Annotated in this window: 49 protein-coding genes, 2 tRNA genes and 1 other RNA gene (1 of these 52 running past the window's edge); 24 read left to right on the plus strand and 28 right to left on the minus strand. The window is 37.4% G+C overall.

The window, feature by feature from the left end; all coding sequences use genetic code 11:
- Positions 1-223: 223 nt before the first annotated feature.
- Positions 224-910 carry a hypothetical protein gene (locus K5G00_RS22060; protein ID WP_238768573.1) on the plus strand — a complete coding sequence of 229 codons (687 nt, stop codon included), beginning with the start codon at positions 224-226 and terminating at the stop codon, positions 908-910.
- Positions 911-1,382: 472 nt separating this feature from the next.
- Here K5G00_RS22060 and ssrA read toward each other — a convergent pair.
- Positions 1,383-1,782, minus strand: a transfer-messenger RNA (tmRNA) gene (ssrA, locus tag K5G00_RS22065).
- Positions 1,783-1,909: 127 nt separating this feature from the next.
- Here ssrA and K5G00_RS22070 point away from each other — a divergent pair.
- On the plus strand, positions 1,910-3,874 hold the full coding sequence (locus K5G00_RS22070; protein WP_238768575.1) for an FG-GAP repeat domain-containing protein: 1,965 nt from the start codon (positions 1,910-1,912) through the stop codon (positions 3,872-3,874).
- A 47-nt stretch (positions 3,875-3,921) separates the two neighbouring features.
- Here K5G00_RS22070 and galU read toward each other — a convergent pair whose 3' ends face one another.
- The 4 genes from galU to K5G00_RS22090 all read right to left on the minus strand — a co-directional run bounded on the left by galU (position 3,922) and on the right by K5G00_RS22090 (position 8,879).
- A complete protein-coding gene (galU, locus tag K5G00_RS22075; RefSeq protein ID WP_238768577.1) occupies positions 3,922-4,791 on the minus strand; it encodes a UTP--glucose-1-phosphate uridylyltransferase GalU in 870 nt (289 codons plus the stop codon).
- 2 nt (positions 4,792-4,793) lie between these two features.
- On the minus strand, positions 4,794-5,798 hold the full coding sequence (locus K5G00_RS22080) for a mevalonate kinase family protein (RefSeq protein WP_238768579.1): 1,005 nt from the start codon (positions 5,796-5,798) through the stop codon (positions 4,794-4,796).
- Between the two features lie 23 nt (positions 5,799-5,821).
- Positions 5,822-7,726, minus strand: coding sequence for an AMP-dependent synthetase/ligase (locus K5G00_RS22085; RefSeq protein ID WP_238768581.1), 1,905 nt, complete (start codon positions 7,724-7,726; stop codon positions 5,822-5,824).
- 109 nt (positions 7,727-7,835) lie between these two features.
- Positions 7,836-8,879, minus strand: coding sequence for an aldose epimerase family protein (locus K5G00_RS22090; RefSeq protein WP_238768583.1), 1,044 nt, complete (start codon positions 8,877-8,879; stop codon positions 7,836-7,838).
- Positions 8,880-9,005: 126 nt separating this feature from the next.
- Here K5G00_RS22090 and K5G00_RS30090 point away from each other — a divergent pair, with 126 nt between their 5' ends.
- From K5G00_RS30090 to K5G00_RS22130, 8 genes are all read left to right on the plus strand, one after another.
- The gene (locus K5G00_RS30090; RefSeq protein WP_238768585.1) at positions 9,006-10,007 is read left to right on the plus strand and encodes a GntR family transcriptional regulator; all 1,002 of its coding nucleotides are present in this window, start codon (positions 9,006-9,008) and stop codon (positions 10,005-10,007) included.
- 147 nt (positions 10,008-10,154) lie between these two features.
- Entirely contained in the window at positions 10,155-11,195 is a 1,041-nt protein-coding gene (locus tag K5G00_RS22100; RefSeq protein WP_238768587.1) for a UDP-glucose--hexose-1-phosphate uridylyltransferase, read from the plus strand.
- 40 nt (positions 11,196-11,235) lie between these two features.
- Complete coding sequence (locus K5G00_RS22105) at positions 11,236-12,525, plus strand: galactokinase (protein WP_238768589.1); 1,290 nt, start codon at positions 11,236-11,238, stop codon at positions 12,523-12,525.
- A 284-nt stretch (positions 12,526-12,809) separates the two neighbouring features.
- Positions 12,810-13,490 (plus strand): NUDIX hydrolase, encoded by a 681-nt coding sequence (locus tag K5G00_RS22110; protein ID WP_238768591.1) that lies wholly within the window; start codon positions 12,810-12,812, stop codon positions 13,488-13,490.
- A gap of 43 nt (positions 13,491-13,533) precedes the next feature.
- Positions 13,534-15,195, plus strand: coding sequence for a sodium:solute symporter (locus K5G00_RS22115; protein WP_238768593.1), 1,662 nt, complete (start codon positions 13,534-13,536; stop codon positions 15,193-15,195).
- An 87-nt stretch (positions 15,196-15,282) separates the two neighbouring features.
- Positions 15,283-16,203: a metallophosphoesterase gene (locus K5G00_RS22120; protein ID WP_238768595.1), complete on the plus strand. Its 921-nt coding sequence runs from the start codon at positions 15,283-15,285 to the stop codon at positions 16,201-16,203.
- Positions 16,204-16,350: 147 nt separating this feature from the next.
- Positions 16,351-16,424: transfer RNA gene (locus K5G00_RS22125), tRNA-Asp, on the plus strand.
- A 30-nt stretch (positions 16,425-16,454) separates the two neighbouring features.
- Positions 16,455-16,528, plus strand: a tRNA-Asp gene (locus K5G00_RS22130).
- A 37-nt stretch (positions 16,529-16,565) separates the two neighbouring features.
- Here the strand turns inward: K5G00_RS22130 and K5G00_RS22135 are convergent.
- Positions 16,566-17,795, minus strand: coding sequence for a hypothetical protein (locus K5G00_RS22135; protein ID WP_238768597.1), 1,230 nt, complete (start codon positions 17,793-17,795; stop codon positions 16,566-16,568).
- Positions 17,796-18,048: 253 nt separating this feature from the next.
- On the opposite strand from K5G00_RS22135, the gene K5G00_RS22140 reads away from it, so the two are divergent.
- Positions 18,049-19,548, plus strand: coding sequence for a DoxX family protein (locus K5G00_RS22140; RefSeq protein WP_238768599.1), 1,500 nt, complete (start codon positions 18,049-18,051; stop codon positions 19,546-19,548).
- Here the strand turns inward: K5G00_RS22140 and K5G00_RS22145 are convergent.
- The 5 genes from K5G00_RS22145 to K5G00_RS22165 all read right to left on the minus strand — a co-directional run bounded on the left by K5G00_RS22145 (position 19,529) and on the right by K5G00_RS22165 (position 27,159).
- Complete coding sequence (locus tag K5G00_RS22145; RefSeq protein ID WP_238768601.1) at positions 19,529-19,762, minus strand: hypothetical protein; 234 nt, start codon at positions 19,760-19,762, stop codon at positions 19,529-19,531. The genes K5G00_RS22140 and K5G00_RS22145 overlap by 20 nt on opposite strands.
- A gap of 382 nt (positions 19,763-20,144) precedes the next feature.
- Positions 20,145-21,734, minus strand: a complete 1,590-nt coding sequence (locus K5G00_RS22150) for a RagB/SusD family nutrient uptake outer membrane protein (RefSeq protein WP_238768605.1) — start codon at positions 21,732-21,734, stop codon at positions 20,145-20,147.
- A 12-nt stretch (positions 21,735-21,746) separates the two neighbouring features.
- Positions 21,747-25,241 carry a TonB-dependent receptor gene (locus K5G00_RS22155; RefSeq protein WP_238768607.1) on the minus strand — a complete coding sequence of 1,165 codons (3,495 nt, stop codon included), beginning with the start codon at positions 25,239-25,241 and terminating at the stop codon, positions 21,747-21,749.
- Positions 25,242-25,392: 151 nt separating this feature from the next.
- A complete protein-coding gene (locus K5G00_RS22160) occupies positions 25,393-26,442 on the minus strand; it encodes a FecR family protein (protein WP_238768609.1) in 1,050 nt (349 codons plus the stop codon).
- 132 nt (positions 26,443-26,574) lie between these two features.
- Positions 26,575-27,159, minus strand: coding sequence for an RNA polymerase sigma factor (locus tag K5G00_RS22165; protein WP_238768611.1), 585 nt, complete (start codon positions 27,157-27,159; stop codon positions 26,575-26,577).
- Positions 27,160-27,541: 382 nt separating this feature from the next.
- On the opposite strand from K5G00_RS22165, the gene K5G00_RS22170 reads away from it, so the two are divergent.
- The 5 genes from K5G00_RS22170 (at position 27,542) to K5G00_RS22190 (ending at position 32,163) form a co-directional block, all read left to right on the plus strand.
- Entirely contained in the window at positions 27,542-27,877 is a 336-nt protein-coding gene (locus K5G00_RS22170; RefSeq protein ID WP_238768613.1) for a hypothetical protein, read from the plus strand.
- 144 nt (positions 27,878-28,021) lie between these two features.
- Entirely contained in the window at positions 28,022-28,282 is a 261-nt protein-coding gene (locus tag K5G00_RS22175) for an OadG family protein (protein WP_238768615.1), read from the plus strand.
- 20 nt (positions 28,283-28,302) lie between these two features.
- Positions 28,303-30,222 carry a biotin/lipoyl-containing protein gene (locus K5G00_RS22180; RefSeq protein WP_238768617.1) on the plus strand — a complete coding sequence of 640 codons (1,920 nt, stop codon included), beginning with the start codon at positions 28,303-28,305 and terminating at the stop codon, positions 30,220-30,222.
- Between the two features lie 3 nt (positions 30,223-30,225).
- Positions 30,226-31,431, plus strand: coding sequence for a sodium ion-translocating decarboxylase subunit beta (locus tag K5G00_RS22185; RefSeq protein WP_238768619.1), 1,206 nt, complete (start codon positions 30,226-30,228; stop codon positions 31,429-31,431).
- A 213-nt stretch (positions 31,432-31,644) separates the two neighbouring features.
- Entirely contained in the window at positions 31,645-32,163 is a 519-nt protein-coding gene (locus tag K5G00_RS22190; protein WP_238768621.1) for a hypothetical protein, read from the plus strand.
- Positions 32,164-32,283: 120 nt separating this feature from the next.
- Here K5G00_RS22190 and K5G00_RS22195 read toward each other — a convergent pair whose 3' ends face one another.
- The 3 genes from K5G00_RS22195 to arcC form a co-directional block, all read right to left on the minus strand.
- A complete protein-coding gene (locus K5G00_RS22195) occupies positions 32,284-33,435 on the minus strand; it encodes a hypothetical protein (protein ID WP_238768623.1) in 1,152 nt (383 codons plus the stop codon).
- Between the two features lie 83 nt (positions 33,436-33,518).
- Complete coding sequence (gene argF, locus K5G00_RS22200; RefSeq protein ID WP_238768625.1) at positions 33,519-34,517, minus strand: ornithine carbamoyltransferase; 999 nt, start codon at positions 34,515-34,517, stop codon at positions 33,519-33,521.
- A 26-nt stretch (positions 34,518-34,543) separates the two neighbouring features.
- On the minus strand, positions 34,544-35,500 hold the full coding sequence (gene arcC / locus K5G00_RS22205; protein ID WP_238768627.1) for a carbamate kinase: 957 nt from the start codon (positions 35,498-35,500) through the stop codon (positions 34,544-34,546).
- Between the two features lie 281 nt (positions 35,501-35,781).
- Here arcC and K5G00_RS22210 point away from each other — a divergent pair, with 281 nt between their 5' ends.
- Positions 35,782-38,181 carry a DNA translocase FtsK gene (locus tag K5G00_RS22210; RefSeq protein WP_238768629.1) on the plus strand — a complete coding sequence of 800 codons (2,400 nt, stop codon included), beginning with the start codon at positions 35,782-35,784 and terminating at the stop codon, positions 38,179-38,181.
- A 110-nt stretch (positions 38,182-38,291) separates the two neighbouring features.
- A complete protein-coding gene (locus K5G00_RS22215) occupies positions 38,292-38,942 on the plus strand; it encodes a LolA family protein (protein WP_238768630.1) in 651 nt (216 codons plus the stop codon).
- A 10-nt stretch (positions 38,943-38,952) separates the two neighbouring features.
- Here the strand turns inward: K5G00_RS22215 and pyk are convergent, their stop codons facing one another.
- Together pyk and aroQ are read right to left on the minus strand one after the other, a co-directional pair.
- The gene (gene pyk / locus K5G00_RS22220; protein WP_238768632.1) at positions 38,953-40,374 is read right to left on the minus strand and encodes a pyruvate kinase; all 1,422 of its coding nucleotides are present in this window, start codon (positions 40,372-40,374) and stop codon (positions 38,953-38,955) included.
- A gap of 96 nt (positions 40,375-40,470) precedes the next feature.
- Positions 40,471-40,896 carry a type II 3-dehydroquinate dehydratase gene (gene aroQ / locus K5G00_RS22225; protein WP_238768634.1) on the minus strand — a complete coding sequence of 142 codons (426 nt, stop codon included), beginning with the start codon at positions 40,894-40,896 and terminating at the stop codon, positions 40,471-40,473.
- A gap of 138 nt (positions 40,897-41,034) precedes the next feature.
- Between aroQ and xerD the strand changes: the two genes are divergently transcribed.
- Both xerD and pckA read left to right on the plus strand, forming a co-directional pair.
- Entirely contained in the window at positions 41,035-41,934 is a 900-nt protein-coding gene (gene xerD / locus K5G00_RS22230) for a site-specific tyrosine recombinase XerD (protein WP_238768636.1), read from the plus strand.
- 244 nt (positions 41,935-42,178) lie between these two features.
- On the plus strand, positions 42,179-43,786 hold the full coding sequence (gene pckA / locus K5G00_RS22235) for a phosphoenolpyruvate carboxykinase (ATP) (RefSeq protein ID WP_238768638.1): 1,608 nt from the start codon (positions 42,179-42,181) through the stop codon (positions 43,784-43,786).
- 57 nt (positions 43,787-43,843) lie between these two features.
- Here pckA and K5G00_RS22240 read toward each other — a convergent pair whose 3' ends face one another.
- From K5G00_RS22240 to K5G00_RS22280, 10 genes are all read right to left on the minus strand, one after another.
- Positions 43,844-44,395: a TlpA family protein disulfide reductase gene (locus tag K5G00_RS22240; protein ID WP_238768640.1), complete on the minus strand. Its 552-nt coding sequence runs from the start codon at positions 44,393-44,395 to the stop codon at positions 43,844-43,846.
- Positions 44,392-44,673 (minus strand): hypothetical protein, encoded by a 282-nt coding sequence (locus tag K5G00_RS22245; RefSeq protein ID WP_238768642.1) that lies wholly within the window; start codon positions 44,671-44,673, stop codon positions 44,392-44,394. Before K5G00_RS22245 ends, K5G00_RS22240 begins: the two co-directional genes overlap by 4 nt.
- A gap of 67 nt (positions 44,674-44,740) precedes the next feature.
- Complete coding sequence (locus K5G00_RS22250; RefSeq protein WP_238768644.1) at positions 44,741-45,115, minus strand: hypothetical protein; 375 nt, start codon at positions 45,113-45,115, stop codon at positions 44,741-44,743.
- Positions 45,116-45,817: an ABC transporter ATP-binding protein gene (locus tag K5G00_RS22255; RefSeq protein ID WP_238768645.1), complete on the minus strand. Its 702-nt coding sequence runs from the start codon at positions 45,815-45,817 to the stop codon at positions 45,116-45,118.
- Positions 45,783-46,094, minus strand: coding sequence for a hypothetical protein (locus K5G00_RS22260; protein WP_238768647.1), 312 nt, complete (start codon positions 46,092-46,094; stop codon positions 45,783-45,785). The genes K5G00_RS22255 and K5G00_RS22260 overlap by 35 nt, the downstream gene beginning before the upstream one ends.
- 220 nt (positions 46,095-46,314) lie before the next feature.
- Positions 46,315-46,803, minus strand: a complete 489-nt coding sequence (locus K5G00_RS22265) for a hypothetical protein (RefSeq protein WP_238768649.1) — start codon at positions 46,801-46,803, stop codon at positions 46,315-46,317.
- Between the two features lie 126 nt (positions 46,804-46,929).
- Positions 46,930-47,079 (minus strand): carboxypeptidase-like regulatory domain-containing protein, encoded by a 150-nt coding sequence (locus tag K5G00_RS30235; RefSeq protein WP_394800875.1) that lies wholly within the window; start codon positions 47,077-47,079, stop codon positions 46,930-46,932.
- Positions 47,036-47,353, minus strand: a complete 318-nt coding sequence (locus tag K5G00_RS22270; protein WP_238768651.1) for a hypothetical protein — start codon at positions 47,351-47,353, stop codon at positions 47,036-47,038. Before K5G00_RS22270 ends, K5G00_RS30235 begins: the two co-directional genes overlap by 44 nt.
- Positions 47,350-48,303, minus strand: coding sequence for a FecR family protein (locus K5G00_RS22275; RefSeq protein WP_238768653.1), 954 nt, complete (start codon positions 48,301-48,303; stop codon positions 47,350-47,352). The genes K5G00_RS22270 and K5G00_RS22275 overlap by 4 nt, the downstream gene beginning before the upstream one ends.
- A gap of 62 nt (positions 48,304-48,365) precedes the next feature.
- On the minus strand, positions 48,366-48,929 hold the full coding sequence (locus K5G00_RS22280) for an RNA polymerase sigma factor (RefSeq protein WP_238768655.1): 564 nt from the start codon (positions 48,927-48,929) through the stop codon (positions 48,366-48,368).
- Positions 48,930-49,190: 261 nt separating this feature from the next.
- On the opposite strand from K5G00_RS22280, the gene K5G00_RS22285 reads away from it, so the two are divergent.
- Positions 49,191-49,442, plus strand: a complete 252-nt coding sequence (locus K5G00_RS22285) for a hypothetical protein (RefSeq protein WP_238768657.1) — start codon at positions 49,191-49,193, stop codon at positions 49,440-49,442.
- Here the strand turns inward: K5G00_RS22285 and K5G00_RS22290 are convergent.
- Positions 49,439-50,326, minus strand: a complete 888-nt coding sequence (locus K5G00_RS22290) for a TIGR01777 family oxidoreductase (protein WP_238768658.1) — start codon at positions 50,324-50,326, stop codon at positions 49,439-49,441. The genes K5G00_RS22285 and K5G00_RS22290 overlap by 4 nt on opposite strands.
- A 131-nt stretch (positions 50,327-50,457) precedes the next feature.
- Between K5G00_RS22290 and K5G00_RS22295 the strand changes: the two genes are divergently transcribed.
- The 3 genes from K5G00_RS22295 to K5G00_RS22305 are packed head-to-tail and all read left to right on the plus strand — an operon-like array spanning position 50,458 to position 55,024.
- Positions 50,458-52,224 carry a chloride channel protein gene (locus K5G00_RS22295; protein ID WP_238768660.1) on the plus strand — a complete coding sequence of 589 codons (1,767 nt, stop codon included), beginning with the start codon at positions 50,458-50,460 and terminating at the stop codon, positions 52,222-52,224.
- Entirely contained in the window at positions 52,208-54,013 is a 1,806-nt protein-coding gene (locus tag K5G00_RS22300; protein WP_238768662.1) for a chloride channel protein, read from the plus strand. Before K5G00_RS22295 ends, K5G00_RS22300 begins: the two co-directional genes overlap by 17 nt.
- A gap of 15 nt (positions 54,014-54,028) precedes the next feature.
- Positions 54,029-55,024: a N(4)-(beta-N-acetylglucosaminyl)-L-asparaginase gene (locus K5G00_RS22305; RefSeq protein ID WP_238768663.1), complete on the plus strand. Its 996-nt coding sequence runs from the start codon at positions 54,029-54,031 to the stop codon at positions 55,022-55,024.
- A gap of 44 nt (positions 55,025-55,068) precedes the next feature.
- Here the strand turns inward: K5G00_RS22305 and K5G00_RS22310 are convergent, their stop codons facing one another.
- On the minus strand, positions 55,069-57,671 hold the 3' portion of the coding sequence (locus tag K5G00_RS22310) for an immunoglobulin domain-containing protein (RefSeq protein ID WP_238768664.1). 2,068 nt of this gene lie beyond the right edge of the window; 2,603 of the gene's 4,671 nt are visible here — the last part of the coding sequence; the start codon falls outside the window, past its right edge; the stop codon is at positions 55,069-55,071.

The raw sequence follows: 57,671 nt of genomic DNA on the forward strand, positions 1-57,671 counted from the left end.
CAAGTTCTTTTAAATCCTCTTTTATATTGAATTTGCTTTGTCTTCCCATGCTTCAAAGATAATACAGCGGCACTATATACTCAAATTGGTATAAGAACTAAATGACCTATGGCTTTTACATCTAATCACTTTGGGGTTAGTTCCCCGCTGCTTGCAGCGAATTGACGAACTCATTCCTTTGTGATACCCCGTCTGCTTGCAGCGGGGTAGTTCATTAAATCAATTGAATATTAATAAGATTTTTACTGTTGCTATAGGAATTGTTCAATTTGGGATTTATTGGCTATCATTAATTTACCTTTATAAATTTTTCAAGATGCTTTGGATTTATAAAAGTGAAATATTGATATTTCAATTGAGTAAATTTCTAATCTTAATTATACTTATTGTTGGAACTATTTATATTTCTGTAAATTACAAAAGAAGCATTGTAATTAAGAACCGTTTAGAAGAAATTAATAATAGTGGATGCTGTTATGAAATAAACGGATTTAAATTTAATTTGACAACAGATGAATTTGAAAGAAATTTTCCTAAGGAGCAATGGGATATGCATAGCAAAAAAGTTTTATTTGGTAAAGAGTATCTTTCTAAAGGATCATTCCCATTTTATGAGTACAACACAAAGAATATAAATTTAATATTTGAGCAAGGTGTATTAAATGAAATCAATTTTACTTTTGATGTTAATAATCAAGATGACTTTTATTATTTATCAAAAGAATATGGAGAAATAAATACGATTTCTTCCTTTAGTTCATCTAACCAATATTTTGTAAATGAAAATATAATATATAAAATAAATGATTGTACATCGATGGGTATTGAATTTGTTGAATATATTAAAGAAAGTAAAAAGTTTATAAGAATTAGATTCAAGGGAATCTTTCAGAACCACTATTTAAATTAAGAGAAAAAACTATTAGACGTTTGATCAAACTACCACTATTCCAACCCTTGTATATCTATTCCGAAACCAGATCTGCGAAACCGGCATATACACATCATTTTAAACCAATATGACTAAATTAAGAAAAGCGAATACTTCCTCTTGTAGCCTCCCATATAAGGCAAATTGGCACTTTCACTAATTGTGTGAATACTTGTATCAGAAAAACCAGTTTAAGCCTTTAATTCATATATTGGTAAGCTATTTATTGGTATATGAAAACTTGCTGGAATAAGTAAAAAAAGTGGGAGGTTGTTCAGGCCTCCCAAATATGTTCAAATGTTGTATTACGGCAACGTAATACTTTACAAAGTATAAGGAATTGTAAAAACACGTGGAAATAGTCAAAAATTAGAATTATTGACTATATGCTGACTAAAAATAGAAAAGAACTCAATTAATAAGTTCTTTTTCAATTAATTATGATTCATTGAGGTGGAGCTGGCGGGAGTCGAACCCGCGTCCAAACGAGGAAGCAACAAGCTTTCTACATGCTTAGCCCCGACTTGTTTTTCGTGTAAACACCGGATCAAGGCCACCCATGTTTACCTTAGCTCCTAAATTTTCGCAGAAATTCCGGAGCAAAATTTCCACTAGCTTCGATTTATTTGCACCGCCGGTTCGGACCGCTTCAAAGCATTAGCATCCGGGCGATGTCTTGTCCCGGAACCTTGTTCCGGGATTAAGCGGATAACCTACTGTGATTCGGTTACGCAGCAAGAGCGTAATTTTCTTCGCCAATTAATGTTTTGATTATTATTTTAAAGGGTCAACAACCAAAACCCTGCATGCTTACCTGCCTCTTCTACCCGCTGTCAAAACCAGTCAGCCCCAAAGAGGATACAAAAATATTCTTTTTTCATGAAATACCATAAAAATTTATTCTTCGTTCATCCCTTTCTGCATTTTGCTCGTTTTATTATTGCAAGTGTTACAAGTTCTTTAATAACTACAAAAATTATGAGAAAATTACTTTTGTTTTTTGTTTGTTTAATTTCCGTTTCTCCGGGTATACTACAGGCACAGGAAGAGGAGATGGGAGAACCCTTAGAATCTCAGAATTATAATAATATTGGTGTTTTTGATTTTCCTGGAGTGAGTTGCAAACCTTTGGGAGTTGCTTATTTATCAGGGAAAGAATACCCTGATCTATTTTTAGCATCAGATAAATGGAATCCCGGATTTTTCTATTATGAATTTGCAGGCTTTTCCCAGAAAGGAGTTCCTGTGTTTTTAGAAGCAAAGGAATTTAAAACTCCGGCTACATATAAGAATTTAGGTTGTGTAAAAGAAATCGGAGGGAAAATCTATGGATTTTGGTATATCGACAAAAAAATTGTTTCCTGCGTTTTTGATTCCAAGTCTTTTGAGTTTAAAAGAGAAAAAGAATTAGCTGTTTCATTTCCCCGAAATCCAGGGCCGTTTTCAGTGGAAATCAATCAAAAAGGAAATTATGTTTTTGTCTTTTCGATTGGTGATGGTGTAAATACAAGAGCTCCCGGCGATGGAAGAGATGCTGATTATATTCCTTACAGACCGGATGGCGTGTATAATGGAGGAATCTCTTACTCTGATTTATATAAAGTTGAGGTTGCAAATGATTTTAACTCAGTTGTAACGGAAGCAACAAAAATTTCAAAAGGAGATGTAAAGGTAAGATCAAGTCATCAGGGAATTACAAAAATAGAGGTGAACGATAATCGGGAAGGATTGGTGACGGGATCCTGGTTTGGTAATTTGTATTTTTTTGAGTTGTCAAAAGATTTTGATGTTCAGGAAGAAGGAATAGTTAGTGGAGCCGATTTGATAACACTTCGACATCCAACAATTTGGCCAACACCGCTTGTCTATCCCGGAACGGATCGGAAATGGAATAACTTAATTGCATCCGGAGAAGGAGGAATTTATTTTTATAAATACCTTGGCTTTTCTGAAAAACGTAACGCCCCGATTTACGATACTCCGCAGCATTTATTAAAACAAAATTCAAATTTAAAAGGAGGTTCGCTGGTTGTTCCAACAATGGTTGACTGGGATGGAGACGGAAAAACGGATATTGTTGCAGGGAATTCACTCGGACAGATTTTGTTCTTCAGAAATTTAGGAGATAACCAAACACCGCAATTTTCTGCCGGAGTTCCACTGGAAGCTGGTGGCAAAGAAATTCATATACAGCCCGGTTATGGAGAAGATATTCAGGGGCCGTTTGAATCGCGATGGGGATATACTTGCCCAAATGTTATTGATTGGAATGACGATGGTGTGTATGATATTGTGATGGGCGATAGCAGAGGAAAACACACTGTTTATATAAATAAAGGAACACCTCAAAAGCCGGAATTGGCAGAGGAACATCCGATTTATTTGGAAGGATTGGAACTTCATGGAACGTGGCGTTGTAAACCGGGAGTAGCAAAAATTGGAGATAAAATGGCTTATGTTACGCTCGACGATGACGATGTATTTCATTTATATTGGCAAATTGATGCCTATAACCTGAAGGAGGGATTCAAACTTTGTTTGGAAGATGGAACGCCAATAGAAGGTAATTTCCTGGAAGCTGGAGGTACCGGTCGTTTAAAATTTAATATTGTTGATTGGGATCTTGACGGAACTTTGGATTTAATTGTCGGCACGCCGCGACACGGTTGTGTCCCTAATCCGAAAGAGGGATTACCCTGGAGGTATCTGGATGAAGGACGCCCTGGTTCAGCCGTTCTTTTTCTGAAAAATGTAGGTACAGATGAATCACCGAAATATCACTTCCCAAAACTCTTAAGATATAAAGGAAAGCCAATTTATTTGGGACAGCATTCCTGTGCACCGACACCTTGGTACAGAAATAGTAAAACCATTCCCGATATACTTGTTGGAAGAGAAAATGGAATGTTTTATTATTTCGACAGAAAAGATATTAGTTGGTAGAAAGAAAAAATGTCAGCTGTTATTTGTAAATAGCTGATATTTTTTTGCTATAGTTTTCCTACAAAGTCTTTTAGCCATACTTTAATTGATTCTCCAATTTCCGGATCTTCCAAGGCAAATTCAATATTGGTTTTCAGAAAGCCCATTTTATTTCCGATATCGTACCTTTTTCCATTGAATTTTAACCCGTACATGGCTTGCTTTTTTACCATCTCGCGCATGGCATCAGTAAGTTGAATTTCGTTATTTTTTCCTGGAGGTGTTTTCTCCAATAAATCAAAAATTTCAGGAGTAAAAATATAACGACTGGCAACTGCAAGGTTGGAAGGTGCTTCTTCCGGTGACGGTTTCTCAATCCAGTCTTTGGCTTTAAATACGTTTTCTGTAACTGCTTCCCCGTCAATAATTCCATAGCGATGAACCAGTTCGAGTTTTACCTCTTCGAGCGCAATGACCGAACTTTGGTACTTTTCATAAACATCGATAAGTTGTTTGGTTACCGGACCGTCTTCGCTTTTAACCAGCGTGTCGCCCAGCAAAATCACAAAAGGCTCATTGTTTACATGGTAGCGCGCATGGAGAATGGCGTCACCCAAACCGTTCATTTCTTTCTGCCAAACAAAATGGATGTTTGCAAGGTTAGAAATCGAGCGAATTTTATCGAGTGTTTTTAAGTCTTGTTTTTTTAACAGTGATTCTTCCAGTATAGGGCTTCTGTCAAAATGTTCTTCAATAGCTCGTTTGCCTTTCCCGATAATCATCAGAATATCAGTAATTCCGCTTTCAACGGCTTCTTCAACTACGTGTTGTATTACTGGAGTATCTATAATAGGAATCATTTCCTTAGGCTGAGATTTTGTGGCCGGGAGAAACCGGGTTCCATATCCTGCCGCAGGAATAACTGCTTTTTTGATCATATTTAATTGTTGTTTATAATATTGGGTTTTATAACTTCAATTTCGTTATTGTTCATTATGTCGTGCAATTTATTGTACATTATTTCGTCAGCGTACGTTCCTATTATTGCACCTCCTGAACCAGTAAATTTTGCACTTGCTCCAACAGAACGGGCCAACTCTACCATTTCAATATTTCCTTGTGATACAGGAATTAGATTTCTTCGCAAATCGAAATTTTCATTGATCAGTTCATGCATTTTTTGTTTATCCCTCTTTTCAAGAGCGGCTTTAAATTCTTCGGTTATTTGCGCCCATCTCTTCATCGCCTGCAGTACTTTTCCTTCCTTTATTTCAAATCGTGCTTTCAGGTTATTGTGTACCGTTTCTGTCCCTTCCGACAGGTTTTTTCGGTAGGCGATATAAAAATTTGGAAAATGAACATTGTGCAAAGTTTCATATTTGCCATACCCTTGTTTTTCCATAATTTTTTTATCGAAATTCATAAAGACAGGTTTCTCGTATGCCTGGGCAACTCTGTCCTGGAGACCTGCCGATATGCCCAGTTCATTGGTTTCAACTGAAAGTACCAGATTCGCAAAAATGGCAGGTTCAATGTAAACTTCATAAAATAAACAAAGGGCTTTTAAGCAGGCTGTAAGAATAGCACTTGAGCCAGCCAGTCCTAACCTTAAAGGAATATTGGAATTGTAGGTAATCGTAAAATTCTTCGAAGCTAGTTTTATATTGTTCCTTTTACAATATTCGTAAAACACTTTTACGATCCCTTTTATCAAACGCATACCTCCGTAATATCCTGCAAAATTGATATTGTCTACCAACTCATCCAGATTATTGTAGGTTGTTTTGTCAGCACGCTGAGGTTTTATTTCAAGCTGAGGTGTTTGGTAAAGCTGAACTTTTACGATAAAGTTTGAAAAAACAAATGCGATGGTTTTTCCAAAATAGCCATCGGAAGGGTTGCCGATAACTGCAGCCCGGGGATATGAATATGTCTCAATAATCATAATCGAATTTTAAAGCCGCAAATTTACGAATTCCATTTTTTAATGGCTTCCAGATTCAATTCATTTTCAATATTTTTTGCTTCAGAAGTATAAAGAAAATCTAAATGAGTTTTGAAATATTCAGTTATTTTTCCACGTACAACTTTCATTGAGGCATTAACAAGTGCATTTTCCTGAGTGAACGCTTCCGGCAAAACAACTATGTTCGCGGGCAACCATCTTTCAGGGAATTCGCCTTCATATATCCCGCCTTTTTTATATTGTTGCACATCGTTAAGGATGATTTTTAAAGACTCTCTGTTTCCTTCTTCCGAACCCGGTGTAATGTTTCTTTTTTTAAGCTCCCTGTTTATTGCTTCAACATCAGGAATAAGCATTCCAACGGTAAACGGATTTTGATTATTGTAAAGCATTGCCTGCTGAATAAAAGGCGATTTGTCAACCAGTGCCTCTTCAATTCCTTCGGGGCTGTATTTTTCACCGTCATTCCCAATGAGCAAACTTTTAAAGCGTCCAAGCACAACCAGGAAATCATCTTCATCCATATAGCCCATGTCACCGGTATGTAACCATCCTTCTTTTAAGGTATTGGCTGTTGCCTGTGGATTATTCCAGTATCCCAGCATCACATTATCTCCTTTTACAACAATTTCCCCTTTTTGTCCTTTGGGTAATTCATTTCCATTTTCATCGAGAATTTTTAGCTCCAAATCTTTTATTAGTTTTCCGGAGGTGCCAAATTTTACAACTTGTGGTGTATTTGAGGAAATTACAGGTGCTGCTTCGGTTAATCCATATCCCTGGCAAATTGGAATCCCTACAGCGTAAAAGAAGCGTTGCAACTCGGTGTCGAGAAGTGCGCCTCCTCCTATGAAAAACTGAAGATTTCCCCCAAATCCATCACGTATTTTTTTGAAAAGAATAGAGTCAAAAAGAGATAAGAGAGGTTTTAGAAATATGCGAAATCCTTTGCCTCGGTTATGTCCTTCGCCATTGTATTTGTACGCAATATTTAATGCAAATTGAAATAATTTATATGTGCTTTCACCTTTTTTTCGTATTCCGGCTTCAATATTTTTTCGAAAGGTTTTCGAAAATGCGGGAACACTCATCATAAGTGTTGGCTTAATTTCCTGAATATTTTTTGGAATATTTTTTAGTGTTTCAAGCGGTGTATTTCCAATTTCAACCGATGCAATACTTGCTCCTTTGTACATAAAAACGTACAAACAGGTTGTGTGGGCAAAGGCATGATCCCAGGGAAGAATGGCCAGTGTTTTCCAATCCGGTTGTAAATCGAGTAATGAATTTGATTGGACTACGTTTGCGGCATAGTTGAGTTGTGTCAGCATAATTCCTTTTGGATCGGCTGTTGTTCCTGATGTGTAAGAAATATTGGCCACATCGCCAGGCTGAATATTTTTCCAAATGGAATCAAATTTCTCAGCATTGTTTTTTAAGTATTCCTCACCAAGTTTAAAAAGCTCTTTGTAGTCGAGGTCTTTTTCTCCGGGATTCTCTTTCCCGTCCAGATATATTACTTTTTTTAATTCAGGAAGTTCATCTCTGATTGCCTCAACTTTATTTGCATGTTGTTTGGAGACAAAAATATATTTACTCCCACTATGGTATAGGCGAAAAGAAAGTTCATTTTTTTCAAGTCTGATGGATAAAGGGACGTTGATGCCACCGGCATATAACATAGCCAGTTCACTTATTATCCAATCATTTCTTCCATCGGAAATCAACCCGGCTCTGTCACCCTTTTCAAATCCAATGGATACGAGTCCTGCTGCGAGTTTTATAACTTTTTTACGGGTTTCTGTATACGTTGTTCCCTGGTATTTTCCGTCTTTTTTTTCCCATAAATATACGTTTTCGGGAAATTTATTTACCGCTGTTTCAAAGAGCTCAATAATCGTTTTCATAATAAACAATTTGTTCGATTTATTACGTTTAGCGATTCAAATGTAAGAAAAAAAGACAAAAAGGGAACTGTATTGTGAAAACGCCCGGTTAACCGGGCGTTTTGAAATGTCATATTTTGAATTTATAGACGGTTTTTTCCTTGTATTTTTCTCCGGGGTTTAATAACGTAGTTGGAAAATTATCGTGATGAACCGAATCCGGATAGTGTTGTGTTTCAAGAGCAACTCCCGAATAGCTTCCAAATTTTTTCACTTCGTCAATATGTAGTTCCGGATTCCAGTAGCCGGTGTAAACCTGCATTCCGGGTTGAGTTGTGTAAACCTCAACTTTTCTTCCTGATTTTTCTTCTTTTAAACAAGCAATATATTTGAATTCTCCTTTTTCATTGTCAAAAACAAAATTGTCGTCGTAACCGGTTGGCAGTCCTTCCATGTCACGAATAAATGTTTTTGACGAAGTAAAATCAAACGGAGTATTTTTAACCGGAACGATTTTTCCTGTAGGTATTTGTTCTACCATCTCAGTCATTTTTGTTGCCGTTAATTCCAGTTCATGGTTCAGAATATTTTCTTTTCCGCCGGTTAAATTAAAGTAGGTGTGATTGGTTAAATTTACAACTGTCGTTTTATCGGTTTCAGCCGAGTATTCAATACCCAGTTCATTATCGTTGTTTAATGTGTAAGTGCAGGTTACGTTTAAATTTCCGGGATAATTTTCTTCCAGATCAGGACTGAGATAAGAGAGTTTTACCCCAATATACTCATCGTTTTCAATTGTTTCAGCATCCCAAAGTTTTTTGTCGAAACCAACCAGGCCACCATGCAAATGATTTGGCCCGTTGTTTATTGCCATTTCATACGTTTTTCCTTCAATTTCCAGAAGCCCTTTTGCAATCCGGTTTCCACAACGACCGATAATGGCACCAAAGTATGGGTAACTTCCCAGATAGGCTTCACTGATGTAATCTTCCAGCCTTTCAAATCCGCAAACAATATTTTCTTTACTGCCCGTTTTGTCAGGGGTGAAAATGCTTGTTATTATTGCACCATAGTTGGTAATTTTAACAGTTACATCATTGTTGTTTGTTAGCGTAAACAAAGTAGCTTCTTTGCCGTCGGTTAATTTGCCGAATATTTCAGATTGTATTTTCATTGTTTTTTAATTTTAATTACAAAAATGCAAAAATGATTGATCTAACTGGTGGGTACTGGTGGTGTTGTATAGCATGTTGATTTAAAATTGGTTTCCCTTATTTTTGTAATGGCTAAAATCTGAATTGTGAAAAAAGTAGTGACTATAGATTCAGAATCCTCAAAACCAAAATACAGACAAATAATTGATTCGGTTGTAAACGCTATCGAAAGGAAATGTTTGGTAAAAGGAGACAAGATTCCTTCGATAAATCAGATTTGTGGGGAATTTGGTCTGAGTCGGGATACGGTAATGATGGCATTCAACGAACTAAAAGCCAAAGGAATTTTGTTAAGCCAGCCAGGAAAAGGCTATTATATCGCTTCGACTGATGTGCAGCATGATGAAAAGATTTTTGTGCTTTTTGATGAATTAAATGCTTTTAAAGAAGATTTGTATAATTCACTCATAAATACGCTGAAAAACCGTGCTAGTGTTGAAGTTTATTTTCATCATTTTAATTATAAGGTTTTTAAAAATTTACTTTTAGAAAGTATTGGTAATTATACTTCTTACATAATAATGCCGGCAACTTTTGACAATACAAACTATTTAATTTCAAAGCTGCCCAAAGACAAAGTTTTTATTTTAGATCGCTTAAAAAATGATTTGAAAAATTACCCGGTGGTTTACCAGCACTTTGAGCAGGATTTTTATGACGCACTTGTTGAAGGTCAGACGTTGCTTAAAAAATATCGAAAACTGGTTTTTGTTAATCCGGGCGGAAAAGAACCAGGTCAGCGGAGTACAGGGTTTAAAAAGTTTTGTGAGGAGTTTGATTTCAGTTACGAAATAATAAAAACACTCGATGGAATTCGCCCCGGATTATATGAAGCCTACTTTCTAATTTCAGATCGCGATTTGGTTGAATTGGTGAAGATTGCAAAAAATTACAAGTATAAACTGGGAAAGAAATTTGGAGTTGTTTCATTTAACGATACGATGTTGAAAGAAGTGGTTTCTGGAGGAATAACAACTATTTCTACTGATTTTGTTGAAATGGGAAAGAACCTGGCGCAAATGGTTCTTGATCGGAAAAGTGGCAAGGTCAGAAATCCGTCAAAGCTGATTGTGAGAAATAGTTTATAAAATAATTTCTGTTGCTAAACATTATATGAATTTACAAAGGGAAAAAATTAAAATATATATTTGCACCTACCAGTACCTACCAGTTGGTCGGAAATGTATTGGTTAAAAGGTAGTTTAGTCAGAATTAAGAAAAAATAACCGCTTACTATGAGTTTTAATATTGAAGAACATCCCCATAAAAGATATAATCCCTTAAACGGCGACTGGATTTTGGTTTCTCCGCATCGTGCAAAACGTCCCTGGCAGGGGCAGGTTGAAAAACAGGCCAGTCAGGAGAGACCAAAGTATGAGCCCGGATGCTATTTATGTCCCGGAAACGAAAGGGCAGGAGGCCATAAAAATCCGGATTATAACCGAACTTTTGTTTTTACAAACGATTTTAGCGCACTTCTAACCGATACTCCTCCCGGTGAAATTAGTGATGGAGAACTTTTTCAGGCAAAAAGCGAAAGCGGTATTTGTAAAGTAATTTGTTTCAGTGAAGATCACAGTCTTACTATCCCTGAAATGGAGGTGGCGAATATTCGTAATGTTGTGGATTTATGGTGTCTGCAGTTTGAAGAGCTGGGAAATAATCCTCAAATTAATTATGTGCAGATTTTTGAAAACAAAGGTGCAATAATGGGCTGTTCCAATCCGCATCCCCATGGGCAAATATGGTCATCAGAGGGTATTCCGGTAGAACCGGAAAAGGAGAGTAGAGCTCAGAAAGCCTATTTCGAAAAACATGGCAGAACACTTCTGAACGATTATTTGCAAACTGAACTTGTAAAAGAAATCCGTGTATTGAATCAAAACGATTCATTTGTGGCTTTGGTACCTTTTTGGGCAGTTTGGCCATTTGAAGCGATGATTGTAAGCAGACGCCCGGTGCAAAATATTCTTCAGCTAGAAGAGAAAGAACGTACCGACCTGGCTGATATATATAAAAAATTAACCATTATGTACGATAATCTTTTTGAGACTTCTTTTGCCTACTCAGCCGGACTACATCAGGCACCAACTGATGGAAAAGATTATCCGGAGTGGCATTTACATATGCATTTTTATCCGCCGTTGTTGCGATCAGCTACAGTCAAAAAATTTATGGTTGGTTATGAAATGCTGGCTACTCCACAGCGTGATATTACACCCGAACAGGCTGCCCAGCGTTTACGGGATTTACCAAAGATTCATTATAAGAAATGAAATAAATCAAACAATAATTATTTAATCGATAAATAAAGTTATGACTAAAATTAACAGCTTAATTGAAAAAATTAATGGCGGAGATAATCCGTTGTTTCAGGAATTATATGGAACTGAAACTGCAGTTTTAAAAGAACAGGCCGACAGATATGCGGGTTTGATGAGTGAATTTGAACAAACATTTGGGTCTGATGATGTAACACTTTTTAGTTCGCCCGGACGTACCGAGATTGGTGGAAACCACACAGACCACAATTTTGGTCGTGTTTTGGCTGGTGCGGTAAACCTTGACAATATCGCTGTTGCTGCAGCAAACGGAACTAATGTTGTTAAAATAAAGTCGGCAGGTTATCCTGAATTTCAGGTCGATTTGTCGGATTTAAGTATTGATGAATCCAATTTTTATACTTCAAATTCTCTGGTGAAGGGTATCTGCGCCAAAATGAAGGAAAACGGTTATGAGATTGGCGGTTTTAATGCTTGTATCGAAGGTCGGGTGCCTAAAGGTTCCGGTTTAAGTTCTTCTGCTTCTTTTGAGGTGTTGGTTGGAGCAATTATCAATGCGCTTTTTAACGACGGAAAAATGTCAGCAGTTGAAAATGCAATCATCGGTCAATGGTCAGAAAATAATTATTTTGGGAAACCTTGTGGTTTAATGGATCAGACAGCATGTTCAGTGGGAGGCTTAATTACCATTGATTTTAAAGATCCGGCCAATCCGGTAGTAAAAGAGGTTGATTTTGATTTTGTTGCAACCGGATTTTCGCTCGTAATTACTGATGTTGGTGGCGGCCACGATGATCCCGCCTCTCAGGCGGAGTATGCATCGTTGCCTACTGAAATGAAATCGGTTGCTGCCGAACTTGGCGCGAATGTTTTACGGGAAGTAACGTTGGAGCAAATTGTTGACAAAATTCCAGAAATCCGCAAAAAAACAGGCGACAGAGCCATCTTACGCGCCTATCATTTTCAGGGAGATAACCAGCGTGTTGTGGATCAGGTGAACGCTTTGGAAAACAACGATTTTGAATCATTCCTGAAAATGGTTGTTGAATCAGGTTATAGTTCTTATATGTATAATCAGAATATTTTTGACGTTGTTCATAAAGATGAGCAGGTGGTTTCATTGGCTCTGGCTTTAAGCGAGATGGTGCTGAAAGGAAGCGGTGCATGGCGTGTGCATGGTGGTGGCTTTGGTGGAACAATTCAGGCTTTTGTTCCGCAAAACAAATTGGATGAATACGTAAGCACACTGGAACATGTGTACGGAAAAGGAGCTTGTCATAAATTGTTTATCAGGTCAAAAGGTTCGGTGAAGCTTGATTTTTAGGTGTTATTGCAACTTCGTTGATTGACGCAGCTATTTTGCCGGTCATGAGGGCTGCTTATTTATTATGAGTATCTGATATTATTTGCAAAAAAGGTTCTAAGATCAGAACATTATAAATTTGGTTAAATTATTTTTAAAAGCCTGTCATAATTTTTTTGGCAGGCTTTTTTTATACTCCAAAATCCCCTTAGTTTCTGTTATAAAACATTTTTTTTAATAAAAGTGAACATCGATAAAGAAAAGTAAAAATTACTTTTATAAATTTATGCCGATTAAATCTAATTATGAGTTACTACGAGAATCAACCCAAATTTTTGGTGTCAGTTGATTGTGTCATTTTCGGCTACGAAGAAGAACAACTGAAATTATTGGTTTATCCGCGTGCCTTTGAACCGGTAAAAGGTTCATGGTCGTTAATGGGGGGATTTGTAAAACAGCTTGAATCTGCTGACGAAGCTGCATACAGGGTATTGCAGGAAACAACGGGGTTAAGTAATATTTTTCTTGAACAAGTAAGTGCTTTCTCCGGACCTACCCGGGATCCCTTTGAAAGAGTCATTAGCGTGGTGTATTTTGCATTAATTCGAATCAATCAGTCGGATGAGGAACTGATAAAAAGTCACGGTGCAAAATGGTGGCCTGTTACAAGTCTTCCAAAATTAATTTTTGACCACCAGGAAATGGTTGAAAGATCAATGAATATTTTACAGCAGAAAGCAGGATCAAGTTTAATCGGAACTGAGTTGTTGCAAAAGAAATTTACTTTTATGCAGCTCCGAAAATTGTACGAAGCCATTTATCAGCGGGAATTTGATCCGGGAAATTTCAGAAAGAAGATTTTGTCTCTGGGAGTACTTGAGAAACTGGATCAAAAGAATTCAACAGAATCAAAAAAAGGAGCTTATTATTACCGGCTAAAACCAAATTTACAAGTGGAGGTTTTGGATAGGATTGTTAAAATTTAAATTTTTAAGAAATAATTAAACTAATAACTAAAAACATCGAAAAATGAGTACACTGGACTGGATTGTTCTCGGGCTGTTTTTTTTAGGCCTGGTTGGAGTCATTATTTGGGTTCTGAAAAAGAAAGATAAAGATACTTCCGATTATTTTCTTGCGGGAAGAGACGCTACCTGGATTGCGATAGGTGCTTCAATCTTTGCTTCAAATATCGGTTCTGAACACCTGGTGGGATTAGCCGGAGCCGGAGCCGAAAGTGGTATGGCTATGGCACACTGGGAGATGCATGGCTGGGTGATACTGATGCTGGGATGGTTGTTTGTGCCGTTTTATGCACGAAGTAAAGTCTTTACCATGCCTGAGTTTCTGGAGCGAAGGTATAATCCCGAGGCAAGATCTTTTCTTTCTATCATATCGATAGTAAGTTACGTGCTTACAAAGGTTGCGGTTACTGTATATGCCGGCGGCGTTGTGTTTAAAGATGTTTTTAATATCGATTCAATTAGCTTTTGGGGATATAATGTGGATTTCTTCTGGGTGAGTGCAATTGGATTAGTTGTATTAACCGGACTTTATACCACTTTTGGAGGGATGAAAGCTGTTTTGTATACATCGGTTTTACAAACGCCAATTTTGCTAATAGGTTCGATAGCCATATTGATTTTAGGTCTGATCAAAGTTGGCGGCTGGGGTGAATTGATGGAAATAACAAGAACAAATGTTACTGTTCATGGAGACTCAATGGCCAGTTTGATGCGCTCTCATAATGATCCGGATTTTCCGTGGACAGGAGTAATTCTTGGCTCCGCGATTATCGGTTTTTGGTATTGGTGTACCGACCAGTTTATTGTACAGCGTGTACTCTCAGGCCGCGATATGACACAGGCGAGAAGAGGAGCTATCTTTGGAGCTTATCTGAAGTTAACACCGGTTTTTATCTTTTTAATTCCCGGAATGATTGCTTATGCATTAAACCAGAAAGGATTAATAACACTTAATTCAAACGATGCTGCATTTTCCACTCTAGTAACCGAATTACTTCCGATTGGATTCAAAGGAATTGTTATTGGCGGTATTCTGGCTGCTTTAATGAGTTCACTGGCCTCTTTGTTTAATTCATCGGCAATGTTGTTTACTGTCGATTTCTATCAAAAATACAAACCCAACGCATCCGATCGGCATTACGTTGTTGTTGGAAGAATTGCCACCGTTGTTATTGTTATCCTGGGAATTGCCTGGATTCCGGTTATGAAAGGGCTTGGAAAAGTATTGTATGAATATCTTCAGGAGGTGCAGTCTCTTCTGGCACCGGGAATTGCAGCAGTTTTCCTACTCGGTATCCTGTCAAAGAAGACAACGCCCAAAGCAGGCTTCTATGGATTGGTTATTGGTTTTGTGTTGGGAATGACCCGCCTGGTTATAAATGTGTTTAAAGGTTCGGTAACAGAAGGAACATTCATGCACAATATTTTTATAGAAATGAATACATATCACTACGAAGGATATATTTTTGCATTTGTTATTATTGCAATGATAGTGATTAGCTATTTTACAAAAGTAAAAGATCCGAGTGTAATTCAAGGCCTTACCATTGGCTCTGCAACCGCTGAACAGCGTGCTGAAGTCAGGGCCAGTTGGAGTAAATGGGATGTGATAAATTCTGCAATTATTATTGCTGTCATTCTTGTATTCTACTCCTATTTCTGGTAAAAAACGCTATAAGATATATTTTAGAAATAGTCGTCTGACATTCGTCAGATGGCTATTTTTTTTTACTTTAGATTTCATTTTTACAATATGTATGATATAATCGGAGACGTACATGGGCAGGCGTCCATACTAAAAAAGCTTTTGCTGGAGATCGGGTATCAGAAGTCTGAAGCAGGATACGTTCATCCTGAACGTAAAGCAGTATTTGTAGGCGATTTTATCAACCGGGGGCCCGAAATAAAAAAAACAATCCGGATAATTCGCTCTATGGTTGAAAATGGGAATGCTTTGGCTGTTCTCGGAAATCATGAAATAAATGCCATAATATATTATCTGAAGTTTAAGACAGGGGATCCTTTGGTAAAATCTTCCAATAAAAATTTTTTCGCATTGTTTAAAACCATTAATCAATTTGCAGGAAATGCAGATGAATTATTAGGGCATTTGAAATGGATGCGGACATTGCCGTTATTCCTGGATATGGGAGATTTTAGAGTTGTTCATGCATGTTGGTCGCAGCCTGCAATTGACTTTTTTAAAGAAAATATTCCTGCCGGAAAGATAAAAAAGAGCGTTTTTCGCGAAGCTTACCGGAATTCAAAATCAGAAATAGGTAAACATATTTGGACATTAACCAAAGGAATTGATTTTAGTCTTCCCGGTGATCTGAAGATAATCAACAATAAAGGAGTGTCTCCCCGCATGTTCAGGATGCGATGGTGGGAGAACCCACAAGGCAAAACATTTGAAGAGATGTCGTTTGAGAGTAAATTTTTACTTCCGAATTATACTATTCCGCAACAAATTATCCCGGAAAACTATGTTTATCCCGAAGATGCTCCCATTGTCTTTTTTGGGCATTATTGCAGGGGAAGAGGACCACATATTGTAAAATCAAATATTTGTTGTGTCGATTCGTGTGTAAATGGTACAAAAAAACTAACTGTTTACCGCTGGAATGGTGAAAAAACATTAAACAAAGAGAATTTGCTTCAGGTTGGAAAATAAATTTATTTTAATTAATTGATTTTTAGGTGTTTGGAGTGTTTTTAAAAAAATCGTTTTTTATATTGCAGAAAAAAAAAGAAAGTATATATTTGCAACACCTTTGAAAAGCGTATTTGGCGAAATCAAAGGTAGTTCATTAAAAGAAACGGTGGCGTAGTTCAGTTGGTTAGAATGCCGGCCTGTCACGCCGGAGGTCGCGAGTTCGAGTCTCGTCGTCACCGCTTATTTTTTTTGATGGACACCATTTTATTGGTGGCGTAGTTCAGTTGGTTAGAATGCCGGCCTGTCACGCCGGAGGTCGCGAGTTCGAGTCTCGTCGTCACCGCAAAGCATCATTCCGATAAGAGTGGTGCTTTTTTTATTTAGTTTAATACAGTCTTATTAAAATCGTTTGAGTAAAAGGTGTTGTTTTGTTTATCTTTTAGTTCGATGGAATCGATTTTACCTGAACCAAAAAAGGAGTATTTGATTTCAAGAAGTTTTCCGAGTGAATAAACATAATCACTTTCAAAAATAACTTCCCCGGCCAGAAATATTTGGATATAGTTGTTTTTTGTAGTGACTTTTACATCAAGCCAATCAGACATATCAACCGAAAATGCAGACAGATCATTAAATTCTCCATCCAGTTTTTTCTCTGAAACCTGAAAAGTTGCGTACCTGGAACACTTTAGTTGTGTAAATCTGAGATTTACAACTCCTGACTCAGCTGTTAATACAATATCTATATCGTAACAGGAAAGACTTCCGCTTGTTGCATTGTTTTGCACTCTTGTTTGAAAAGTGAGAGAATCAAGACTTTTTTCAAAAGGATAGGTGCATCTGTAGCTCGTCCAATAGTTTGCTTGCCAGTTGGTAACCTGTGTTTTTAATTGTTCGGGAGGACTATAAAAGAAATGTTCAAGACGATAGAAACTTTGATTTTGAAATGGTTTAAAAAGTTCGGGCTGATTGTTTGGAAAACAACCGGCAATCCATTCTTTTGTCCAGCTAATAACTGAAATTGTATCCAGTGTTTTTGCCCGTGTGTATAAAAATACATTATAAATACCTGGCTCGCTGTAAAAATAATTTACCATTTTTTTATCAGGGGGGAGGAAAGTTTCCTGGTTATGGTTAAAGGAACAGAAAACACTGTCTTTTATTTTACTCACATCGTATTTGAATGTCGCAGTAAAAGGAGCTTCATCTCTCTTGTTTTCGCAAGAAAATAAAAAAGCTTGAGCTTGAAACGGGCTATATTTTGTAAGAAGAAGCCCAAGCAATAAAATGACGAGAATTAACAAAAAGGAAATTATATATATTTTAGGTAGATTTATTTTTAGGGATTTAGAAGGTTCTTTTTTTGCTAAGCTGTCAATATACTTATTTAGTGCATGTTGAGTAAATGCCTGTGGTTGATAGTTTTCTGAACTGACTTTTCTTTTACCAAAAACTCGTTTTAATGTTTCGTCGCTAATTCTGTCTCCTGTTTTCTCCTCAATGTTTTTACTAAGTTCTTTAAAATGGAAATTAGTCCACTCTTCCAGAACAGGCCAGTTGTAAGATTCAATAATTGAACGTTTTATTTTATCCGGATCGAACTTTTTCATCGTATTTGTAAGGTGTTGTTAATTAGCCGCTCTCTGGCGTGACCAATAATGCTTTTCTTTGCTCTGTATTCTGCTTTCCCTAAAATTCTTAATTCTTATTTTATTGAAATAGCTTTAAAGCTTAATTACAAAAATATCAAAATATACAGATTCAGGAAATTATGAAGTGATTCTTCAAAGATCTTCCTGCCGGGTAAGAAAGCGAGACGACAAATTATTAGCAGACCATAGTTTAATATTCAAAAGAATAGTTATGAAAAAGTACTCAATTTATTTATTAACGGGCTTGAGAATTTTGGTAGGCTGGCACTTTTTGTATGAAGGAATTGCCAAGTTGATGACACCAGGTTGGAGTGCAAAACTTTACCTGCTCGGCTCCAGATGGGTTTTTTCGGATGTTTTTCATCGTATGGCTGAATCGGATGCTATCATGAAGATCGTTGATTTTATGAATATTTGGGGGCTAATTTTGGTGGGGATTTCATTGTTTCTTGGATTGCTTACTCGTTGGTCCTCAATTGCGGGTGCATTGCTGTTGTTTTTCTATTTTGTAGCCTATCCGCCCATTCCCGGCTATACTTTTGGAACAGTTATGGAAGGAAGTTATGTATGGGTAAATAAAACTTTGATAGAATTTTTTATTCTTTTGGTATTTGCTTTTATTCCGTTTGGCTTTTTATTTGGAGTTGACCGTTTACTGAAAAGCTGGAAGGAAGAAAAAGCCAATGCGCCAGTTCCGTTAGAGAAAAATGAAACGAGTTCGCTGCAACGAAGAGAGGTATTAAGAAATCTAATTAGTGTGCCTTTTCTGGGAGCTTTTGCTTATGCAGCTTATAAAAAACAACGTTGGGATAGTTATGAAGAAAAGTTCTTAAATACAGGTGAAACAGACGCTGTTTCCGGGGCAACGTTGAAAAGCTTTAACTTTTCTTCATTGGATGATTTAAAAGGAGAAATTCCAAAAGGTAAAATTGGGGACCTTGATTTTAGCCGTCTGATTATGGGCGGAAACTTAATTGGTGGATGGGCGCATTCCCGCGATTTGATTTATGTTTCCCGCCTTGTTAAAGAATATCATAGCGACGAGCGCGTAATAATGACGCTTCAGTTGGCAGAAAGATGTGGTGTTGATTCAATCATTACCAACCCTTCATTGGGAAGAATTATGAACAAATACTGGCACGAAACCGGTGGTAAAATAAAGTTTATTTCAGATTGTGGGTACGGAAAAGGATTTTTGGAAGGGATAGAAAAATCACAGGAAGTAGGTGCATCTGCAATGTATTGTCAGGGAGGGATTGCCGATCGTATGGCTCAAAACAACGATTTTGAAACCATTCAAAAAGGAGTGGATTTAATAAGAAGTTATGGAAAACCCGCAGGGATTGGTGCACATAAAATTGAAACAATACAAGGTTGTGTAGAGAGGGGAATAAAACCCGATTTTTGGGTGAAAACATTACACCATCATAATTATTGGTCGGCGCAGCCCAATGCAGAGCAGCACGATAATATGTTTTGTTTTAAACCAACCGAAACCATAAAATTTATGAATCAGCTGGAAGAGCCTTGGATTGCCTTTAAAGTGTTGGCTGCTGGTGCTATTTCTCCGCAAGAGGGATTTAAGTTTGCCTTTGACAATGGTGCCGATTTTATTTGTGTGGGAATGTACGATTTTCAAATCGTTGAAGACTGCAATATGGTGGTTGATTCACTTGCAAATGTAAATCGAATCAGGCCATGGAGAGGATAATTTGACAAACTCCAAACAAAATAACAGATAAAAAATCGGGGATGGCAAATTTGTCATCCCCGTTTAATTTCGATTGGGTTAAGTTTACATTAAGGGAAGGAGTGCTTAATAATGTAAGCGTTGTTTCAATTTTGTTGCTTACGCTCTCCAATAGTCTTTTGTAGCCATCGCTATTATAGTGTACATCATCTTTTTTGCTACTGTAATTTTCCATTTCGGGCTCCCTTCGGTTATTAATACCGATAAACGGAATATTATTTTCATCATTCTTTCTGTACAGTTTTTTCCGAATGACGCTTAACTCCGGGAAGCGAAAAAGGATTTAAAGGTGCTGTGAGTAAGCAAGCTTGCAATTTTTATACTTAATTTTTTTTTAATGAACATAGTTTTCAGTCCTTTTTTTTAATTATTCCACATTAAGGTGCTAACTGTACAGCCCGTTATTGTCGTGGATTCCCGAGTGGCTGTGTTTGTCCAAGGTGTTTTTTATTCATTTTATCGATTTTATTTCTACTCTATTAGCCGGTTAATAGTTCAGCCAGAGATGAAGTATGGAAGTTGAGAAAAAATTCCAACTTCCATAAAATCATTGATTATTAATTATATGCCTGGTTTAGTTCCTCTTCCTGAATAGGAATAGACCAAACAAAACCTTTGTCGGTGTAAGGAACAGAACCATCTCCCCGTTCACCGTTTCCAACATCAATTTTTAGTCCGCGTAAATAGTCAATCCTGTCGCCTTCCATAAACATTTCGATGAGGCGTTCGTCATTAATCATTTGTTCGGTAATATTGCCGGAAGTTACATAACTGTCTGAAGACTCGTAGGATTCTCCTGCTACCGTTTCATCCCATGCTCTTTTCCGGATCATATTCAGATCATCGGCAGCACCTTGTTTGTCGCCCATTTTAAACAAGCAAATTGCTCGGGTGAGATACATTTCAGCCAGCCGGATTGTAGGAACATTAGTGTGCTCTTCACCGGGTCCTCTGAAATACTTATTGGCAAGAATGGTTCTCCATTCCAGGTTCGTCCGGGTTTCATAATATTTGTCATCATCTCTTTTTTCTTCCGGAATATTTGCAGCCTCTCTAATCGCCATCAATTGTTGAAACCGTTTGTCTCTTTTGGCAATAATGGTTATTGTTGTATCGCTTTTGGGAGCTTCCATCCAGCCTAAACGTTGTAAAGTTGAATAATCCATATGAGTTGCCACAAACGGACAGGGAGCTGACCTTAGCATGTGACTAAAACACCCTGCATGGAGGTTTTGGTTTCCGGTTGTTTCATCATAGCAAGGAGTGTACATAATGGTTTCCATTCCTCGCGCAAGCGTACTTTTATTAAATGCTTCAATAGGCTCTTCATTTAAATTAAAATCACCTCCATTTTGCTCAATAACAAAACTTACATAATTTTCTGTGTTTTCGTAATCGCCCATAGCAAAGTACGAGCGTGCAACCATGGCGGCTGCAGCAAATTTATTTGCCCGCCCCGCCTGATATGAGATGTGCATAAGGCCTTCTATATAACGCTCCGGTAATATTTCATAAGCTTTCTGAAAATCAGCAAGAATTTGCATCCAGATCTCTTCGGTGGTTCCAATTTCTGAATTTGAGGCTTCTTCATATGAACTTGCTTTCGTTGTTCGAAGTGGAATTTGTGGAGAACTGTTGTCTCCTCCCGGAACATAAGCATCACAAAAAGTAGTTGCTAAAGTATAATATGCAAACCCCCGCAGAAAATAGAGTTCTCCAACAATTCTGTCAAGATTATTTACTTTGTCTTCTTCTGTGATTTTTGGATATGGATTTCCATTGTTTTCTTCAACAAACTGAAGGGCATCGTTTACCGAGGCTATCACTTGATAACAATTTTGAAATAGAGAATTTAGCCACGATTTGTTGTTCTCTGTGTCACGGTACCATCCCCATGCTGCATCGCCCGGAGTTGCCCATGCAACGTCATCGGCAACAGCATTTTTATATAAATACCAGTAGTTATATCCGTTTCCCCATGAAAGATTTGTCGAAAATAATTGCCGGTACGAACCAATAGGAGCTCTTTCAAATTCGTATAAGGAAAGCCACGGACTTTCCACCGGCCGTTCAAGGTCGAAAAAATCGTTGTTTTCGCAAGATGAAACAAAAATTAGTAGCAGTGCCAGATATATTATTTTTTTCATAACGAATAGATTTTAAAATTTAACAGAAACGCCAAATGTTGCAGTAAATAATTGTGGTATATCCCATTGTCCAACCGTACCTAGTCCTTCCGGATCCCAGCCCGGGTATTTGGTAAGAGTGAGTAGGTTCTCAAACGTTGTATATACCCGTAACCCTTTAAACAGTCGCCCAGCTTTTGACGACTCGGGAAGGGTGTATCCGAGTGTTACCGATTTTAGTTTTAGGTAGTCTCCTTTAAAAAGAAATTGATCGGTGTTGGTTCTTGGGTCTCCCAGGCCAACAACACTTCCATCATTCAGAACAACATTCCCTTGCCAGTTTACTCGTTGGTACTTTGCATTGTCTCCCGGCGACTTCCAATAATTGTCGTATACTTCTTGTAACATACGTCTTGTCCCGCTGTAGTCAGTAGCCATATTTCGCATAAACTCATCAAAAATATAGTTGCCCCCTGAGAAGGTGAGCAGAAAGCCGAGGTCAAAAGCTTTGTACATAAATTTGTTGGTAAGTCCGCCATAAAACGCAGGTATTTGGTTTTTTCCTTTTAAGTGGAACTTGTTTGCATTTGCATTTGCATTGCTGTTAATTATTTTGACATCATTTCCGCTTTCATCTTTTAATCTTTGCGTTTCACCTGTTTCGTCATAATGTTCAGTATCCAGGGCGTATATCATTGATATTCCTGTCTCCGGATCAACTCCTGCAAATTCAGCAAGATAATACTCCCGCACGGGGTAACCTGTTTTTGTGATGTATGCGCCACTTACCATGCCTGCTCCTGTTTCGTCAACTCTGGGAACCAGTTTTTTAACTTCATTATGGTTAAAGGAGATATTAAATGAAGTTTGCCATTTAAAGTTTTGCGATTCAATATTCATGGACGTAAAATTTAGCTCGACTCCGGAATTAACCAAATCTCCGATATTTCCGTAAATGGAACTTATCCCGGAGGAGTATGGGAGCTCTGTAGCTAAAAGTAAATCCTCAACATATTTGTTATAGTAAGCCAGCGAACCGTTAACCCTGTTGTTTAAGAAGCCAAAATCTACACCAATATCAAAATTGTTTGTCGTTTCCCAGGTTAGGTTCGAGACACCAATACTTGAAATCAGGGTTCCGTTGGTTGCTATTAAATCGACACTTCCATACGCATATCCGGTTCCGTATTTTGAGGCATCCAAGCCTGATGGAATATTGGCATTTCCGGTTTGTCCAAAACTACCTCTGATTTTCAGGAAGTTATTTTCACCAAAAGCGCCCATGAATTCTTCATCGGAAATGATCCATCCAGCCGAAAGCGCGACAAAAGTCCCCCAGCGGTATTCAGACGTGAATACCGAAGATCCATCGCGGCGGAGACTGATTCCAGCCAGGTATTTGTCTTTGTATTTATAATTGGCACGTCCAAAATAGGCCAAAAGGTAACTTTCTCCGTATAAACCCGAACTCATGGTAATCATTTGACTGGGTGTTCCCAGCTGTTTATAGCTTCCAACCAGATCTTGTCCTTCCATTTTTCTTCCCCAGGTACGTGAACGCTGAGCTTCTGCTCCTCCCACTGCGTTAAAACTGTGGTCTCCTATGGTTTTGTCATATTTCAGAAACAGGTTGTAATTATATGTGCGAATTGTATTGGCTACATCCTGAGCCCAGGAACCATCCCATCTTACTTTTTCTGATAACCAGGTATTTCTGTTTACCTGAACAAAATCAACTGAGATTTCCGATCGCAATGCAAGCTCTCTTAAAAAGGGGAGAGAATATTCTCCATATATGTTTGCCAATGCCCTGTACATCTCAACATCCTGTACGATGTTGTCCCTGTCGCTCAAAGCCACCGGATTTCCCAGGTAAGGGTTAAAATATTCATTTGGATTTTCAAGGCTGTAAACCGGGTTAAAAGTTGCTGCGCTTACATTTAAAAAGCTAAAACCGCCTGCACGGCCACTGTTATTTCCGCTGCTAGCATCATAAAAGTTTTTTCCCCGGTTGCTGTTTGATAAAGAGAAATTTAGTTTTGCCCCGGTTTTAAAATTTTCGTGTGGGTGTAAATCAACATTTGCGCGTAATCCGTATCTTTCTAGATCATCATTTAGCATTACGCCTTTGTCTTTTCTGTAATTGGAGGAGATAAAATAGCTAACTTTTTCAGCCCCCCCCACAAATGAGAGGTTTACGCTATGGAAACTACCTTTTTGCATTGCCTCTTTAAACCAATCGATATTTGTTGTTTCAGCCTGATTACGGGTGAGTTTTTCGGTAGCATAACCTGAACCTCCATAGAAATCATCCATGGTGTAGTTTCCTAACCCGTATGATTGTTTTGCTTCATCTCTGATTTCAAACCATTGAGTTGTGTTAACAAAATCAACTTTTTGAAGCGGAAGGTCTGAAATACCTGTACTGTAATCGATATTAATTGAGCTCTGTCCGGCTTTTCCCGTTTTGGTGGTTATTATAATAACGCCATTTGATCCGCGGGAACCATAAATGGATGTAGCTGCCGCATCTTTTAATATTTCTATTGATTCAATATCGGCCTGATTTATAAGCGACATTGGCGATTGCTCTGATGTATAATCTGCACCGGTACTTGCACTGGTAATAATTGGCACTCCATCAATAATCCAAAGCGGAGAAGTCCCGGCACTTATCGAACTTAAACCTCTTACTTTTACGGAAACTGAAGAACCGAGCCGGCCGGATGAAGTTTGCACACTGGCTCCTGCCGCCTGGCCTTGTAATAACGATGTAAAGTTGCTGACGCCGGAAATCGTTTCAATGTCTTCCGATTTTATTGATGCTATACTTCCTATTACATCCCTTTTCTTTTGTGTTCCGTAACCAACAGCAACAACTTCTTCAATACCTATGGCGTCTTCTTCCATTGTAATATTTATCGAGCTTAGTCCGCTGACAGCTACTTCCTGCGATTTCATCCCCACAAATGAAAATTTGAGAATTCCGTCATCTGGTACTCCGGTTAAGGAAAACTCTCCGCTTGCGCCGGTGACGGTTCCTTTTGTTGTACCTGTTAAAACAACAGTAACACCGGGTAGAGGTTGTCCACCGGAATCAGTTACTTTCCCTGTGACTGTTTTTTGTTGCGCTTTCGATTGAGATTCTTCTTCGGACAATTTAGAACTGGACAACACGATAAATTTGTCTCTGATTTCATAATTTGTATCCGTTCCGGCAAACAGAATGTTTAGTAGTGTTTCTATTTTCTGATTTTTTACATTTATCGAAACCTCTCTGTTGACATCAATAAATTTTCCACTGTACATAAAATAGAAGTCACTTTGTTCTTCAATTACAGATAAAACCTCTTTAACGGTAGATTTTTCCATGTCAAGACTTAATGTCTGGGTCTGCGAGTAGGTTTTGCTCGCGAAAACGCCGGCAATGGAAATCATAAAAAACAGGCTTGTTAGCTTCATAACCAAAATAATTTTTTTTAGTTTGAGAACCCACGAACTCTCAAACAAGTCAGAATTTTTTTTCATACTTTTGTTTTGATTAGTTTTAAATTTCCCTGTGCCATAAAAACAGGGTTATTTGCTTATTTTACAGGGAGATGTTGGCGCATTTCCCTGTTGCTTTTAGTGCGTTTATGTTGATATATTCGTTTTCTTCATAAGTTGATTATTTTTTCGTTTAGTTTCTTGCTTCGATAATTATTTTTTGTTTTGAAAATGTTCCGTTAGCTAATTTCTGACGAGGAAGTATTTTATAGTTTATTGGTGTTGCAATTGCCATCAAATCCAAGATCTGATAAAGAGGTTCATTATCAAAAGTTACGGTGTAATTATAATCCCTGATTTTTTCATGTATTTCTATTTCGACACCAAACATCCTTTCAAGTTTTTCAGCAACTTCCGTTAATGGTGCATCTTCAAAAATTAGTTTTCCTTCTCTCCATGATATATATTTATCAATGCTTCCCTGTGAGCTGGTAATTTTACCGTCGGTGTTATCGTAGCTTACGTGTTGCCCCGGTTTCAAAGCTCCAATTATTTTTGTTGCTCCTTCTGAATTCTTCTTTTCAAGTACAACTTTACCTCTGACAAGGGTTGTTTCAGTCTTCTTTGTATTTGGATAAGCAGAAACGTTAAAAGATGTACCTAATGCTTTTATATCCAGTTTTTTTGTTTTAACTATAAATGGAATTTTTGTGTTATGAGCGACATCAAAAAAGCCTTCTCCTGCCAACACTACTTCTCTTGTTTTTCCTGAAAACCTTCGGGGGTATTTTAGTTTGCTTCCATAATTCAAATGTGCAATTGAACCGTCGGAAAGTTGAACGATAGTTTTGGAGCCTGCAGGAGCTATTGTTTCAATCGAGTCTTGTTGGAGCTGGTTTGTGTATACAGGGTTCTGATTTGTTAGCGTATAAAATAGAAATATCGACACAGGAATCAACAAAACAGCTGCAACGCGGGTAATCCAATTTAAAATAGGAATTGTTTTGTTGCTTTTCTCTTTCAGGTCATTTCTGTTTATTTCATTTTGAATTTTGTCAAATAGTTTTTGAAATGTTTTGTCGCTAAGCTTTTTATCATCAAATAAAAATGAATCCCAATCTTCACGGGCCCAGTCAATACTAGCTTTATTTGTTGCTTCTTTGTTGGCCCAGCGAATAACTTCTTCCAGTTCCTTTTCGCTGCACTGGTTATTCATGAATTTTATAAGCGTTTCTTTTGTCATTTTTTTCTTATTTACCGTTCCGATTTACTTTTCAGATATTTATGCCAAATTAATGGCGACACACGATTGTTCCCATAGTACATTAAGTTATACGCCGGAGTTTTGGGGAGGAAGTATCGAAAATGTGTTTTTTTACAAAAATAAATAAACGAACAACAAGCAGATTACTGCCTGGTTGGTAAGGTGAGACTTTAAGAATGAAAGGGTATTTGTTATGTGTTTTTTTACTGTATTAACTGAAATACCAAGTTTTTCTGCGATTTCGCTGTGGGTTAATCCTTCTTCTCTGCTTAACTGAAATATTTCTTTTTGTCGGGGGGTAAGCCGGTTTAATAAATTTTGAATCGTTGCATCTAGTTCGCTAAATTGAATTTCATCAATAATATCGGGAGAAGCTGTTATTTGCTGCAACGATTTTAAATTCTCAAGATACTTTTTTTCTCTGAGCCTTTTTCTGAATAAATTTATTGTGGTGTTGTAGGCGATAGTAAAAAGGTAGGAGTCAAAAGAGGAATTTTCATCAATGGTTTCCCGTAAATTCCATATCTTAACAAATACTTCCTGAACAATTTCCTCCGCATCTTCTTCTTGTTTTATATATCTGTAAACGAAGGCATAAATTCTTTTGCTGTATTTTTCATAAATGTTATAGAAAGCTACCCTGTCTCCTGTCCGGAGAAGTGACAAAAGCTCTTTATTTGTCTTTGTAACTTTCAAACTTATTGGTAATAATATATATTTTAAATTTATTTTATGTCTGTTTTTCAGCGGGTAAACTGATTTTAGCCAATATACATATTTCTCTTAAAGTAATAAAATCCTAATTGGTCTTTTTTTTGTCAGTATTGATGATCGAAAGATATGAAAGGTTAGAGCGCGCCCAGATTTTTAAAAATTTAATTTGATTTTTAGGAAAAACGAAAAGACGATAAATGCATTGATATAGATCAATATAGAATTTTTTCTTTATTGTATCCTGTAAATCAATAATTTAGAATCGCTTAAATGTAGGTTTTATTTATTAAAACTGTCTTAACTTTTATATAAAACTTTAAATAATTTAACCTAAAATTTTAATTATTCTTATTTCTTTACGACAATGATTAAAATTTTTCTTTTAAATATAATCATAGCACTTGTACATCTGGGGTCGTATGAAACCTGTGGAAAGCTTTATGGCATTAACATTATTTCCAATGGAATATGTAATAATACGATTGCATTTGGGGTTAATAATGGTTTTTTTAAAAATGCTACGACCTGTTCACCTGGCAAGGATTTTCCCGCAACAGGAAGTTTTTCCGGAGGTCGGGACTTTGGTGTAAAATTTGTAAAATCTGACATTGAGAATTTCAGGTTTGAATCAAAAAGTTACCGAAACAGATTTTTGTTTTTTCTTACCGGTGTTTCCCCTCCTGTTAGAACGGAAGTATAAACCGTTTTTAAGGTTCGCCATCTGTAGGAACCTTATTTTAATATTTTGAATTTAAGTTCATTTTAAAATAAACAGTAGAAATTTTGCTGTAATGGGGATTATTGTTTTAAAAAAATAAAATCAAATCTAAAATTGAATTGAAATATGGGACAAAATTTAGGAGATGTAATATCGATAATGGCTGTTGGAATGGTCACGGTGTTTGTTATTCTTTGGTTAGTTGTGATAATCGGAAATGTGATAATACGAATTACAAACAAATATTTCCCGGGAGTTGAGACTGTAAAAACACAGAGAACTCAAACTTCGGAAATGTCGTCATCAGGAAAAATAGCAGCTATTGTTGCGGCTGTTGATATTGTAACCAATGGAAAGGGACAAATAGCAAAAATAACAAAAGTATAAACCAGATAAAATCAAAAAAAATGTCAAAAGAAATCAAATTTAGCTTATTATATCGCGATATGTGGCAGTCTTCGGGAAAGTACGTGCCACGCGTAGACCAATTGTTAAAAGTTGCTCCGGCAATTATTGATATGGGATGTTTTGACCGTGTTGAAACCAATGGCGGTGGTTTTGAGCAGATAAATCTCTTATTCGGGGAAAATCCAAATGTGGCAAACCGGCAGTGGACACAACCTTTTAACGATGTTGGTATTCAAACCCATATGCTGGAGAGGGCTTTGAATGGAATTCGGATGAGTCCGGTACCTGCAGATGTGCGTAAATTAATGTATAAAGTGAAAAAGAAGCAGGGAACAGATATCGCCCGTTCTTTTTGTGGGTTAAATGATCCACGAAACCTGGAAGGTTCGATTAAGTACGCCAAAGAAGGAGGAATGATTTCTCAGGCAGCATTAAGTTTGACCATCTCAAAAGTTCACACCGTTGAGTATTATACAAACCTTGCAAACCAATTGATTGAAATGGGAGCTGATGAGATTTGTATAAAGGATATGGCAGGAATTGGTCGTCCGGCTTACCTGGGAAAATTGGTGAAAAATATTAAAGATAGTCATCCGGAAACCGTTGTTCAGTATCACTCGCACTCTGGTCCCGGTTTTGCCATGGCCTCTATTTTGGAAGTAGCCCGTGCCGGAGCCGATTATATTGATGTGGGTATGGAACCGCTTTCATGGGGAACCGGACACGTCGATTTATTGGCTGTTCAGGCGATGTTAAAAGATGCAGGTTTCTCAGTGCCGGATATTAATATGAAAGCCTACATGGAAGTACGTTCGCTGACACAAAGTTTTATTGACGACTTTTTAGGTTTTTATATCAATCCGAAAAACAGGCTGATGAACTCGCTGTTGATTGGTCCCGGTTTGCCCGGTGGAATGATGGGAAGTTTGATGGCTGATTTGGAAAATAATCTGTCGAGTTTAAATAAATGGAAAGCTAAACGAGGCCAGAAAGAACTTACTCAGGATGATTTGCTTGTTAAATTGTTTGACGAAGTAGAACACATTTGGCCAATGTTAGGATATCCTCCACTGGTAACGCCATTTAGCCAGTATGTAAAAAATCTGGCGCTAATGAATGTAATTCAGCTGGAAAAAGGAAAAGAACGCTGGTCGATGATTGCTGATAATATCTGGGATATGATTTTGGGCAAATCAGGAAAATTACCCGGAGAATTGTCTCCTGAAATTATAAAGTTGGCTGAAAAGCAAGGCCGCGAATTCTACACTGAAAATCCACAGGACTTATATCCCGATAACCTGAATTCTTTCAAAGAAGAAATGAAAGCCAATAATTGGGATTTTGGGCAGGATGATGAAGAATTGTTCGAATTGGCAATGCACCCGGAACAGTACCGCGCATATAAATCAGGCGAGGCGAAAGCTGCATTTGAAGCCGATTTGGCAGCAAAAAAGGCTCCGAAAGAGGAAGCTAAACCTGCTGCTAAAAATGGGAAAACAGTTGCTGCAGATTCAAACGGCTGTGAGCCTCGAAACCTGAATATTGAAGTGAACGGAGAAAAATTTGTTGTTAAGGTTTCTTGTGGCGATGCCGATAAAAATGGATCAGCCAATGGAAAAGCCCGGGAGGAAAGTGCTCCCCTTAACGGAAACGGGAAAGTCAATGGGAATGGCAATGGAAGCGCTAATCTTGCAGAAGTAATTGCACCATTGGAAGGAAAATTCTTTTTAACCAAAGATTCATCGGAAACAGCTGTAAAACCAGGCGATAATGTAAACGAAGGAGATGTGATTGGATACATCGAATCGATGAAAACTTACAATGCCATTATCGCAGAAACCTCGGGAAAGGTAGTTGAGGTATGTTTGGCAAACGGAGAAGCAGTTGAAGAAGATGACGTACTTTTAAAGTTGCAGTAAAATATGCAGGATATTTTTTCGAGATTGTTTGAAATGACCGCTTTGGGAGACATTACATTCAAAACGGTTATTATGTGGGTTATAGCATTTGTTTTGCTGTATTTGGGAATTAAAAAGAAGTACGAACCATTATTGCTTGTTCCGATTGGTTTTGGCGTATTACTGGCCAATTTCCCCGGAGCAAACATGGGAATCGTTCCATCAGATTTTGTTGAACTTGATGCTGGAAGGTATAAAAACCTGTTCGAAATTGCCCACGATTACGGAATTATGAACTACCTGTATTATTCTCTGATTAAGACAGGTTTCCTTCCACCTATTATTTTTATGGGTGTAGGCGCTTTAACCGATTTTGGACCGATGTTACGAAACCTGAGACTTGCCTTCTTTGGGGCTGCTGCTCAAATCGGAATATTTACGGTTATGATTGCCGCTATATATATGGGATTTACCACAAAGGAAGCAGCGTCACTCGGAATTATCGGTGGTGCTGACGGACCAACAGCAATTTATACAACCATCATGTTGGCTCCGCATCTGCTCGGGCCAATCGCAATTGCCGCGTATTCCTACATGGCGTTGGTGCCGGTAATTATTCCCTTGGTGGCAAAGACTCTAATGAATAAAAAGGAGTTTACGATTAGTATGAAGGAAATGGATAAAAAGTATCCGCCAAAACATCAGATTAAAAACCTGAAAACGGTAAAAATAGTCTTCCCGATTGCACTCGGAACAGTTGTAGCTATTTTGGTTCCTTCTTCAGTACCACTTTTGGGGATGTTGCTTTTTGGTAACCTTGTAAAAGAAATTGGGACTTCAACAAGTCGTTTGTCAGAAGCAGCCACCGGGCCAATTATGAATACGGCGACTATTTTTCTTGGGCTGGCTGTTGGAGCTACAATGACTTCGGATGTTTTTCTTACTCCTAAAACACTGGGAATTGTGGTTGGTGGTTTTATCGCCTTTGCAATATCAATTAGCGGAGGTATTTTAGCGGTGAAAGTGTACAATATTTTCTCTCAAAAGAAAATTAATCCGCTTGTAGGCGCAACCGGATTAAGCGCTGTTCCGATGGCGTCGCGTGTAGCAAATGAACTGGCTTTAAAGTATGACCCGAAAAACCATATTTTACAGTACTGCATGGCGAGCAACATATCTGGTGTTATTGGTTCAGCTGTCGCAGCCGGGGTATTAATTTCTTTGGTTTAACAGAGAACTATTTTTTTTAATAACTGTTATCCTGATACTATAATACAACTTATAGTATCAGGATTTTTTGTTGTGATTTCTATGAAACAACGATTGTTATCGGGCCAGAATTGCTTAACAAAAAGTTAAATGAAAAAAATTGATGTGTTTAAATAATTATCATAATTTCTAAAAAATTCGAATAACAATTAAATCTTTTAAAACATTACGTTCATGAAAAAGATCACTTTAGTTTTTTGCGCATTATTATTTGTCGGTACAATTGCTAAAGCGCAGGCACCTTTACAGGAAGGAGAAATGCAGATAAATGGCGGAGTTGGTTTATCAAATTATGGATTGCCGTTATACGGCGGACTTGAGTATGGAATTGGTTACAATATTTCGGTTGGAGGCGAAGTAAGTTATCGCGGTTACCACGAAACTTATTCATCTACCAAATGGAATCATGCTATTTTTACTATGGCAGCTATCGGAAATTACCATTTTAATGAATTACTGGAAATTCCCTCTGAGTGGGATTTTTATGCAGGTTTGTCACTCGGATACTCTGCCTGGTCTTCAAAATACGATGGAAACGGAAGTTTTAGCTATGCCGGTAGTGGTGGCTCCGGTTTATATCTGGTTGGCCAAATTGGCGGGCGTTATTTCTTTAATGAAAATGTTGGTTTGAATGTTGAATTAGGAGGTGGAAATTATTCCGGTGGTAAAATTGGAGTTACTATAAAGTTGTAAAAGAAACAGGTAGTTACGTGCTTGTATTTAATAGAGCATCAGGAGTTGCTGTTGAATATTTTTAATTTAACAGCAACTCCTAAATCTTTATTACTTTTTGAACCAAATTTGATTAGACATTTAGATATCCCCAAGTCCTACGCCAAGCGAAATCGTAAAATAAAGATCTCCTCCTTTTGAAATTTCCTTATTCGAAAGAAAATAGTCGTAGCCAACACTTGGCCTTATAAACAAAAATCCTCCGGGACTGTAAATATTTTTACTCTGCCATTTTTTTAAAACAAAATCGCAGGACGCACCAACTCCCGGGCAGAATGTTCCGATGAGGTTGTTTTTGGGTTCCGAGTCGTTATCGTCAGCCAGCGATGATTGAGAGTTTATCTCATATCCACCAATAACGAGGTATGGGTAAAAGTTCACTTTGTCAGTCGAATACAACGATTGTCCGATTTTTAGACCGTATTTTAGACTGCTTATTTTGTCGCCGGCGGGATGTGTCCAGTTTTTATCTTTTACAGGCAAATCGTTTATCGAAACTTCACGGCTTACGCTTCCGCTCATAAATAATGAAAGATACAGACGATTCAGAAAACCATCAATTTCAAAATTCATTATGTGCATATGCGAATCAAAATTGTCTGTAATGTTTCCGTTCAGAAATTCATTCCCGTACCCTAAACAAAAATTCATTCTTCCTGTAAATGTTAATTGCCGGAGTTGATTTATAAAAACAACATACTCAGAATCGGGATTACCTTTTACATAATTTTTTAGCGATTTATTGAGCTCAGAATAATCGTCGTTCATATAATACCTGATGTATAAACGAATCACTTTTTTATCGGCCTCGGAAAGTTGGCTTTTGTCTAAATCTTCCATGATAAAAGACATTTCTGTTCCAAGATACTGGTGAATTTGATCTGAAATCGATTCTACCTGAAAGGTTTGTACTTTACCTTCCAGCAGCGAATCCCAGTTTTTTGCATTATAAAGGAAAAGTTCAAAATTCCGGTTCGCCAGCGAAAAAAGAATCTCTTCCGCGGGATACAGAACAATGTATTTTTCATCTACTGTATTTTTCAGATAATTAAGCGTTGAAACCGCTCCGTCATGGTCTCCCGAAATGGTTTTATCGGCCAGTAGTTTTCTGCCGTTTCTGATGATTAATTCCGTAGAGTCGGTAAATGCTATGATTTCCTTTTTTATGTCGTCTTGTGCGATAGTTGTTAATGTAAAAAACACCAGAAGAAAAAGGATGATGTATTGTTTCATAGTTGTATTGGTTACGTTGTGTTGGCCGAAGCTAACAGTTTTTTTAACTGTTTGTTTTAAGACGTTAAAAAAATTCAAAAATGTTAAGTCAATGTTGCCACCATCACCGCTTTTATGGTATGAAGTCGGTTTTCAGCCTGGTCAAAAACAACAGAAGCTTTGCTTTCAAAAACTTCTTCTGTTACCTCCATGGCTTCGATACCAAATTTCTGATAAATTTCTTCACCAATTTTTGTATCACGGTTGTGAAAAGCAGGTAAACAATGCAGAAATTTCACATTCGGATTTCCGGTTAATTTTATCACATTTGTGTTGATCTGGTAGGGGAGAAGCATTTGAATCCGATCGGCCCAAACTTCCTGAGGTTCACCCATTGAGACCCATACATCGGTATATAAAAAGTCGCAATTTTTTACCGCTTCCTCAACGTTCTCAGAAACAGTCATTTTTGCTCCCGTGGTTTTGGCAATTTTAAGACATTCGTTTTGAAGTTCTCCCGAAGGTTGACAGTTTTTTGGCGCAGCCGCCCTGAAATCCATTCCAAGTTTTGCCGCTCCTACCATCAATGAATTGCCCATATTATTTCTTGCATCTCCTAGAAAGCAGAGTTTTATCTCAGAAAAAGGCTTGTTTGAGTGTTCTTTTATGGTAAGAAAATCAGCCAGGATCTGAGTGGGATGAAATTCATTTGTCAATCCGTTCCAAACCGGAACACCTGCATATTTTGCCAGTTCCTCAACAACATTTTGTCCAAATCCGCGGTATTCAATTGCGTCATACATTCTGCCCAAAACACGTGCGGTATCCTTCATCGATTCTTTTTGACCAATTTGCGAACCGGTTGGACCAAGATACGTAACATGAGCTCCCTGGTCGTAGGCAGCCACCTCAAAAGCACAGCGTGTGCGTGTTGATGCTTTTTCAAAAATGAGAGCTATATTTTTTCCTTTTAATAGACGATCTTCTGTCTGGCTTTTTTTTGCATATTTTAAATCTTCGGCAAGTTCCAACAGGTAATAAATTTCTTCCGGTGTAAAGTCAAGTAATTTTAAAAAGCTCCGGTTTTCAAGGTTAATGGCCATATCTTTCTTTTTTGTTTTTTTTAAATTTAGTTTTCGTATTCCATCGTTATTTTCGAACCAAACGATTTATCTTCCAGTTTTTTGGCTTCTGTTATCACACTCTTTTTGCCCCCGTTTTTTACAAAATTGAGACATGCTTTAATTTTGGGTTCCATTGTTCCTTCTGAAAATGTCCCCATTTCAAGATATTTTAGCGTATCAACATAATCTAAAAACTCGAGTTTTTTCTGGGTTGGTTTTCCAAAGTTTTTATAAATAAACGAAACATCGGTAAGAATATAAAGCTCGTCGGCATTTATGTTGGTTGCCAGCAAGCTTGAAGCCATATCTTTATCGATTACAGCATCCAGTGTTCTTACATTTTTCTCGTCATCATAATACACCGGAATTCCTCCACCTCCCGCAGCAATAACAATGTTGCCGTTTCTGACCAACGATTCAATCGTATCTTTATTTATTATTTCCAGCGGAACTGGTGAGGGAACAACCCTTCTGTATTTGCCTTCAGCTTTTGTTGTGGTTTTAAAAATCCAGTTTTTTTCTTTTGCCAGCCTGTCAGCTTCTTTTTGGGTATATAGTTTCCCGATTCTTTTTGACGGATTCGAAAATGCCGGGTCATTTCGGTCGACCTCAACCAGTGTTACCATTGTAATAACATTCTTTTGAATACCATGCTGATTGAGCACATTTCGCATCATCCTCTCAAGCATGTAGCCAATCCCTCCCTGCGAATCGGCAACACATATATCAAGTGGCATAGGAGCAATATTATAAACTTGTTCACCGGCATCGTTACGCATCAATATGTTTCCTACCTGGGGGCCGTTTCCGTGCGTTATAACCAGCTCATAACCATCATTTATCAAATGAACAAGGTTTTCCAGTGTCTCTGTAGAATTTTGTTCCTGTTGTTCAATCGTACCTTCCTCATTTTCTCTTAAGATGGCATTGCCACCAAGAGCTACCACTGCCAGCTTTTTCATGACAAATCATTTAATCTTCAAACAAACTTAAAGATTTAGAGGAACCTAAAATATGGAGTTTTGTCATTTTTAAAACTGCTTACTATATTATAAAACAGTGGCTTGAATTTTTTAGTTACAATTTTTCGGATGACATCTGTTTGGTATGACAGATTGTTGAAAGGATATTTTTTTTATTAACACTTTGCATTTTAGGGGATTCAATTTTATGAAGAAAATATTCGCCTGCTACCTGCGTTTTTTTAGTTAGATTTGCATTTTATTAAACAAATATTTTTGAAATGGCCGTAAAACGAAAAAAGCCAAAAAATCCAACAAAAAAAGCTAAAAAATCAAGAACTCCATTTTTTAAAAATGAGAAGTTTAAGTTTGTTTTTGGAGTTTTGGTTTTATTGGTTGCAACCTATTTGTTGATAGCCTTTATTTCGTTTCTGTTTTTTGGGGCTGCCGATCAGAGCAAGCTTGACTTGCCGTGGTCGAAACTCATATTTGATTCAACAATTAAAGTTCAGAATAAAGCTGGTAAAACAGGAGCCTGGCTCTCTGAAGTTATCTTTAATCAGGGATTTGGACTGGCTTCTTTTATTTTTATTTATCTGCTGGCTATAATCGGATTTAAAATACTGGGGAGAAATAAAGGGCGATTTAGCAAAAACTTCTTTTTTAGTTTTGTTCTGCTGATATGGTTGTCGGTGACACTCGGGCTGATTTTTACAAAAACCGATGGAGGCTCAGCTATATATGCCGGTGGGAAATACGGTTTTGTATTAAGTAACTGGTTGAGTTCACTTATCGGCACATTTGGTGTTGTTTTGCTTTTGTTTGTTTGTGCTGTTATAATTTTTGTTGTCCGTTTTGACAAAGGTTATCACTGGCTTAAAAACCGGCTAAAGAGAAAAGATAAAGTTGACATTGCAGCTCCCGGAGAGGAACAGGAATCCGCAGAAGAACCTGATATCACTGACGATTCAATTTCAAAAGTTATTGAAGACGACGATATCGTAAAAGCAATTTTTGAACCCGACTCGGAAGAAGATGATTCACTTGAAGTGGAAATTGCATCAGAAAAAGAAGAGGAAGTAAATGAAGAAAAAAGTGAAGAAGAGGAGGAACTGGAATTGACCGTTAAAAAGATTCAGGAAGAGGAAAGAGACCCACTTCAAAACGAGGAAATGGAAGATTACGATCCCACTCTCGATTTATCTGAATTTAAATTCCCCACACTTGAACTTTTGGAAGACCATAATCTTGGAAACGCTGAAGTAAGCAATGAGGAGTTAATTTCAAACAAAAACAAAATTGTTGAAACACTTCGTCATTATAAGATTGAAATTACAAAAATCAGGGCTACCATTGGGCCAACGATTACTTTATACGAAATAGTACCTGCTCCCGGTATTCGCATTTCAAAAATTAAAAATCTGGAGGATGATATTGCACTTAGCCTGGCGGCTTTGGGAATTCGAATCATCGCCCCAATTCCTGGCAGAGGAACCATTGGTATTGAAGTTCCAAATCAGAGTCCGGAAGTGGTTTCAATGCGTTCGATTTTGAGTTCAAAGAAATTTCAGGAGAATACGGCAGAACTTCCGGTTGCACTTGGGAAGACCATTTCGAATGAAACCTATTTGTTCGATTTGGTTAAAATGCCACATATTCTGGTTGCGGGGGCCACTGGGCAGGGAAAATCGGTTGGAGTAAATGTAATTATTACTTCCTTGCTGTATAAAAAGCATCCTTCGCAATTAAAATTCGTTTTTGTAGACCCTAAAAAGGTAGAGTTAAACCTTTATTCGGTGCTTGAAAAACACTATCTCGCAAAACTTCCCGGCGAAGAAGAACCGGTTATTACCGATATTCAAAAAGTAAAAAATACATTGAATTCCATTAACGTTGAAATGGATCAGCGTTATGACCTGCTAAAAAAGGCACATGCACGAAATGTAAAAGAGTACAACAAAAAATTTATAAGCCGCAAATTAAATCCTGAAAAAGGGCACAAATATATGCCTTATATTGTGGTTATTATAGATGAGTTTGCCGATTTGATAATGACTGCCGGCAAAGAAATTGAATTGCCAATTGCAAGGATTGCACAGTTGGCACGTGCCGTTGGTATTCATATGATAATAGCCACACAACGTCCTTCAACGAATATTATAACGGGGGTAATAAAAGCGAACTTCCCTGCGCGAATTGCATTTAAGGTGGCTTCGATGATTGACTCCAGAACAATTCTGGATACACCGGGTGCAAACCAGCTTATCGGGAAAGGAGATATGTTAATCGCATCAGGAAGCAATATTACCCGAGTACAGTGTGCATTTGTAGATACACCCGAAGTGGAAAAAGTATGCTCCTTTATTTCGGAACAAAGGGGGTACCCAACCGCATTTTTGTTACCTGAATATGTTGGAGATGATGAACCAGGGCCGGGAGAAGTTGACCTGAACAATAAAGATGAATTGTTTGATGATGCGGCGCGTGTGGTTGTGATGAACCAGATGGGATCGACATCAATGATTCAGCGAAAATTTTCAATTGGTTATAATCGGGCAGGAAGAATAATGGATCAATTAGAGGCTGCCGGTGTTGTCGGACCCAGTGAAGGAAGTAAAGCACGACAGGTACTTATTCAGGATGAATACAGTTTGGAACAATTGTTGAATAATTTAAATTAGAACGCCGTAATTTTTCAATATAAATTGTGTTGAAAGCAATGAAAATTAGCTGGCGTTCCTGAATGTTTCCAAATTTTTTGAATATTTGCAGCCGAAAAAATTAAAAACAGATGAAAAAGATATTTCTTACAAGCATAATTTTTATTTCTTTCTTGTTCTCGTTTGCCCAGGGAGACGAAAAAGCAAAAGATATTTTAGAACAGGTAAGCAGTAAAACGCGTTCTTATACTACCATTGAAGCTGATTTCTCTTTCACAATGGAAAATAAGGAGATGGAAATTCATGAAGCAAACGACGGAACAATAAAACTCAAGGGGGAGAAATATACAGTGGTACTTCCGGATCTTGGAGTAAAAATATATTCTGACGGGGAAACACTTTGGAATTACATGGAAGATGGAAACCAGGTAATAATCTCTACCATTGACGAAGAAAGTGGTGACTTGATGGATCCTTCCTCTCTGTTTAATATCTACGAGAAAGGTTTTCAATCAAAATTTGTTGAGGAGAAACAAGAAGGAAGCAAATCGTTATATATAATTGACTTGTTTCCTGACGAAAATTTTCAGGAAGTATCAAAAATAAATATCGCTGTCAATAAGTTAACATTAATGATTGATTCTGCAACGCTTTATGAAAGCGGCGGTAACATGTATGGTATAAAAGTAAAGAATATGGAAACCAATAAATCTTTTCCTGATTCCGACTTTATTTTCAATGCCGATGAATATGAGGATGTAGAAGTTATTGATTTCCGGTAGCCTGATTTGATTACTTATACATTTTTGGATCGAGCAACAATTTATCTGCCGATGAGATTTCAATAAACGATGCTCCTGAGTCTTCACCAAACCGGCCACCGATATATATAATAAGGTCTTCTTTTTTAATCGTCTTTTCCCTGATTAGGTTTTGAATTGCCGCCTTCTGAATTTTTAGTTTATTCTTTTTCATAGGCAGGTACGACGGGTAAACTCCAAAAGAAAGTGCCAATTGTCTGACGACCTGTTCTGAATGACATTTGGCCAGAACTGGTGTGGTTGAACGATATGCCGAAATATATCTTGCTGTTTTTCCTGTTGTTGTTGAAGTTACTATTGCAACCGGATTAAGCTCTCGCGCCGCTCTCAAAGCCGACTGCGCCAAATATGCCGGTATTTCATGTTTTACAGGTGGTAGAATAACGTCGTAGCGCTTATCCCGATCAGGCTCCACTTCTTTGGCAATTTTTACCATCATCTGTATCGCTTCAACCGGATATTTTCCGTACGCGGTCTCTCCACTCAGCATAATAGCGTCGGTACGTGCATAAATAGCACTGGCCACATCGCCCACTTCTGCACGAGTTGGACGCGGGTGTTCAATCATACTGTGCAGCATCTGTGTCGCAATTATCACCGGTTTTTTCTGGATAATTGCTTTTCTGATTAAATTCCGCTGCACGGTTGGAATTTGTTCCGCGGGAAGCTCAATGCCCAAGTCGCCTCGGGCAACCATAATTCCGTATGCAGATTCTAAAATTTCATCAATTTTGTTAACACCTTCCAGGTTTTCTATTTTAGCGATGATTTTGATTTTGCTGTTCTGGGCATCCAGAATTTTTTGAACCGCTTCAACATCTTTTTTATTCCGTACAAAAGAGTGTGCGATAAAATCCAATTCGTTTTCGATGGCAAAGTTTATAAATTCTTTGTCTTTCTCAGAAATAGAAGGAAGTTTGATTTTTACCCCCGGAATGTTTAAACTTTTATTATTTTTAATGGTGCCGCTGTTTTCAATCCGGCTAACCAAATAATCCTTTTTTTTCTCAACAACAGTGATTTCAATATCGCCATCATCGATTAAAATTTTGTCGCCCTCGTTTACATCCCTCACAAAGTTTTTATAGTTCACACAGATATGTGCGTTTCCTGTTTCCATTTCATGATAGGCTATTGAAATATTTTGCCCTTTGGTAACTTCAAGTTGGTTTTGGGTTTTGCAGGTTCTGATTTCCGGTCCTTTGGTGTCGATCAGAATAGCAATTTTGTTCGAGACCGTACGTATGTTCTCAATGAGTTTTTTTCCGCTCTCTTTGCTGATGTGAGCCGTGTTTATTCTCGCTACGTTCATTCCGGCCTCGTAAAGAGATTTTATAAAATCCACATCACATTTTTGGTCGGATATTGTTGCAACAATTTTTGTTTGTCTCATGTCTTTAATTATAAAAGGCTGCAAATGTAGAACTATTTGTCTCTTTGTATTTCATTTCGGACTAAACAAAAATTAAATTTAAGATTGAAGTAGTATTTAATCTTTATTCGCCAAATAACTTTGAATTGCAAGCGTATATGAATCCAGTCCAAAACCCATAATACATCCTTTACATACCGGCCCGATTATAGATTTGTGCCGGAAATCTTCGCGCGACAAAGTATTTGATATATGAACTTCAACAACCGGTGTTGTTACACCTGCAATTGCGTCGCGTATAGCAACTGAAGTGTGAGTATAGGCTCCGGCGTTAATAATTATGCCATCGCAGTCAAACCCAAATTCATGAATCTTGTCGATTAATTCTCCTTCAATATTTGATTGAAAATAATTTAATTCAACTTCCCTGAAATTATTCTTTAATGTATCAAAAAAACTGTCAAAGCTTTTGTCCCCGTATATATTCTTTTCCCGTTTTCCCAATAGATTTAAATTTGGACCGTTGATTATCAATAATTTCATTACATTTCGATTTTAATTTTTTTTATAGTAACTTTATATGTAATCAATCGTACTAGTATTCAAATAATTAAAAAATAGTACTGATTCTATTTCAAAATTATTTAAATAAAACGATTAACAAAATATAAAATTAATGATATGAAGTGGGAGGATAGTAAAAAAGGTTACGAGAATTATTTGAGACTGGAAAAATCGCTTTCGCAAAATTCAGTTGCGGCATATATCAATGATATAAATAAGTTGGTCGAATTTTTAGAAAAGAACTTTAAAAAAATTGCACCGGATAAAGTTAAACTTTCGCATTTGAAAAGTTTTGTTGAATGGCTGAATGAAAGAGGTGTTAGTCCCAGAACGCAAGCTCGTACAATTTCAGGTATAAAATCATTTTACAAGTATCTTTTAATAGAAGGAAAAATTAACAGCGATCCAACTGCTTTGCTGGAGTCTCCTAAAATAGGGAGAAAACTTCCTGATATTTTGACAATGGAAGAAATTGATTCGTTGATTGAAGCAGTTGACCTGGAAAAAGCAGAGGGACAGCGTAATAAAGCAATGCTTGAAACACTATATAGTTGTGGATTAAGAGTTTCGGAACTTGTAAATTTGAAACTTACCAATCTCTTTTTCGATCAGGGGTTTGTAAAAATAGAAGGAAAGGCAGACAAGGAAAGGCTTGTACCGGTAAGCAACAGAGCAATTGAAGAAATAAATAAATATTTGAAAGGGTATCGTAAAACGTTGAAAATAAGTAAGGAAAGTGAGAATGTGCTGTTTCTGAACAGGAGAGGTAGAAAGTTAAGTAGGGTTATGATTTTCACAATTATTAAAAATTTGGCTGATAAAATTGGTTTGGAAAAAAAGATAAGCCCGCATACATTCAGGCATTCATTTGCAACGCATTTAATTAATGGAGGTGCTGATTTGCGCGCTGTTCAGGAAATGTTAGGGCACGAATCGATATTGACAACAGAAATCTACACCCATTTAGACCGTGATTATCTTCGTACTACCATTCATCAGTTTCATCCAAGATCTTAAAATTTTAATTTAAATAAAGAAAAAGAGCATTGAACAGAAAACCGATGCTCTTTTTTTTGAGATCATATCGATAAAATTATTTAACAAGTAGAGAGCAAAAGTTAATTGTTAAGATATTGTTTAATTGGAGCTAAAAAGCGACTAAATCAAAACCTTTATCGGCCGGGGTTAGAAAAAAAAGTTATTTTTGTTCACCGAAATTACGTATTGAAAAGAGTATTATTAAGTTAATTATTAGGTAGTTATGAAAAACTTGGATTTGTCGAAGTACGGTATACAAGACGTACAGGAAATTGTTTATAACCCATCTTACGAACAACTCTTCGAAGAAGAGATGAATCCTGAACTGGAGGGGTACGAAAAAGGACAGCTTACAGAGCTGGATGCTGTAAATGTAATGACCGGAATTTTTACAGGACGTTCACCAAAAGATAAATACATTGTAAAAGATGACACAACAAAAGATACAATGTGGTGGACAACTCCGGGGTCTCCAAATGATAATAAACCTGTTTCAACTGAAGTTTGGAATGATCTTAAAGAAACAACAGTAAAGCAACTTTCAGGAAAGCGATTGTTTGTAGTGGACACTTTCTGTGGTGCTAACCCTGATTCTCGTTTAAAAGTTCGTTTTATTATGGAAGTAGCCTGGCAGGCTCACTTTGTGAAAAATATGTTCATCCGCCCAACCGAGGAAGAACTGGAAAGCTATGGTGAACCGGATTTTGTTTCGTTAAATGCTTCAAAAACAACGAACACAAAATGGAAAGAACACGGTTTGAACTCTGAAGTGTATACAGTATTCAACCTCACTGAAAAAATGCATGTTGTTGGGGGGTCATGGTATGGTGGTGAAATGAAAAAAGGTATGTTCGCCATGATGAACTACTACCTTCCGTTAAATGGAATGGCTGCAATGCACTGTTCGGCCAATGTTGGTAAAGACGGTGATGTTGCTATCTTTTTTGGTCTTTCAGGAACTGGTAAAACTACTTTGTCAACCGACCCAAATCGTGCTTTAATTGGTGACGACGAACACGGTTGGGATGATGATGGTATTTTCAACTTTGAAGGTGGTTGTTATGCAAAAACCATTAATCTCGATAAAGAAGCAGAACCGGAAATTTATGGTGCTATAAAACGTAATGCATTGTTGGAGAACGTTACTGTTGATGCTGACGGTAAAATTGACTTTAACGACGGTTCTGTAACTCAGAATACACGTGTCTCTTACCCGATTTACCACATTGAAAATATTGTTAAACCGGTTTCAAAAGCAGGTCACGCTAAAAAAGTTATTTTCCTGACTGCTGATGCATTTGGAGTACTTCCTCCGGTTGCTAAATTAACTCCGGAACAAACTAAATATCACTTCTTATCAGGATTTACTGCAAAATTAGCAGGTACTGAGCGTGGTGTTACAGCTCCACAACCTACTTTCTCTGCTTGTTTTGGTGCTGCTTTCCTTTCTTTACACCCAACAAAATACGGTGAAGAATTAGTGAAGAAAATGGAAGAGCACGGAGCTGAGGCTTACCTGGTAAACACTGGATGGAACGGAACAGGAAAACGTATCTCTATTAAAGATACCCGTGGTATTATTACTGCAATTCTTGATGGTTCTATTGAAGTGGCTCCAACTAAAAACCTGCCGGTTTTTAACCTTGAAATTCCTACTGAACTAAAAGGTGTTGCTACTGAAGTTCTTGACCCACGTGATACGTATGCAAATGCTGCTGACTGGGATGAAAAAGCGGCTGACCTGGCCGGACGTTTCATCAAAAACTTCGAAAAATATACGGACAACGAAGAAGGAAAAGCATTGGTTGCCGCAGGACCACAACTTGACTAATCAGTTATAAAAATTGATATACGAAAACCTCGCCATTTGGCGAGGTTTTTTTGTTTATTAGTGGATTGACGTAAGGATTGAGTCCATTTTTACGATAGTTTCTTCTGAAAAACCTTGTTCAAAAAGAAGTAACTTTCCGTTTTTAATGATAATATTCGTTGGGAGTAGCTCGGGATAGCGTCCTTTTTTAATTCCTGTTTCTGGGTTGAGTTGAAACAAATAGTTTATTAATCGTTTGTTCTCATACAACGGAAAATAACGTGGTTCGTTTTTTTGAAGTTCCACCCATTTTTCAACGTCTTTTTCTGTTTCGTCGGTAACGGACAGGAAAAGTGTATTCTCATTTTCATATTTATCTACCAATTGATTGAGCAGTGGAATTTCTTTTTGGCAAGGAATGCACCAGGTTGCCCATAAATTAATAACCAATGTTTGTGTACCCGCTTCGTCGCTTAAAAATTCATCGCGTTGTAATTCTTTACGAATCGGATCATCGATATTTTCAAGCTGGTTGTAGAAACGAAAGGTTTTCCACTGGATGATCTTGTTGTTTGTTGCCAATGCAGATAAAAAAATTAAAGCGATGATTAACGGATATTTAAATTTCATATGAACATTCTTTTTTGGATGGAAAGGTGGAGTAGCAGCAAAACAATCAACATATAGATAGTTATTAAAATTGTTTGCTGTGCCTGTAACAAGTTATCAGAAATAATCTCTTTAATTGATTGCAGCGGGAAAAAGCTTCCTGCATTACTTTCCAGCTTTCGATGGATAAAATCAACCAGCCATCCTTCGAGTAGCCAATACGCCAAAACAGGCAAAGCCATAACCGGATTTGGGCGCAGAAAAGCGAGGGTTAAGGCTACGAATCCAGTTGCATTCAAGTACAAAAACTGAGAAATTAACGTGTTATAATAACTAAATAAGAGTAATTGAAATGGGTTGGTTCCTTTAAAAAAAACTGAGCGTAGCGTAACAGATAAAATTTAACAACATAAATAAAAGTGCGTACAGAGCAACCTGCATTATAGTGTAAAAAAATATTTTATGACGAGGCCAGCCTGCAAGCAGCAGCATTTTGTAATACCCGCTATTTATTAAATGAATGCTGCGCTGTAGTACCCAGAAAATAAAAAATAATGCAGGTAGCGTTGACTGGCTTGCGCGATTTGAAATAAATTCTGCAAGAGCCGCTCCTACCAGTAGTTTTTGACCGGCGCCATACCAGTAATCGATAAATGTCAGAAAAAGTAACGAGAGCATTAAAATTCCCGCCGGAAGTACTTGCTTTTTACTTTTCATAAGTTTTGTTTCGATGTTTATCATTTATTCATTCTTTAGCAGATTAAGAATAGTTGTATTAAAATCAGGAGTAGACTCTATGTGAACAGAGCCGGCCAAGTTTCCGTTTTTCATAACAAAACAGATAGTTGCCGTTACATTTATTTCGTTTAGCAGGTGTGTTGTTAGTAATATTGTCTTTCCTTTTTCACATAATTCCTGAATAACACAGTTTAGCAGTTTTATTCCCAGCGGATCAAGCCCGTTAAAAGGTTCATCCCATAAAAGGTAGTCCGGATTTCCGGGCATTGACAAAGCTAAGCTTAGCCGCTTTTTCATTCCGGTTGATAATGTCTTAAATGGTTTTTTCCGGGCGTTCCACATTTCCCACTGAATTAACAGTTCCTTTATCTCTTTTGATGAAACACGTTTAATTAGCCGGATAATTTCTGCAATTTCTAATACTGTCAACGAAGGTTCTGTAATAAATGACTCCGTAGAAATACCCAATTGTTTTCGGCGTAAATCGACATTGGTTATGCCGTTGAGACTGATTTTGCCTTCATCCGCATTGATTAATCCTGTAATCAGGTTAAATAAGGTGGTTTTTCCAGAACCATTATCGCCAACAAACAGATAAAGTCCTGGTCTTTCTATTTCAAGGCTAAGTTGGTTTACGGCAGAATAGTTGTCGAATTTTTTTGTAAGACTGTTAATTTTCAGTTTGATTTGTTGAGTTTTCTTCAAATTGAATGTCCAGCGACTTTTCCCACTCCATTTCTTGGATAAATTTTTCTTCCACCGGGTTTTCCTTCAGGATGTTGTAGTTTTCCCAAAATTCAGGATTGTAGGGATATTTGGTTTTATAGGTATTTTCATCACGGGCAAGTTTTTCGCGGTAACGGATTTTATCCATTTCCTTTTTGTCGGTATTAACTTTAGTGATTAACAAAATATATTCTGCTGTTTGAGTCTCTCTTACTATTTTTTCATCTTTTGGAGCATCCGGATTTTCATATATCATAAATGTCCCATTAGGTATGGTGGTTCCATTTTTATATTTCAGATAATATTTGCTGCCAATCTTTTGGTAAGCTGCTTCCGACTTGGCAACAATTGACTCTTTCTTTCCTGTAAATCTTTTTGAATGTTGACCAAAAAATTTTGTCCAACCTTCAATTTTTAAAATTGCGTAATCTTCTGAGTTAATATAAATATATCCCGCACTTTCAGAACTTTTGCTTTCAGAAGCCAGGTTCCATCAGGCCATAGAACATTGTAAATTTTATTTTATAAACTTTCACGGAGTCTAACCATTCAAATCCGACGAATTGGTATATAAAGTTTTTGTAATCACTAAGTGGCGATGAATATCCTGATTTTTCAATGTAGTTTCTAACACTGTTAGTATAACTTCTGTATATAATATTCCGGTGCCCAAATACTCTACTCATAGCTTCTGTAAACATTTTCTGTCTTAAATTCAACGGGATAAGGTAATTAGAACTTTTTCTGATTTCCTGAATTTGAATACGTGTAGTTTCTGGCTGTTTGGTAACACCTTTGTCGTCGATAAGTAATGCAGCCTCAGTCAGTTGCGAGGCTAAAGTGTCACGGTAATTAATATTGCGGTAAAAAGCCTCCATTTGAGTGGTGGTGCGTGCGTAATTTCGCTTAATATTTTTAACTGCACCTATTACAATGTCAGCTGCTTCGCTTCCGTTGGGTAGCACATAAATATCGGCAAGTGTATAAGGTTTTGGGGCTAATTTTATGACTAGGTGGTTGTTGTCTTGAAAAGGAATTTTGAGTTTCCGGCGTTCGTATCCGAGAAAAGAAAACTGTACTTCACTTCCGGCTTAATGTCTCTGTATTTTAAAATCGAATTCGCCGTTGGTATTGGTAATGGTTCCGGTCCTGGCTTGCTCAATCAGAATATTTGCATAAGGGAGAAGTTCCCCGGTTTCAGCGTCCACAACTTTTCCTTGCAAGTGAATAAACGCAGGCACTTTTGATCTTAGTAATCAAATGCGTTTCTGTTTGGGTGATTTTGAAATTTGATACGTCCTGCAATTGCATTAAACAGGAATCAATATTTGTGCTGAATGGAAAGTCAGTACTATCCAAAAGCGAAACCAGGTCCGGGCTGTAAATGAGTTCAAGATGTTCTTTCACTGCAAGGTCTTCCAATATATTCAGATACGTGGTTTTTAACCTGGGTTGAGCAATGCCGGTAATTGTAGCGAAAGAAATTATAATCAATAATAGGAAAAGGGTTTTCATGGTTTTATTATGTAGGTATTTTTATCCTTCTCGTAAGAGAGATTGAGTGTCTGGCATATTATTTCGATAATTTCTTCAATGCTGGTATCGCTGTTGAATCGCCCGGATAATCTCAGAGAACCAAAGTTTTTATCGCTTAATTCTATTTTTTTGTTGAAATGCTGTTCAAGTATCTTTAAAACCTCAGATAAAGCCAGTTCTCTAAAATTGAAGTTGCCCGAAAGCCACGAGTTACGGTTTTGTTGCTGATTTATTTCTTCGCTAAGCTTTTTTGTTTTTGCATTCCAGCTTCCAATTTCATTCTCTGTGAGAATTACTTTTTCTCTCGTGAATAGTGAACCGGTGGTAAATGCAACTTTACCTTCGTCAACGGTTACTCTTTCGGCGTCGGGATTACTGGCTTCCACTAAAAATTTTGTTCCCAGAACTTCAATTTTTGTATGTTGTGTTTTTATTTGAAATGGTTTTCCCGGTTTTTTGGTAATTTCAAAATATGCGGTTCCATTTAGTTTTACATCACGTTCATTTTTTTTGAAAGTTTTTGGATAGCTAAGACACGCATTTTTAGCTAAGATTACTTTTGAACTGTCGGGTAAAAAAACAATCTGGCGTTGTTGAGCAACAATTTCTGTCCGGTTATTTGGAGCCTGAATTTGTAAAACCAGTTGAGTTGCCAGAGCCAATAGCAATAGTGCAGCTGCAGCCCTCCAAACAATATGTTTTGTTTTTCCGGATTGAATGCGCTCATTCACTTTTTCCAGTCCTTTTTTCGCATCGGGATTAAAATCAATTTTTAATTTGCCTGTCGCCGTGTATGTTTTTCTGAGTTCTTCAAACTGTTGCCGGTTTTCTTCTGATGACGAAAGCCATGCGTCAAGCTCTTCTTTTTCTTTTTCCGAAAGTTTGTTTTCAAAAGACTGAATGATTTGATGTATTGGAACCTGCTCCATTGTTTTTTATTACAATGAACCGCCTCAAAAAAAGAACCCCCTAAAGTTTATCGAAAATTTTGCTAAAGAATGATAAAAAGTAAAGTTGCAGGGATTAAATGTAAGAATGGTTTTACTTCTTCCCTTAATTTTGAAATGGCGATGGCGACTTGATTCTCAACCGTTTTGATTGATATGCCCAGATATTCCGCAATTTCTTTTTGAGTTAAACCTTCGAGTTTGTTGAGGATGAAAATCTGTTTGCACCTTTCAGGAAGCTTTTGGATAGCTTTGTTCAGGTAGGGCATAATAGTGGAATAGTCTTCCGGCTCTTCCTGAATTAATTTGAAATTTAAGAAGTACTCTGAGATGTATTTTTTACGCGTGTTCTTTTCTCGAATTAGTTTCATCGATTCATAATAAACCGATTTAAAAAGAAAAGCCTTGATATCCTCCGGGGCTTCCAGTTTTTTTCGGTTTTCCCAAAGCCTGACAAAGAGCTTTTGAACAAGCTCTTCCGAGTCGTTGGTATCATGTACAAAAGTCAGTGAAAAACGGCACATGTTTTTGTAGTAACGCAAAAACAACTGGTCAAACGCTTTTTTGTTGCCTGAAGTTAATTTTTTGAAAAGTTCGGTGTCGGTCACTTTTTGAAATAAAAACAAATATGTAGAATACTATTCATATTTCCAATTTACGAGATAGCTTTTAGAACAGGATTTCCTTCGTGAGATTTTTAGATATGTTATTTTTTGTTAAATGCTCTTGTTTTAATTTTGTCTTAATAATCATAGTTTTTGTAAAAATTAAATAAAACTTACCGGATTTTTGTGATATCTTCAAAACAACGCAACCAAAATTACGTTATAAACATCAGGACGTAAAGAATGATTGAAATGAAGACTCAGATGCATAAACTTCAAAATATGATTTCCAGAGAAAGGAAATTGTGGAAAATAGGAAAAGGTGTTTTATATTTTTTCAGTTTAAGTTTTATGGTTTTTTGGGGCTATGTAAAAGCCGATATTGAATCACCGAAAGAAAAAAATATTGTTGTACCTGAAAAGCAGGAAATCTCAAGTGAACAGCAAAAAAGCGACACACTTTTTTATGCTTTTAGTAAAATAATTGATGATTTTAGTAAAAAGAATTATAACTAAGAAGTTATCTGTTTTATAGCCGAATCGATGTCTGGGTATTTAAAATGAAATCCTGCTTCTATTAATTTTTTTGATGAAACGGCAGGAGATTCTGTTATTAATTTTGCCGCATCTCCATACAATAGTTTAAAAATAAGTCCCGGAATAAACAAGAAAGCAGGTCGGTTTAAACTCTTTGCCAATGCTTTGGTGAATTCTTTATTGCTTATTTTTGTTGGTGCCGTTAGATTAAAGGTTGCTGTAGTTTGATATTTTTCTGCAGCCCACAAAAATGCTTTCGTGACATCCTTTTCATGAATAAATGGAAATGCTTGCTTCCCATTTCCAATAGTTGCTCCAAGGCCTATTTTAAACGGAAGTAGTAAGTTTTGAATTGTTTTTGCTTTTTTCCCTAAAACTAATCCAATTCTGAAAGCGGTTTTTTGAATATCTTCAGGTAGTTCCTCAAGTGCATTTTCCCAGTCAAGTACCACTTTACCAACAAATCCTGAATCAAATCGATTGCTGTTTTCATCGTGGTATTCACCTGTTTTATAGATTCCGATTGCCGAAGCAGAAATTACTTTTTTGGGTTGTTGATGGGGCGGCAGCAAACGAATCGCTTTTACCAAATTTTGAGTTGTAGTTATCCGGCTGGTATAAATAGTATTTTTGTTCTTATTTGTCCACCGTTGAAGAATTGGAGCGCCGGCAAGGTTAATTACTACATCTGCTTCCATTAGTTCGTTTTTTAACAGGTCGGTATCGCTATATAACAGCTCGCGGCTTATTCCGGAAACTTTATATCCTGCCCTAACAAATTCTTCCCAAATTAAACTGCCTAAATATCCGCCGGCTCCTGTAATCTTTATTTTTTGATTCTTTTTAATTGTACCGGTATTCATTCTTTTGAAAGAAATATATTTTCACATTTAAAGCATTTGTTTTAGGATAACAAAAAATTAACAGCTTAAGTTGTGAAAATTCCTCCGTTAAGCTGAGGTTTTGTTAATTTTGCACAGGAATGAGTAAAAAAATGAACATAATAGTTCGATTTCATAAGTGGCGGCTAAGAAATATGAGTGAACGTGGATTTATTACCGCGTTGAGTATTCTGGTTGGTTTGCTGGCAGGATTTGCAGCAGTTGTCATAAAGAACATGGTCAGACTTACTCAGGAAACTGTAAATAAGCTAATTGCCAGTGAAGTACATAATTACATCTACTTTGCACTTCCCATTGTTGGTATTTTAATAACCGTTATCATTGTGCGGTTTGTAATTCGCAGGGAAGTTCGCCATGGTATTCCAACCGTTCTTTATGGTATCTCAAAAAAGAACGGGAGAATAAGTAATCACAATTTATTTTCATCAGTTGTTGCCAGTTCTTTAACAGTCGGCTTTGGTGGTTCTGTTGGGTTGGAAGGACCTACTGTTGCTACCGGAGCTGCCTGGGGATCATGGTTATCCCGTGCTTTTAGACTAAACTACAAAAATACAATCCTGATACTGGCCTGTGCCTGCGCCGGAGCGATGGCTGCCATTTTTAAAGCGCCTATCGCAGCAATTGTATTTGCAGTAGAAGTTATAATGATCGACTTAACTGTTTTTTCCCTGGTTCCTTTGCTGCTTTCATCGGCTACTGCGGTGGTTACCTCTTATTTTTTTCTAGGGCAAAATGTACTTTATCCTTTTGAAGTAAATGTCGCCTTTGAGCTTGCCGACCTGCCTTACTATATTGTTTTAGGAATTATAGCAGGATTTGTTTCTGTTTACTTCATTAAAATGTACACCTTTTTGGGGAAGATTTTTGATAGGATGGAAAACAAATGGTTTCGTTTACTACTTGGAGGAGCTGGACTGGGGCTGCTGATATTTTTGTTTCCTTCTCTATTCGGGGAAGGATATGAGGCCATAAACTCTTGTTTGGCAGGGGATCTCGAATATTTGTTTAATAACAGTTTGTTTTACGGTTTAAGGGAAGAATTATGGGCGGCACTTGTGCTGTTAACAATAGTTGTTTTGTTGAAGATTGTGGCTACTTCGTTAACCTTTGGAGCGGGAGGAGTAGGAGGTATTTTTGCTCCAACACTGTTTATGGGAGTAAATACAGGAATGTTATTTGCGCAATTGATCAATCTTTCCGGTATTCGGCAAATAAATTCAAACAATTTTGCGCTGATCGGTATGGCAGGACTAATCGCCGGGGTATTGCACGCACCTTTAACCGGCATTTTTTTAATTGGCGATATTTCCGGTGGTTATAAACTGTTTGTCCCGCTTATGATTACAGCAACTTTTGCATACATTATTGTCCGTACTTTTACTCCAAATTCAGTATATCACATTCAGTTGGCTCAACGAAAAGAGTTATTAACCCACGATAAAGATGCAAATGTGCTGCAAATGCTAAAAGTCAGAAAACTTATAGAAACTGATTTTGAAAAACTTTCTCCCGATGCTACTCTGGGCGACTTAACCAAGGCAATTTCCCGTAATCACCGAAATTTATTTCCTGTGGTTGATGAGCAAGGAAATATGGTTGGAATGCTAAAAATGGATGATGTCAGAGATATGATATTTAATCATGAATTATATGACAAGGTAAAAATAAGTGAATTGATGTACATGCCTGAATACCATATCGATCCCAATGATAGTATGGATGTGGTTGCCAATAAATTTGAATCTTCCAGCAGATATAATCTGGCGGTGATTGAAAATGGTAAATATTTAGGATTTATATCGAGGGCCAGGGTTTTTACCAATTATCGCAAACAGATTAAAGATGTATCGCATATTTAAGTATTGGTGGTTGACGGGTTCAAAAAAGACTTTGAACAAAATTGTCGCGTGGAGAATTGCAAATATTCCTGAACGTAGGTTTCTTTATCTTTTGAGTTTAATTATTGGATTGCTTAGCGGAATAGCGGCTTTGGTTTTAAAAAATCTTATTCATTTTGTTGAAGAAGAATTAACCGGGTGGTTTGCTGTTGAGGGATTTAGTTATCTCTACCTGGTTTATCCTTTGATAGGAATATTTTTTACGGTGTTGTTTGTTCGTTTTTTTATAAAAGATGATTTGGGGCATGGAGTATCAAAAATACTTTATGCAATTTCAAAAAAAGCAAGCCGTTTAAAACCTCATAATACCTATTCTTCTATGGTAGCCAGTTCACTGACTATCGGGTTTGGAGGTTCGGTTGGTTCTGAGGCACCAATTGTGTTAACCGGCGCTTCCATTGGTTCAAACCTCGCACGTATTTTTAAACTGAATTATAAATATGTAACTCTAATGGTTGGGTGCGGAGCAGCAGGTGCTATTGCCGGAATCTTTAATGCTCCAATCGCCGGAATCGTATTTACACTTGAAGTTTTGATGCTGGATATGACAATGGCTTATCTTATCCCTTTGTTAATTTCTGCAGTTTCGGCTACTACAATTTCTTTCTTCTTTATGGGAGAAGGTGTGCTGCTCAGGTTTACCCAGATTCAGCCTTTTCATATCAATTCAATTTGGTTTTTTATTATTCTCGGAATTTTTACCGGCTTTCTTGGTTTGTTTTTTACCAGGGCAACGATGTCTCTCGAAAAAAAGTTTGCTTCCATAAAAAGTTGGGTTTTTAGGTTACTTGTCGGCGGTTTTGTATTGGGAATATTGGTTCTGCTCTTTCCTCCGCTTTTTGGTGAAGGTTATTCAAGTATCCTGAAGATTTTTAACGGGAATGGAGTTGAACTTCTTGACAGCCCCATGTTTTCCGGATGGAAAAATAACGATTATCTGATCATCCTTGTTTTGGCAGGAATACTTTTGTTTAAAGTTGTCGCCATGTCGGCTACTACTGCTTCCGGTGGTATCGGTGGTATTTTTGCCCCAACACTTTTTATGGGAGCTGTGGCTGGTTTTTTTCTCGCGCGTATCATCAATTTAATTTACGATGCAGGTCTTCCTGAGAATAGCTTTGCTCTTGCTGGAATGGCTGGAATGATGGCGGCCGTAATGCACGCCCCTTTAACCGGAGTTTTTCTTACTGCTGAGATCACAGGGGGGTATGGATTTTTTATCCCATTGATTGTAACCTCAACGATTGCTTATGTAACCATAATGCGTTTTGAGCCTCATTCTGTTTATACAAAACGCCTTGCTCAGCGGGGGGAATTAATAACGCATCATAAAGATAAAGCAGTTTTAAAGATGATGAAATTGCGTAAACTTATTGAAACTGATTTTGAAATACTATCACCCGATGCTACTTTAAGGGATTTGGTAAAAGCAATATCGCATTCACATCGAAATTTATATCCAGTTGTGGATTCAGAAGGGAAGATGCACGGAATGGTAAAGTTGGCCGATGTTAAGAATTTGATTTTTGAAACAGATTTATATGATTCGGTAAAAGTTAAAGATTTAATGTACATGCCTGAATTTTATATTTCTCCGACAGATAATATGGAGAAGGCTGCTGAAAAATTTGAAACTTCCGGAAGATACAATCTCGCTGTTATTGACGAAGGGAAGTATCTTGGATTTATTTCGAGAGCGGTTGTATTTTCAAAATACAGAAAAACGCTTCAGGATTTCTCACACGATTAATTAAAAAAAAGAAAAATGGTTACCCGTCGCTCATTTATAACAAAAAGCTCGCTGGCTTTTGCCGGTTTAACACTTACAAAATATAGCTCTGCGAAGTATACTTCTCAGAAAGAAAATAAATTGCCTGTTGTTGTATCGACGTGGAATCACGGATTGCCGGCTAACGAAGCTGCCTGGGAGATATTGGGGAGCGGAGGTTATTCTCTTGACTCAGTTGAAGCGGGAGTTCGTGTGCCGGAGGCAGATCCCGAGGTGATTACTGTGGGATATGGCGGGATACCTGATGCCAAAGGAAAAGTTACATTAGACGCCTGTATAATGGACGAAAAAGGACGCGCAGGAAGTGTGACGTATTTGCAACATATCAAACACCCTGTTTCTGTAGCACGATTGGTGATGGAAAAAACTCCGCATGTGATGTTGAGCGGAAAAGGAGCATTGGAATTTGCTTTGGAAAATGGTTTTGAAAAAGAAAAGTTGCTCACTCCCGGGCGAAAAAAAGAATGGAAAAAATGGAAAAAGGAAAAGCGCGGGTTTAGTTCTAAAATCAATATTGAAAATCAACTGGAAGAAAATCATGATACCATTGGTATGCTGGCTGTTGATGATAAGGGAAGACTATCGGGAGCCTGCACTACCAGTGGGATGGGGTACAAATTACCGGGCAGGGTGGGAGATTCACCTATTATTGGTGCCGGACTTTTTGTTGATGGAGAGATAGGGGGGGCAGTAGCGACAGGAACAGGAGAGTTGGTTATGAAAACATTGGGGACATTTTTGGTTGTTGAAATGATGCGCAGCGGAAAATCACCGGCACGGGCCTGCGAGGAAGCTGTGAAACGAATTGCGCGAAAAATTCCGGATTACCAAAATCACCAGGTTGGTTTTCTGGCGTTGAATGTAAAAGGGGAGTACGGCGCTTATTGTATCCAACCCGGATTTAATTACGCGGTTAAAACAACATCTTTTTCTGAACTGGTAGATGCGGAAGCCTGGTTGAAAAAGTTATAAAAAGGAGCAGTCTGCATCTTTTGCAAAAACTGCCCCGTTGAAATCTATTTGATGATTACTTTTTTATTGATTACCTCCCCGTTCTTATCCTCCATTCTGAAAAGATAAATACCGGGTACAAACGACTGTATTTCTATCCAGCCAGATTGAAAATTCTTTTTTTCGAGAATTAGAACCCCAGCTAAATCAAATGCCTTAATATGTACTGATTTATTTCCTGTTTCAACAAAAATACGTTGCTTGCCCGGATTGGGATAAATCCGGATATCCTCAATGTCAGGTTTTTCTATTCCATCGGGAATTAGCACTGAAAGTTTTAAGGTATCAGAAAACAGTGTTAATTCCGGGAAAACCGAATTTGTAACCTGGCAGGTATATTTGCCACTGTCAGCCACTGTTGCGTTTTCGATTGAAAAGGTCAATTGGTTTGCACCTGTAATTTCTGTTCCGTCTTTATACCATACAAGGTCGTCCGATTCTCCGCAAGTATAGTTGCTTATTGTAAATTCAATATTTTGATTTATAAAGACAGCTGTATCGGTTAAATTGCCAATTTTTGCCTGTGGAGCGTAAATAAACTCGTTAATCGATTTTAGTTCATTAACACTTGGCTCCAAATCAGCAAAGACAAATTTGTTGTTTGCAATGTTCAGGTATTTCAACGTCGATTCTTCTGAAATAATTGAAGTTTTTAGTGCACTTTTTTCAAATAACGATGTAAATATTCCGTTGAAATCGTTATTGGATAAATTCAGCCATTTTAGTGAATCGAAGTCTGCAAAATAGGCTGAAATATTTCCTTCCAGGTTTAAGCCGGAAAGATCAAGAGCTGTTACATGTCCATTTTCAACTGTTATTCTTTCCCACTCGCCAACAGAATAATTTATTGTATCTAACCAGTTTGTATTTTCTGACCAGTTGTTTCCGCCAAAATTGTCGAAGATTTCTATAAGAGCTTTGTATTCAGAAAGCGGAACTCCGGCTCCTTTTATTTCTTCTGTAACCTGAACGGTTATTGCCCTGCTGTATAGTGTTAATTCAGTAGCAACAGGATTGATAATTTTACAATAATATTTCCCAGCATCGGAAAGTTGCAGGTCATTTAAAGCCAGAGTTGCTGTAGTTGCCCCATAGATACTACTTCCATTCTTATACCATTGATATTGGTCAGACGGACCAGCAAAGTAATTTTCGATGGATAAGATAAGATTTTCGCCCGGTGATGTTTGTTGCAATGTAGAAACGCCGATAGAATCCTGCGGGACATAAATAAATTCTTTAAAACTGTTGTAGTTTTCCCATGAGAAAATAGCCTCAATATCGTTAAACTGAAGCTGGTTTCCTCCAAGATAAAGTGAGTCCATTTGGAGTAAGCTCGCTAGTTCATCCGGAATTTGACGATTATTATCTATGACAGCACTTTTGTTCAAATCGATTTCTCCAAGTAAGTTATAGTCAATATCAAATCTGTAAATGCTTTCCAAATTTTTGAGTTCAACGGGCAAAGGACCTGTGAGTTGATTATGACTTAAATCCAGAGTGAAAAGATTTGTGAGAGCGCCCAGATTTCCCGGGATTGTTCCACTTAATCCGTTGTGTTCGAGTATTAAATGCCGTAGTTTTTTAAGATTTCCAATTTCTTCAGGAATTGGGCCGGTAAGATTGTTATTATCCAACGCTAGAAATACAAGGCTTGTATCATTTCCAATTTCCGGTGGGATATTCCCTTCAAGCTTGTTACGACTAAGTTCCAATGAATTTAGCTTTTTCAATTGGCCAATACTGGCCGGTATTTCTCCGCTTAAGTTATTATTGCCAAGATGGAGTCTTTCGAGGTTGGTTAATTCTCCAATCCACGAGGGGAGAGGTCCTGTAATATTATTGCCAAAAGCATAAAATTTTTCCAAGAAAATTAAATCTGCAAGTTCCTCAGGCAAAGCGCCGGTAACATTTGTAGAGTCCATTCTCAACATTCGCACATGACCATCTTCAACCTGCACTCCAGCCCATTCACCAACACTGCAGGTTACCGTGTCCAACCAGTTTTCGTTCCATTTCCAATTTTCTCCGTTATTAACCGTATAAAATTTTTCCAAAGCTTTGTATTCAGATAATCGAACTCCGGCACCATGAACATCATTTATGGTAATTGTTGTGGAATAGTTAAAGATTGACAGGTCAGGAACTACAGAATTTGATATAATACAATAATATGAACCTTCGTCAGCTAACTGAACATTTTCCAATTCAAGTGTTTCCGAATTTCCTCCTGAAATGGGATCATTGTTTTTTACCCACTGGAAAGTATCGTAATTACCGGGAAAATAGTGTGACATTGTGACTGTTATATTTTCACCAGGTTCCGCAGTAATTTCTTTCCTTTCATGAAGGCCATTTTGATAATTGTAACTAAAATCAATGAACCCGGGATAATTTGACCATGAAAAAATAGCTTCAATATCGTTAAACTGAAGATAATTATACGATAATCGTAATGTGTTGAGTGAACTAATATTTCCTATTTCATCAGGTATCTGTCGTGCAACACGAGAACTATTTTCTGGCATTTTACCTATCAAGTTTCGTTCCAGGTTTAAATACTGCAATTTATTTAGATTGCCTATTTCATTTGGAATTGGTCCTTCAA

It is taken from the genome of Maribellus maritimus (assembly GCF_022267315.1).
In the GTDB taxonomy this organism is placed as follows: domain Bacteria; phylum Bacteroidota; class Bacteroidia; order Bacteroidales; family Prolixibacteraceae; genus Draconibacterium; species Draconibacterium maritimum.

Bases quoted from the DNA above. Each gene is read 5' to 3' on its own strand.
- K5G00_RS22070 (WP_238768575.1), top strand. From the start codon at position 1,910: ATGAGAAAATTACTTTTGTTTTTTGTTTGTTTAATTTCCGTTTCTCCG.
- galU (WP_238768577.1), bottom strand. From the start codon at position 4,791: ATGATCAAAAAAGCAGTTATTCCTGCGGCAGGATATGGAACCCGGTTT.
- K5G00_RS22080 (WP_238768579.1), bottom strand. From the start codon at position 5,798: ATGATTATTGAGACATATTCATATCCCCGGGCTGCAGTTATCGGCAAC.
- K5G00_RS22085 (WP_238768581.1), bottom strand. From the start codon at position 7,726: ATGAAAACGATTATTGAGCTCTTTGAAACAGCGGTAAATAAATTTCCC.
- K5G00_RS22090 (WP_238768583.1), bottom strand. From the start codon at position 8,879: ATGAAAATACAATCTGAAATATTCGGCAAATTAACCGACGGCAAAGAA.
- K5G00_RS22100 (WP_238768587.1), top strand. From the start codon at position 10,155: ATGAGTTTTAATATTGAAGAACATCCCCATAAAAGATATAATCCCTTA.
- K5G00_RS22105 (WP_238768589.1), top strand. From the start codon at position 11,236: ATGACTAAAATTAACAGCTTAATTGAAAAAATTAATGGCGGAGATAAT.
- K5G00_RS22110 (WP_238768591.1), top strand. From the start codon at position 12,810: ATGAGTTACTACGAGAATCAACCCAAATTTTTGGTGTCAGTTGATTGT.
- K5G00_RS22115 (WP_238768593.1), top strand. From the start codon at position 13,534: ATGAGTACACTGGACTGGATTGTTCTCGGGCTGTTTTTTTTAGGCCTG.
- K5G00_RS22120 (WP_238768595.1), top strand. From the start codon at position 15,283: ATGTATGATATAATCGGAGACGTACATGGGCAGGCGTCCATACTAAAA.
- K5G00_RS22135 (WP_238768597.1), bottom strand. From the start codon at position 17,795: ATGAAAAAGTTCGATCCGGATAAAATAAAACGTTCAATTATTGAATCT.
- K5G00_RS22140 (WP_238768599.1), top strand. From the start codon at position 18,049: ATGAAAAAGTACTCAATTTATTTATTAACGGGCTTGAGAATTTTGGTA.
- K5G00_RS22145 (WP_238768601.1), bottom strand. From the start codon at position 19,762: ATGGAAAATTACAGTAGCAAAAAAGATGATGTACACTATAATAGCGAT.
- K5G00_RS22150 (WP_238768605.1), bottom strand. From the start codon at position 21,734: ATGAAAAAAATAATATATCTGGCACTGCTACTAATTTTTGTTTCATCT.
- K5G00_RS22155 (WP_238768607.1), bottom strand. From the start codon at position 25,241: ATGAAAAAAAATTCTGACTTGTTTGAGAGTTCGTGGGTTCTCAAACTA.
- K5G00_RS22160 (WP_238768609.1), bottom strand. From the start codon at position 26,442: ATGACAAAAGAAACGCTTATAAAATTCATGAATAACCAGTGCAGCGAA.
- K5G00_RS22170 (WP_238768613.1), top strand. From the start codon at position 27,542: ATGATTAAAATTTTTCTTTTAAATATAATCATAGCACTTGTACATCTG.
- K5G00_RS22175 (WP_238768615.1), top strand. From the start codon at position 28,022: ATGGGACAAAATTTAGGAGATGTAATATCGATAATGGCTGTTGGAATG.
- K5G00_RS22180 (WP_238768617.1), top strand. From the start codon at position 28,303: ATGTCAAAAGAAATCAAATTTAGCTTATTATATCGCGATATGTGGCAG.
- K5G00_RS22185 (WP_238768619.1), top strand. From the start codon at position 30,226: ATGCAGGATATTTTTTCGAGATTGTTTGAAATGACCGCTTTGGGAGAC.
- K5G00_RS22190 (WP_238768621.1), top strand. From the start codon at position 31,645: ATGAAAAAGATCACTTTAGTTTTTTGCGCATTATTATTTGTCGGTACA.
- K5G00_RS22195 (WP_238768623.1), bottom strand. From the start codon at position 33,435: ATGAAACAATACATCATCCTTTTTCTTCTGGTGTTTTTTACATTAACA.
- argF (WP_238768625.1), bottom strand. From the start codon at position 34,517: ATGGCCATTAACCTTGAAAACCGGAGCTTTTTAAAATTACTTGACTTT.
- arcC (WP_238768627.1), bottom strand. From the start codon at position 35,500: ATGAAAAAGCTGGCAGTGGTAGCTCTTGGTGGCAATGCCATCTTAAGA.
- K5G00_RS22210 (WP_238768629.1), top strand. From the start codon at position 35,782: ATGGCCGTAAAACGAAAAAAGCCAAAAAATCCAACAAAAAAAGCTAAA.
- K5G00_RS22215 (WP_238768630.1), top strand. From the start codon at position 38,292: ATGAAAAAGATATTTCTTACAAGCATAATTTTTATTTCTTTCTTGTTC.
- pyk (WP_238768632.1), bottom strand. From the start codon at position 40,374: ATGAGACAAACAAAAATTGTTGCAACAATATCCGACCAAAAATGTGAT.
- aroQ (WP_238768634.1), bottom strand. From the start codon at position 40,896: ATGAAATTATTGATAATCAACGGTCCAAATTTAAATCTATTGGGAAAA.
- xerD (WP_238768636.1), top strand. From the start codon at position 41,035: ATGAAGTGGGAGGATAGTAAAAAAGGTTACGAGAATTATTTGAGACTG.
- pckA (WP_238768638.1), top strand. From the start codon at position 42,179: ATGAAAAACTTGGATTTGTCGAAGTACGGTATACAAGACGTACAGGAA.
- K5G00_RS22240 (WP_238768640.1), bottom strand. From the start codon at position 44,395: ATGAAATTTAAATATCCGTTAATCATCGCTTTAATTTTTTTATCTGCA.
- K5G00_RS22250 (WP_238768644.1), bottom strand. From the start codon at position 45,115: ATGATAAACATCGAAACAAAACTTATGAAAAGTAAAAAGCAAGTACTT.
- K5G00_RS22260 (WP_238768647.1), bottom strand. From the start codon at position 46,094: ATGATATATGAAAATCCGGATGCTCCAAAAGATGAAAAAATAGTAAGA.
- K5G00_RS22270 (WP_238768651.1), bottom strand. From the start codon at position 47,353: ATGAAAACCCTTTTCCTATTATTGATTATAATTTCTTTCGCTACAATT.
- K5G00_RS22275 (WP_238768653.1), bottom strand. From the start codon at position 48,303: ATGGAGCAGGTTCCAATACATCAAATCATTCAGTCTTTTGAAAACAAA.
- K5G00_RS22285 (WP_238768657.1), top strand. From the start codon at position 49,191: ATGCATAAACTTCAAAATATGATTTCCAGAGAAAGGAAATTGTGGAAA.
- K5G00_RS22290 (WP_238768658.1), bottom strand. From the start codon at position 50,326: ATGAATACCGGTACAATTAAAAAGAATCAAAAAATAAAGATTACAGGA.
- K5G00_RS22295 (WP_238768660.1), top strand. From the start codon at position 50,458: ATGAACATAATAGTTCGATTTCATAAGTGGCGGCTAAGAAATATGAGT.
- K5G00_RS22300 (WP_238768662.1), top strand. From the start codon at position 52,208: ATGTATCGCATATTTAAGTATTGGTGGTTGACGGGTTCAAAAAAGACT.
- K5G00_RS22305 (WP_238768663.1), top strand. From the start codon at position 54,029: ATGGTTACCCGTCGCTCATTTATAACAAAAAGCTCGCTGGCTTTTGCC.